The following is a 56,789-nucleotide window of genomic DNA, read 5'->3' as shown; positions in this document are numbered from 1 at the left end:
GCTGACGCCCAGGATCGGCAGGGCGATCATCGCCAGGACGAGGGCACTGCGGCCCTTCGAGCGCCAGGCGTCACGACGGGCGATGCGGATCGCGGCCCGCCAGGAGTGGAACCAAGTCTTCACGCCTCAGCCACCTGGCCCGAGAGAAGGGAGTCGGCCTCGCTGCGTACGGTCTGGTCGACGATGGCGCCGTCCCGCAGGAACACGACCCGGTCGGCCCAGGCCGCGAAGCGCGGCTCGTGGGTGACGAGGACACCGGCGGCGCCGGCGTCGCAGCGGCTGCGGAGCAGGGCGAGCACGGACTCGCCGGTCTCGGAGTCGAGGGCGCCGGTCGGCTCGTCGGCGAGGACGAGACGGCGGTCGCCGACGAGGGCGCGGGCGATGGCGACGCGCTGCTGCTGGCCGCCGGACATCTCGTCGGGGAAGCGGTCGGCGAGGTGGCCGAGCCCCATCTCCTCCAGGGCCTTGAGGGCCTCGACGCGGGCCTTGCGGGCGGATGTTCCGTCCAGCTCGCGGGGCAGGGCCACGTTCTCGGCGGCGGTGAGGGCCGGGATGAGGTTGTAGTCCTGGAAGACGTAGCCGATGCTGCGGCGGCGCAGGGCCGCGAGTTCCTTGACGGTCGCCTTCGTGATGTCGGTGTCCTCGACGATCACCCGTCCCGAGGTGGGGACGTCGAGGCCGCCCGCGATGGTGAGCAGCGTGGACTTGCCGGAGCCCGACGGGCCCATGACGGCGACGAGTTCACCGGGGTACACGGCGAGGTCGATGCCCCGCAGGGCGTGCACCTCGGTGGCGCCCGCGCCGTGGACGCGGGTCAGGTTCTGGAGTTGCAGCACGGGCTGCTGTGCGGACATGAGGGGTCCCCCCTTGGACGTACCCGGCGGGTCTGCCGGGCACGGGATCGAGCGGTGGAAGGTGGAGCGGAAGCCCTTCGGGGCGGTGGCGGAGGCGTACGGGCAGGGCGTGAGCCGTACGGCGGGACGCGGGCGTGCGGTCAGCGCGTCCCGGCCACCGGTGGGAAGGCCTCGGAGGCCTGCGGGGTGGTGGATGGCGTGGCCGCGGTGGCGGCCGGCCGGGCCGGGGCGCCGGGGCTCTCGGCGGCCGGCGGGGTGTCGGTGGCGTGCGCGGCCGTCCTCGACAGGCGGATGAGCCGGGCCTCGCAGTGGTCCAGCCAGCGCGCCTCGGCCTCGGTCTGGAAGATCAGCTGTTCGAGGACGAGCAGCCAGGCCACGTCGTCCCGTTCCCGGGCCCCGCCGCTCTCGACGGCGGTGAGCGCCTGGGCCTTGAGCCGGGTGTAGTCCTGCATCGCCTGCACGGTGTGCCGGCGCTGCGACTGGATGACATCGCGGATGTCGACGCTCGGGGCGCCCACGGCCATGGCGAGCTTGATGGCCAGCTCGTCACGGGCGGGGCTGGTGCGGTCCACGGGCTTCTCGAACCAGGTCCTGAGTTCGGTGCGGCCGCTGTCGGTGATCGCGTAGAGCGCGTGGCCGGCCGTGTCCTCGCCGTCCTGGGTGACCATGCCGTCGCGTTCGAGGCGGCTGAGGGTCGTGTAGACCTGGCCCACGTTGAGCGGCCAGGTGGAGCCGGTGCGGGACTCGAACTCCGTGCGGAGCTGGGAGCCGTACCGGGGGCCGCGTTCGAGGAGGGCGAGAAGCCCGTGGCGGATCGACATACTCAGTATGTATACCGAGTATGCCGCTGCGGACAACCGACCTGAGACGGAAGCGGCAGGTCCGCCTCAAGGGGGACCCCGGCCGTCCGAAGGGCTCAGCGGCGCCGCATCCGGATCCCGAGGAAGCCGATCCCGAGCCCCATCAGGGCCAGTCCGACGCCCAGGGTCAGGACGGGAATCCGCTGGTGGGCGAGGGGGGACGAGGCTTCGGCCGCCATGCGCGGCGCGGCGGCCGGGCGGCTGGCGGGCGCCAGCTCCGGCGGCACGAGCTCCTCCTCGGGTACCGCCTCCACCTCCTCCTCGGCGGTCAGGTCGCCGTCTTCGGCCTCCTGGTCTGTTGCCGTTTCGGTACGAGAGGCGTCGGGCGAGGGGGTCGCCGGGCTCGCCGAGCCGGACGCGGCGAGGGAGCGTCCGGGCCGTGGCCGCCCTTCACCGGCGGGCCGGCCCGCCAGGGAGGCGGAGCTGCCGGGGGCGGTCGGACCGGTGGGTCCGGCGCTCGGCGCCTCGGGGGCGGCCGCCCCCGAGCCGGGGGGCGCGGGCGCCGGGGGCGCGGGCGTACCGGCGCTCGCGCCGCCCCCCTGCGTGGCGGAGGCGGAGGCGGAGACGGAGACGGTGGGGGTGGCGGACCGGGAGGGCGGCGGGGTGGTCGCGGACGGCGGCCCGCCGGTGGCCGCCGGAGGGGTCGCCGAAGGCGGGGGCGTGACCGTCCCGGTGCCGGAGGGCACCGTCGTCGTGGTCCCCACGGACGCGCCGGGCGCCTCCGCCCCGTACGCGAGCCCCTCCCCGTACCCGAGGGGTGTGCCGTACAGGGCGCTCACGCAGGCGAACACGCAGGTGAGCGCGGGGCCGAGGGCTCGCGCCCGGGTCCTGCGGTGTGCTGGAGTCACCGGGTGACCCCCTCCCGTGCCGAGCCGCCGAGGTGGTGGACTCAGCGTCACATGACGGAACAATTCCGGCATCCGGGACGGTGGCACCAGGGGTAAGAGGGTGTCAGAAGGCCTCGGGGAGCGCCCCGGACTACTGCGGCGGGTTGCCCGTGGAGATCTTGAGCGTGAACTCGGCGTCCTTCGCGGCGATGTCCTCACCCGCCGGCGGGAACTGCTCCAGCACCGTGCCCTCGCCGTACGTGGACTCGTCCACCGGCGTCTGGGTCATGATCTTCCACCCCGCGGCCTGGACGCAGGCCTTCACCGACTGGATGTTCTTGTAGGTGAAGTTCGGGACCTCGAACTTCTCGGGGTCGTCGCTCGACTCCGTCGGCTGGCTGCACTTCTTCGGGTCGATGGTCTTGGTCAGGTCCGGACCCTTGTGACCGGGCGCCGCCGTCGGGTCCTTCTGGGCCTCCGTGCCACCGGTGCCCCCCGCCGTGGCGCCCGGGTCCTCGTCCTTGTCGAGGCTCAGCGCCACGAGCAGGCCGCCGATCGCGAGCAGCGCGACGACGATCGCGCCGACGAGCACCGGGGTGTTCCGCCGCGAACCGCCGCCGCCCGTCGAGGCGGGCGTCGGGGTGTGCACCTGGGCGTACGGCGCGGGGGAGGGCGCCTGGTAGGAGGCGGGGGCCGGGGTGTGGAAGGCCGGCGGGGGCGTCTGCGCCTGCTGCGGGTAGCCGTACGAGGGCGCGGGGGCGGGCGTCGGAGTCGCGGGGCCGTACGGTCCCGGCTGCGGCGTCGGCGCCTGGTAGGGCTGCTGCACCCCGTGCTGCGCGGCCGGCGGCGGGGTCTGTCCGACGGGCGGGAAGACCGCGGAGCCGACGCCCGCGCCGCTGCTGACCGGGCCGCCGGGGACGATCATCGGGGCACCGGTCTGACCGGCCGAGAGCACCCGGAGGCACTCGTCACGCATCGCCGCCGCGCTGGGGAACCGCTCGTTCGGGTTCTTTCGCAGCGCGCGGGCGACGAGCGCGTCCATCGCCGGCGTCACCGCACGGTTGACGGTCGACGGGGCGACCGGCTCCTCCTGCACGTGTGCGTACGCGATGGCGAGCGGGGAGTCCGCGTCGAAGGGCAGCCGGCCCGTGAGGAGCTGGAACAGCATGATGCCGACCGAGTACAGGTCGGAACGGGCGTCCACCGCGCGGCCGAGCGCCTGCTCGGGGGAGAGGTACTGCGGGGTGCCGACGACCATGCCGGTCTGCGTCATCGACGTCACACCGGACTGCATGGCCCGGGCGATGCCGAAGTCCATCACCTTGACCACGCCGCGCTTGGTCTGCATCACGTTGCCCGGCTTGATGTCGCGGTGGACCAGCCCCATCTCGTGGCTGACCTCCAGCGCGGCCAGCACGTCCGCCGTGACCTTCAGCGCCTTGTCCGCCGGCATCGCGCCGTACTGCTGGACGTCCGAGGCGAGGACCGAACCGAGCGGCTGCCCCTCCACGTACTCCATGACGATGTACGGCATGACGGCGCCGTCGAGGGTGTCCTCGCCGGTGTCGAAGACCGAGACGATGTTGGTGTGCGAAAGCTTCGCGACGGCCTGCGCCTCGCGCCGGAACCGCTCGCGGAACGACTGCTCACGGCCGAGCTCGGTGTGCAGTGTCTTGATCGCGACCTGCCGGTCGAGGGCGCTGTCGTAGGCCAGGTACACCGACGCCATGCCGCCCTCGCCGAGAAGGTCACGCAGCTGGTACCGGCCGCCCGCGACCGAACCGCCCGCATAGCGGCCCTGTGCGCCGTCCTGGCTCATCTGTGCTTCCCCCTACGCGCGCGTGGCGGCGTTGATCCGGAATTTCTCGGCCAAGTCTGCCCGAGGGCAGTGACACGTCAAGCCAGGTGCCCGTTCCGTGACCCTTCGCGTGACCCTCCGCACAAGGAGATTCTCCGCACGGTTTCCGAACCGGCGGAGGAAACCCGCCGAATTTGCACAGGTGTACGTGGAAGGGATTGGATGGCCGGTCCATCTCGGACCGTGATGTCGTACGGAGCCTGTAGCGTGACGACTGGACACGGCACGACAGACGACGGCGAGGACTGATGGCACCCGAATCCGGAGCAGGTGGCGGTGTGCCGGACGCGTCGGCGGAGTCCTGGGGCGTCGGCGGAGTCGTCGGCGACGGGCGCTACCGGCTGACGCACCGTCTGGGCCGAGGCGGCATGGCGGAGGTGTTCGCCGCGGAGGACGTGCGGCTCGGCCGCACCGTCGCCGTCAAGCTGCTCCGCGCCGACCTCGCCGAAGACCCGGTCTCCAAGGCCCGGTTCACCCGCGAGGCGCAGTCCGTCGCCGGCCTCAACCACCACGCGATCGTCGCCGTGTACGACTCCGGCGAGGACCTCGTGGGCGGCCGCCCCGTGCCGTACATCGTGATGGAGCTGGTCGAGGGCCGCACCATCCGCGACCTGCTGCTCAGCGCCGAGGCCCCCGGGCCCGAGCAGGCGCTCATCATCGTCTCCGGGGTCCTGGAGGCGCTGGCCTACTCGCACCAGCACGGCATCGTGCACCGCGACATCAAGCCGGCGAACGTGATCATCACCCACGGCGGCGCCGTGAAGGTCATGGACTTCGGCATCGCCCGCGCCCTGCACGGCGCGCAGTCGACGATGACCCAGACCGGCATGGTCATGGGCACCCCGCAGTACCTCTCCCCCGAGCAGGCGCTCGGCAAGGCCGTCGACCACCGCTCCGACCTGTACGCCACCGGCTGCCTCCTCTACGAACTCCTCGCGTTGCGGCCCCCGTTCACCGGCGAGACCCCGCTGTCCGTCGTGTACCAGCACGTCCAGGACGCGCCGGTCCCGCCGTCCGAGGTCACCCACGCCGTGCCGCCGGAGCTCGACGGCCTGGTCATGCGCTCCCTCGCGAAGGACCCGGACGACCGGTTCCAGAGCGCCGAGGAGATGCGCGGCCTCATCCAGTACGGCCTGCAGATGCTCCAGCAGCAGGGCGGCCACACAGGCACGTGGAACACCGGCCCGGTCGAGACGCACGAGGGCGGCCACACCCCGGTCGGCGGCATGGCCGCGACGACCGCGATGGGCCACCCCATGCACGGCGAGACCGCGCAGCGCCCGATCCTGCCCCCGCAGAACCCGGAGGACGGCGGATACGGCGGTTACGACGGCGGTACGGGCGGCACCGGCGGCTACGGCCACGACGGGTACGGCGCGCAGGGCGGTGGCAACGGCCGCCGCGGCAAGGTCTGGCTGTTCGCCGCCCTCGCGGTGATCGCGGTCGTCGCGGGTGTCGTCTTCGCCCTCGACAAGGCGGGCCAGAAGGAGGCGCCCACCGGCGGCACGACGCCGACGGTCAGCAACTCGCCGTCGACCGTCTCCCAGGAGCCCACGCCCTCGCAGGAGCCCTCCGTGGAGCCGTCGACGGACCCGGGCACCTCGGACGGCGGTTCCACCCGGGAGCCCTGGACGCCGCCGCCCACGACCGCGCCGCCGACCACGGAGCCGCCGACCACGGAGCCCACGGGCGAGCCGTCGACGGGGACGGGCACGCCCAGCGAGCCCACGGACAACCCGTCGGAGCCGACCGACCAGCCCAGCGAGCCCACCGGCACGCCGTCGACCGGCACGCCCAGCGAGCCGACCGGCGGCAACAACGGCAACCCGGGCACGCCGCCGACGGGCAACGGCGCCGAGACGAACTGACCGAGCCGGACCGGCCTGAGCGGGACGGGCCCGAGCGGGACCGGACCGGCCTGAGCCGGACCGGCCCGGGCCCGTCTCACCCCGCGAACGCGTCGCGTACCGCCTCGTACTCGCGCGTCCACCAGACCGCCAGGGCCGACACCGCGGGGAACTGCGGGTCGGCCCTCCGGTCGTGCAGCTGGTAGCGCCAGCGCAGGGTCCAGAAGTCGTTGAGCCGCTCCCACCACACCCGGTGCGCCGCCGCCGCCAGCTCGGCGCGGTCGGCGCCGGTCGCCCGCCGGTACGCGCGCGCGTACGCCCGCACCTTCTCCAGGGCCAGCTCGCCCCCCGGCCGTACGAAGAAGATGGCGGCGGCCCGCACCGCCTCCTCGGCCCTGGGGCGGACCCCGAGCCGGTCCCAGTCGACGATCGCGGCGGGCTCGGCGCCCCGGTAGAGCAGATTCAGCGGATGGAAGTCGCCGTGCACCCAGCCGGCGGCCGCGGCGGGCGGCGGGCGGTGGTGCGCGTGCTGGGCCAGCAGCCGGCGCCGCTCCCTGAGCCGGTGCTCGGCGAGGGCGTCGAAGCTGTCGCGCGGCCGGTGCGCGCGGGCCAGGCGGATCAGCTCGTCGATGGCCCGGAAGGTGTCGTGGACCTCGGCGCTGGCGCGGCCGCCGTCGTCACCGGTGCCGGGCGCCCCGTCCGGCCCCGGGGGCTCCATGACCCGGTCGAGGGCGGTGTGGACCTGGCCGAGGAGGGTGCCGAGCCGCCGGGAGCAGCCGGTGGAGAGCTCGGCGCCGTCGCGGTGGCGGCCGTCGATCCAGGGGTGCAGGGCGTAGCAGTGGCCGTCGACGACGACGACGGTGCGGCCGGCGGCGTCGGGCAGCGGCGGGGCGACGGGCAGGCCGAGGGCGTGCAGCCGCTGGGTGGCGCGGTGCTGGCGGGCGATGGTGGCGCGGTCGGCGGTGGGGGCGTCCAGGTGCTGCTTGAGGAAGTAGGTGCCGCGGGTGGTGGAGAGCCGGAAGCCGCGGTTGAGCAGCCCTTCGGCGACGGGCACGCAGGAGAGGGGCTCTCCGGCGTGCCGGTGGCGGCGCAGCAGCGCGCCCACGGGTGGGGCGCCGACGGGCCGGGACGGCGCTCGGGGGGCGCCGGCCCGGGGGGACGGCGGGGTGAGCGGTGCAGCCCGCGGGGTGAGCGTTTCAGATGAGCGCGGCACCCGCCAGATGTTAGATCACGCTACGTGGTGGAGATGTCGCCGCACGGAGTGGGCGTCGGGCCGGGCCCCCGGGGTCTCGCTCGCGTAGTCGAGCGCGTGCACCGTCACGAACTGCGGTTCGATCCGCATGTAGACGGGGGCGAAGGCCTCGCCGTCCACCAGCTCCGGATCGGGGCCGAAGGCCGCGAGCTCCTCCTCGGTCGGCTCGACGATCTCGGCGGTGCCGGTGAACTGCACGGACCAGAGGTGCGCGGACCCGGAGCTGAAGTTGTCCGCGCCGTACGCGACGACGCTGCCGTTGCAGGCGCGGTGGTAGCCGAGCCCCCGGTGCATCCGGAGCAGGACACGGCCGTCGGCCACGATGTGCCGGGCGGGGGCGACGAACGGCATCGCCCGCATGCTCGTCGCCACCCTGCCGTACGACACACGGCCGAGGAGCTCGATGGCGCGGATCTCGTCGGTGGACATGGCATCCACTCTCCGCCACCGGCCCCCGGTCCGAAAAGGGGCCCCTGCCCCGCTTTGGCGGGGACGTAGGTCCCGAAACGCCGCCGCCGGCCGGGGCCGCGCCGGTTTCAGTGGCGCTCGGCCTGGAGGCGGGCCACGTAGGCGGCCGCCTGCGAACGCCGCTCCATGCCCAGCTTCGACAGCAGGCTGGAGACGTAGTTCTTGATGGTCTTCTCCGCGAGGTGGAGCCGCTCGCCGATGACCCGGTTGGTCAGGCCCTCGCCGATCAGGTCCAGGATCTTGCGCTCCTGCTCCGTCAGGTTGGCGAGCTTGTCGTCACCCTTGGAGTTGTTTCCGTCGCGCAGCCGCTCCAGGACGCGGGCGGTCGCCACCGGATCGAGCAGCGACTTGCCGGCCGCCACGTCCCGCACCGCGTTCAGCAGTTCGTTGCCGCGGATGGCTTTGAGGACATAACCCGAGGCTCCGGCCATGATCGCGTCGAAGAGCGCCTCGTCGTCCGCGTACGAGGTCAGCATCAGACATTTGATGCCCTCGTCCTGCGAACGGATCTCGCGGCACACCTCCACCCCGCTGCCGTCGGGCAGCCGGACGTCGAGCACCGCGACGTCGGGACGGGTCGCGGGGATCCTGACCAGCGCGTCCGCCGCCGTCCCGGCCTCGCCGACCACCTCGATGTCGTCCTCCACGGAGAGCAGCTCGTGGACGCCGCGCCGGACGACTTCGTGGTCGTCCAGCAGAAATACCCGGATTTTTCCTTCTTCGCGCACGAAGTCAGTCTCACATATTGGCTCTTCCCGCGCCCGGGGTGCGCGGGATAACGTGCCGGTTGTTCCGACGACGGCGTCGGGCCGTTGTCCATGCGCTGACCAGCAGCGAGTCCCCCTTTTCTCGATTTACTTGGAAATCCAAGCAAAATCGCAGGTCAAGTGGGGTTTCGCGGGAATGCCGCACTATGGGTAACGTGCCTATGACGGCGCTCGCCGGGGCACCTGTCACGCCCGACTCCGGCCGCGTCGCACCCACCCCGTGCGAAGGGTACGGATAAGGCGGAGCCGCACTGGCTTACCGGCGAACCCGGGGGCCGGACCGACGGAGGAGCACGCACGTGACCGTGGAGAGCACTGCCGCGCGCAAGACGACGCGACGCAGCAGCGGCGCCAAGCGCACCACCAGCGCCGCAGGCGCGAAGAAGGCACCGGCGGCGCAGGGCGCGGAGCCCGAGCTCGTTCAGCTGCTGACGCCCGAGGGAGAGCGCGTCCAGCACCCCGATTACGACATCGACCTGAGCGCCGAGGAGCTGCGCGGTCTCTACCGCGACATGGTCCTCACCCGGCGCTTCGACGCCGAGGCCACCTCGCTGCAGCGTCAGGGCGAGCTGGGCCTGTGGGCCTCGCTGCTCGGCCAGGAGGCGGCCCAGATCGGTTCCGGCCGTGCCCTGCGGGACGACGACTACGTCTTCCCGACCTACCGCGAGCACGGTGTCGCGTGGGTCCGCGGGGTCGACCCGACGAATCTGCTGGGAATGTTCCGCGGTGTGAACCACGGCGGCTGGGATCCCAACAGCAACAATTTCCACCTGTACACGATCGTCATCGGTTCGCAGACCCTGCACGCCACGGGATATGCGATGGGCATCGCCAAGGACGGCGCGGATTCCGCCGTGATCGCCTACTTCGGTGACGGCGCGTCCAGCCAGGGCGACGTCAACGAGGCGTTCACCTTCTCCGCGGTCTACAACGCGCCCGTCGTGTTCTTCTGCCAGAACAACCAGTGGGCGATCTCCGAGCCCACCGAGAAGCAGACCCGCGTCCCGCTCTACCAGCGCGCCCGCGGCTTCGGCTTCCCCGGCGTCCGGGTCGACGGCAACGACGTTCTGGCCTGCCTCGCCGTCACCCGCTCCGCCCTGGAGCGCGCCCGCCGCGGCGAGGGCCCCACCCTCGTCGAGGCCTTCACCTACCGCATGGGCGCCCACACCACCTCCGACGACCCGACGAAGTACCGCCGGGACGAGGAGCGGGAGGCCTGGGAGGCCAAGGACCCGATCCTGCGCCTCAAGGCGTACCTGGAGCGGGAGGGCCACGCCGACGAGGCGTTCTTCGAGGCCCTGGAGGCCGAGAGCGAGGCGCTCGGCAAGCGCGTCCGCGAGGGTGTCCGCACGATGCCCGACCCGGACGACATGGCGATCTTCGAGAATGTCTACGCGGACGGGCACGCGCTCGTCGACGAGGAGCGCGCGCAGTTCGCCGCCTACCAGGCGTCCTTCGCGGATGGCGAGGTCAAGTAACCATGGCTGTACAGAAGCTTCCCCTCGCCAAGGCGCTCAACGAGTCGCTGCGCAAGGCGCTGGAGACCGACCCCAAGGTCCTCATCATGGGTGAGGACGTCGGCAAGCTCGGCGGCGTCTTCCGCGTCACCGACGGTCTGCAGAAGGACTTCGGCGAGGACCGGGTCATCGACTCGCCGCTCGCCGAGTCCGGCATCGTCGGCACCGCCATCGGCCTGGCCCTGCGCGGCTACCGGCCGGTCGTCGAGATCCAGTTCGACGGTTTCGTCTTCCCCGCGTACGACCAGATCGTCACGCAGCTCGCCAAGATGCACGCCCGTGCGCTCGGCAAGGTCAAGATGCCGGTCGTCATCCGCATCCCGTACGGCGGCGGCATCGGCGCGGTCGAGCACCACTCCGAGTCCCCCGAGGCGCTCTTCGCGCACGTCGCGGGCCTCAAGGTCGTCTCGCCGTCCAACTCGTCGGACGCCTACTGGATGCTCCAGCAGGCCATCCAGAGCGACGACCCGGTCATCTTCTTCGAGCCCAAGCGCCGCTACTGGGACAAGGGCGAGGTCGACACCGAGGCCATCCCCGGCGAGCTCCACAAGGCCCGGGTGGCGCGCGAGGGCAGCGACCTCACGCTCGCCGCGTACGGCCCGATGGTGAAGGTCTGTCTGGAGGCCGCCGCGGCCGCCGAGGAGGAGGGGAAGTCGATCGAGGTCCTGGACCTGCGCTCGATGTCCCCGATCGACTTCGACTCGATCCAGCGCTCGGTCGAGAAGACCCGTCACCTCGTGGTGGTCCACGAGGCCCCGGTCTTCTACGGCTCCGGCGCCGAGATCGCCGCCCGGATCACCGAGCGCTGCTTCTACCACCTGGAGGCCCCCGTCCTGCGGGTCGGCGGCTACCACGCGCCGTACCCGCCGGCGCGCCTGGAGGAGGAGTACCTGCCGGGTCTCGACCGCGTGCTCGACGCCGTCGACCGCTCGCTGGCGTACTGAGGAGAGCACCGTGACGATCCGCGAATTCAAGATGCCCGACGTGGGCGAGGGCCTGACCGAGGCCGAGATCCTCAAGTGGTACGTCCAGCCCGGTGACACCGTCACCGACGGGCAGGTCGTGTGCGAGGTCGAGACGGCCAAGGCCGCCGTCGAGCTGCCGATCCCCTTCGACGGCACGGTCCACGAGCTCCTCTTCCCCGAGGGCACCACGGTCGACGTCGGCCAGGTCATCATCTCGGTGAACGTCGGCGGGGGCACCGCGCCCGAGGCGCCGGTGGCCGAGGCCGCTCCGGCCCCGGTCGAGTCCGTCGTGGCCGTGGCCGTCGCCGAGGAGGAGGCCGAGCCGCAGGGCCGTACGCCTGTCCTCGTCGGTTACGGCGTGGCCGCAAGCTCCACCAAGCGACGCCCCCGCAAGGGTGCGCAGGGCGCGGTCCAGGCCGCCCCCGCCCAGGCCGCTCCCGCCCCGGCGGCGCCCGTCGTCTCCGTACCGGGGCAGCTCAACGGCCACGCGCCGGCTGCCGCACGGCCCCTGGCCAAGCCTCCGGTCCGGAAGCTCGCCAAGGACCTCGGCGTCGACCTCGCCACGGTCACCCCGACCGGCCCGGACGGCATCATCACCCGGGACGACGTCCACGCCGCGGCCGCTCCGGCGCCCGCACCGGTCGTCGAGGCCCCGGCTCCGGTGGCGGCGGCCCCTGCGACTGCCGCCTCCGCCCCGGCGGCGGCTGCCCCCGCCCCGCTGGTGTCGACCGATGCCCGGGAGACCCGTATCCCCGTCAAGGGCGTACGGAAGGCCACGGCGGCGGCGATGGTCGGTTCGGCCTTCACCGCCCCGCACGTCACCGAGTTCGTGACCTTCGACATCACGCGCACGATGAAGCTGGTCGAGGAGCTCAAGTCCGGTACGGACATGGCGGGTCTGCGGGTCAACCCGCTGCTCATCATCGCCAAGGCCGTCCTGGTCGCCGTCCGGCGCAACCCGGAGATCAACGCGGCCTGGGACGAGGCGGCGCAGGAGATCGTCCTCAAGCACTACGTGAACCTGGGCATCGCCGCGGCCACCCCGCGCGGCCTGCTCGTGCCGAACATCAAGGACGCGCACGCGCAGACCCTGCCCGAGCTGTCGGCCTCCCTGAGCGAGCTGGTCTCCACCGCCCGCGAGGGGAAGACCACCCCGGCGGCGATGCAGGGCGGCACCTTCACCATCACCAACGTCGGCGTCTTCGGCGTCGACACCGGTACGCCCATCCTGAACCCCGGCGAGTCCGCGATCCTCGCGGTCGGTGCGATCAAGCTCCAGCCGTGGGTCCACAAGGGCAAGGTGAAGCCGCGCCAGGTCACGACGCTGGCCCTCTCCTTCGACCACCGTCTGGTCGACGGCGAGCTCGGCTCCAAGTTCCTGGCCGACGTCGCCGCGATCCTGGAGCAGCCGAAGCGCCTGATCACCTGGGCCTGATAACCGAGTTGGAAAGTTTCACGTGAAACACCCGGTCGGGGGTGACACCACCCCCGACCGGGTGTTCTGCTGTCTCAGGACGCGACGCCGTGCCGTCGCAGAACGGGGGGAGACCGTGATGAATCGTCTGGGACCGCTGGGGCTGGTCGGGGACCGGTGGGTGATCGGTGACCCCGAGCGCGAGGGGGGAATGTGCCTCGTGCTGACGGCCGAGGGCATGGAGCACCGTGCGAACGGCACGGCGGAGCCGCTGGACGTCGTGCCCTGGTCACGGGTCATGGAGCTGGGCATCCGCACCACCACCCGGGCCTGGATGGCCACACGGGGCGGCACCGCGCTCACGTGGGCCACCCAGTCGAACCACCTCGACATGGGCCGCGACGCCTGTTCCGTCCACGCCCTCGTGCGCCATCCGTACGACGACTGGTACGCGCGCTACAGCCACCACGAGCAGCGCTACACGAGCGCGCACACCTATCTCCTGATCGAGCTCTTCCAGGCGCTCTCCCAGGCGAAGGCGACGCACCGGCTCGGGGATGCGGAGTGGCTCGGCGCGGTCGTCGAGGAGGTGGCGTCCCTGCCGTACCGGCGGTCGTCGGTGAAGAGGATCCGCGAGATCATCTCGGCCGTTCCCGTCTGATCCCGACGGCGCGCGCATCGGCCGACGAAGAGCCCCGTCCATGATGTGGACGGGGCTCTCTGTTGCACCCCTGTTGTATCTAAGCTGTACGCATGGCATCCGCACCCCCCGCCGCCGACCGCGTCTACATGCACGTCAAGCAAGCGGTGCTCGACCGCCGTTACGAGGGCGGCACCCTGCTCACCGAGGGCGAGCTCGCCCTCGCCGTGGGGGTGTCACGGACGCCGGTGCGCGAGGCGCTGCTCAAGCTGGAGATGGAAGGGCTGCTCAAGCTCTACCCCAAGAAGGGCGCCCTCGTCCTCGCCGTCTCCGCCCAGGAGATCGCCGACGTCGTCGAGACCCGGCTGCTCGTCGAGGAGTTCGCCGTCCGCCGCGCCGTGCCCGCGCCCGCCTCGCTCGTCGAGCGGCTCGAAGAGCTCCTGGAGGAGCAGAAGCTGCGGGCCGCCGCAGGGGACCTCGCGGAGGTGGCGGTCACCGACCGGTGCTTCCACGCCGAGATCGTGCAGCACGCCGGAAACCAGATCCTCTCCCGGCTCTACGACCAGCTCCGCGACCGCCAACTGCGGATGGGCGTCGCCGTGATGCAGTCCCAGCCCGACCGGATCGCCAAGAACATCACCGAGCACGCCGAGATCCTGGAGCGGATCAAGGCGGGCGACGTGGAAGGGGCCGCGCACTGCGTGCGCCAGCACCTCAGCTGGGTCAAGGTCCTGGTCCGAGGGGAGGACCGGTGAGCAACCGCAACGGCTACGGCTCCGCCGTCACCCTGCCCGGCGACCCGCCCGGCGGCCGCCGCGCCGCCCTCGTCTGGGGCGTCGGCGTCGCCGTCTACTTCGTCGCCGTCATCTTCCGTACCTCCCTCGGCGTCGCCGGACTCGACGCCGCCGACCGCTTCGACGTCAACGCCTCCGCGCTCTCCACCTTCTCCATCCTCCAGCTGCTCGTCTACGCCGGCATGCAGATACCCGTCGGCCTCATGGTCGACCGGCTCGGCACCAAGAAGGTCCTCGCCCTCGGCGTCGTCCTCTTCACCCTCGGCCAGCTGGGCTTCGCGCTCTCCCCCTCGTACGGCACGGCGCTCGCCTCCCGGGCCCTCCTCGGCTGCGGCGACGCGATGACCTTCATCAGCGTCCTGCGGCTCGGCAGCCGCTGGTTCCCGGCCCGCCGCGGCCCGCTCATCGGCCAGGTCGCCGCCCTCTTCGGCATGGCCGGCAACCTCGTCTCCACCGTCTTCATCGCCCGCGCCCTGCACGGCCTCGGCTGGACGACCACCTTCGTCGGCAGCTCCCTCGCGGGCGTCCTCGTCCTCGTCCTGCTGCTGCTCTTCCTCAAGGACCACCCCGAGGGGTACGAGCCCCAGCCCGCCACGCACGCGGGCGCCGCGTTCGTACGCCGTCAGATCGCCGAGTCCTGGCGGGAGCCCGGCACCCGGCTCGGCATGTGGGTGCACTTCACCACCCAGTTCCCCGCGATGGTCTTCCTGCTGCTCTGGGGCCTTCCGTACCTCGTCGAGGCGCAGGGCCTGTCCCGGTCGACCGCCGGGAGCCTGCTCACCCTGGTCGTCCTCTCCAACATGGTCGTCGGTCTCGCGTACGGGCAGATCATCGCCCGCCACCACACGGCCCGCGCGCCGCTCGCCCTCGGTACGGTCGCGGCCACCGCCCTGCTGTGGGCGAGCACCCTCGCGTACCCCGGGGACCACGCCCCGATGTGGCTGCTCGTCACCCTGTGCCTGGTCCTCGGCGCCTGCGGACCCGCCTCGATGATCGGCTTCGACTTCGCCCGTCCGGCGAACCCGCCGGAGCGTCAGGGCACAGCCTCCGGCATCGTCAACATGGGTGGTTTCGTCGCCTCGATGACGACGCTGCTCGCCGTCGGCGTGCTGCTCGACGCGACCGGCGACAACTACCGGATCGCGTTCTCGTCCGTCTTCGTCCTGGAGGCCCTCGGCATCGTCCAGATCCTGCGCCTCAAGGCCCGCACCCAGCGCAGGGAACGGGAACGGCTGGTCGCCAGCAGGGTGGAAGCCGTCCACGTCCCCGTGTAGACCGGGGGCGGCGGGCGGCCGGGGGCGGGCGGACCGCTAGCGGGGCGTCACCGCGAAGTTGTCGAGGATGGCCTGCGCCAGCGCCTCGTCGCCCTCCGTCTTGACCCGGTCGGCCACCTCGGCCGGCCGGACCCGGCCGCAGGCGAGCCGCACGAACGTCTCCCAGTCCGTCGCGAGCGTCACCGCCGGACCCAGCGAAGGCGCCCCGTCGATCGAACCCCGGCCCTCCGCGTCGACCCGCACCGTCCGCAGGAACTCCAGCGGCCCGCTCACGTCCACCACCACCGCCGAAGACGCGGGCGCGCCCGCGTCCTTGGCGACCACCTTCGGCAGGGCCTCCAGGAGCACGTCCCGGGTGACGTGCGCGCCCGCCGAGTCGAGGTTGCCCGGCACACCGAGCGCGAACCGCAGGTCCTGCTCGTGCACCCACACGTCGAAGGCCCGCATCCGGTAGGCGAGTTCCAGGGACTGCTCGGCGCCCAGCGGGGCTCGGATCAGATGCTCGGGGGAGCGGTTCTCGTTGCGGAGCTGCCGCGCGCGGCGGATCAGGATGTACTCCAGCTCCGAGGTCATCTCCGGCGCCGTGTGGTGGCGGCGCACATCGACCTGGACCTCCATGTAGCGCGCGAAGTCACTGCGTACGTGGTAGAGATCTCGCGGCAGGGAGTGGATCGGCCGCGGGTCACCGAGCATCTCCGTCTCCATGCCGATCACATGGGACACGATGTCCCGGACCGACCAGCCCGGGCACGGAGTCGGCCGGTTCCACTCGCCCTCCACGAGCGGCTGCACCAGCTCGGCTATCGCCTCGATGGAGTGGGTCCAGGCGTCGGCGTAGTTCTGGAGGCTGGGATGGACGGTCACGGGACCCCTCGGCGGTTCTTCGGTGCGCGGGCTGAAAACACGACTGGGTAGGAGGCTCGGACGCTAAGTTACGCTGCCCGAAGGCACCCCGGCAGTGCTTTCGTGTGACGATCGTAGGCCGGTGTTGACGGCTCGAATGCCAGGACGGTGGTAGTGTGCGCGCCTCGCTGATCCAGATCGCGGTAGACCCGGACGAACCGGTCGACGCCCGGCGGGCCCGCGTGGCCCGCCTCGTACGGGAGGAATCCGGCCACGCCGACCTCGTCGTCCTGCCGGAACTGTGGACCGTCGGCGCCTTCGCGTCCGACCTCTTCGCCGCCGAGTCCGAGCCCCTGAACGGGCCCACGCACACGGCGATGGCGGCCGCCGCCCGCGACGCCGGGGTCTGGCTGCACGCCGGCTCCTTCGTCGAGGCGGAGGGCGGCGCGCTCTACAACACCTCGCTCGTCCTCTCCCCCGACGGCGAACTCGCCGCCTCCTACCGGAAGATCCACCGCTTCGGCTTCGACAAGGGCGAGGCGGTGATGATGGCCGCCGGGGAGGACCTCGTCACCGTCGACCTGCCGCACCTCACCATCGGCGTCGGCACCTGCTACGACCTGCGCTTCCCCGAGCTCTTCCGGGGCCTCGTGGACGCCGGCGCCCAGGCCTTCGTCGTCCCGGCCGGCTGGCCCGCCCTGCGCCGTGCCCACTGGAGCCTGCTCGCCCGGGCCCGGGCCGTCGAGAACCAGGCGTACGTCCTCGCCTGCGGTACGGCGGGCACGCACGCGGGCGTGGAGCAGGCCGGGCACTCGATCGTGGTCGACCCCTGGGGCGAGACCGTCGCCGAGGCGGGCCCCGGCGAGGAGATCCTCCGGGTCGTGCTCGATCCGGCGAAGGTCACGACCACCCGCGAGCAGTTCCCGGCCTTGAAGGACCGTGTCCTGGGCCTCGCGACGCCGAAGCGCGGCTGAGGCGACGGGCGGGGCGGGGCTATGGCGACGGGTGGCGCGCGGCTGAGGTGACGGGCGGTGCGGGGCTCAGGTGAAGAGCGGGGCGGCTTCCCCTTAGTGGGGCCGCCCCCGCGTCAGTACTGCGACTCCGTCCAGAAGTGGGTCACGCGCGACAGACCCGCCTTCACCGCCCCGATCCGCGTCAGCGCCGAGCGGTCGACGCCCGCGAAGATCAGGGCGAGGGCCAGGTCCCCGCCCTCCGCGCGCCCGGCGGTCCGCACCGTCAGCCTGCGGTTCCTCCCCCGGCCGGTCTCGCGGACGGTGACCGTGACCCCGGGGTCCTCGTCGTCGGCCGCGCGGCTCAGGACGTACCCCCGCTTGTCGAGGGCGGCGAGCCGATAGTGGTCGCCCGCGTACCGCAGGGCCAGGGCCCGCTGGTCCAGGGTGGCGCCGAAACGGTTCCGCGACACGTACACCATCCGCTCCCCGACCCGCAGCGTCGAACGGTTCAGCGCCGGCAGGACGAGCCCCTCGGCATGCGCGCCGCGCGTCTCGAACGACGCCGTCGGGAGCAGCCCGCCGCGCAGCTCCGAGACGATCGACTCGGCGCTGGTACGGGGGAGCGGACAGGTCAGCGTGATCTCGCCGAACTCCGGGGAGACGCCCTTCCAGCCCGCACTGTAGTTGTGCCGGTTTCCCTCCTTCCAGGCGTGCAGCTCGAACGGGCTCGGCTGGGTGTGCATGAACGATCCCTTCAGAGGGTGATGCCCCGGAGCGAGGCCCGCCCGGGTTCCTGCACCGGGGCGTACTCCGCCCAGGCCGCCGCCAGTCTCCGTACCGCCTCCGTCAGCACCTCCGGCGCCAGCAGGAAGTGCAGCCGCAGGTGCCGCACGCTGCCGCCGAGGGCGTCCGTCGTCGCGCCCGGCAGGACGGCCACGCCGTGCCGCAGGGCGAGTTGCGCGAAGGACACGCCGTCGCCGTGGGGGAGCCGCACCCAGAGCGTCTGCCCGCCGGTCACCGGAGCGCAGGACCACGAGGGCAGCAGCCGGGCGAGCTCGGCACGCAGGTGGGCGTGGCCCGCGCGCAGGGCCCGCAGCCGGGCCGCCCGTACCGGCGCGAAGTCGTCGAGCAGCCGGGCCGCGACCAGTTGGGACGGCACGTCGCAGCCCAGGTCGTGCAGGGCCTTCAGCCGGGCGAGGCGGGCGACGAGCGGCGCCGGGCCGCGCACCCAGCCGATCCGCAGCCCGCCCCACACGATCTTGCTGAGCGAACCGATCGCGATCACCTCGCCGCAGGAGGAGAGCGATGCGCCGCCGGGCCCGCCCGCCGGATCGTCGAAGGCCAGGTCGTCGAACCCCAGCTCGTCGAGCACCTCGTCGTCGACGAGCGGCACCCCCAGCGCGTTCGCCGCCTCGACCAGCCGGCGCCCCGCCAACGGCGGAAGGACCGCCCCCGTGGGGTTCTGGAAGCGGGGTATCACATAGGCCAGCGCCGGACGGTGACGTTCCATCACCCGCACCGCCTCCGCCACGTCGATCCCCTCGGGCCCGACCGCCACCGGCAGCGGCACGGCGGCCGCCTCCCGGAACAGGTCGAGCGCCCCCGGATACGTCGGCGCCTCCACCAGCACCCCGTCCCCCGGCGCGAGCAGCAGCCGGGCCAGCAGCGAAAGCCCCTGCTGCGCCCCGGTGGTGACCAGGATCTGCTCCGGCGCCGTCGGCACGCCCCGCGCCGCGTAGCGCCGGGCCACGGCGGCCCGCAGCACCCCGAGGCCGGCCGGGTGGTAACCGAGGTCCGCCTCGGGCAGGACGAGCGCGCGGTACGCCTCCGCCAGCTCGGGCGGCGGCTGCGCGGGCGCCGCGCAGCTCAGCAGGATCACGCCGTCGGGCGCTTCGAGCAGGTGCAGGAACAGCGGGTTCGACGTCTCCGTGACCCGGGGCGGCGGCGCCTCGCCCGCCCGGGGCGCCTCCGCCGCCAGCGCGGCCCGCGCGACCCGGGTCCCGCTGCCCTGCCGCCGGACGAGCCGCCCCTCCTGCCGCAGGGTGTCGTACGCGGCGACCACCGTCGTCCGCCCCACGGCCAGGGCCTTCGCGAGACGACGGTCCGGCGGCAGGAGCGCCCCCGGGGGCAGCGCGCCCTCGTCGACGAGCCGCCGCAGCCGGGCCGCGAGCAGCAGGTACAGCGGCCCGCGCCCGGCGGACCAGCGCCCGAGCCGGAAGACGAGGTCGTCGGGGTCGGGCGGCTGCCCCGCGGGGTTCGCGGCGCTGACGAGGTCCCTCTGGATTGGCTTCATCGCCGAACCAATCTGCCGGGATTGGACCTGGGAAGGCAAACTGCCTGTCCACAGACTGAGTTCATGAGCACCGCCGACTCCGCCGCCGCATCCGCCCTCACGCTCCCCACCACCGCGCACGCCCCTGCGCTCCCCACCTCCGCGCTCCCCGCCTCCGCGCACGCCCCTGCCGCCCCTCTGCCCGCCCCCGCGCTCCCCGCCCCCGCGTCCACCCGGCCCGAGACCCTCGCCGTCCACCCGCCGCACGTCGAGATCACCGGCAGCAGGCCCCTCGGCGTCCCCCTCCACCAGGGCCACGTCTTCGCCTTCGACTCGGCCGACGCCCTCGCCACCGCCTTCACCTCCACCGACGCGTTCCTCTACAGCCGCCTCGGCAACCCCACCGTCCGCACCCTGGAGGACGCCGTCGCCCGCCTCGAAGGCGGCATCGCGGGCCTCTCCTTCGCCTCCGGCATGGGCGCCGTGAACGGCGTCCTCCTCGGCCTGCTCGCCGGCGGCGACCACGTCATCGCCCAGACCTGCCTGTACGGCGGTACGTACGCGGTCCTCGACGACCTCGCCACCCGCTGGGGCATCGACGTCACCTACGTCTCCGGCACCGACCCCGAGGAGGTGCGGGCGGCGCTGCGCCCCGAGACCCGGCTGCTCTACCTGGAGACCATCGCCAACCCGACCACCCGCGTCTCCGACCTGCCCGCACTCGCCGCCGTCGCCGCCGGCGCCCGGGTCCCGGTGGTCGTCGACAACACCTTCGCCTCGCCGCTGCTCTGCCGGCCGCTCGACCACGGCGCCGACATCGTCGTCCACTCCGCCACCAAGTACCTCGCCGGACACGCGGACGTCCTCGGCGGCGTCGCCGTCTTCAAGGACGACGGGCTGTACCGCAGGGTCCGCCGCCACGCCGTCGAACAGGGCGCGTCCACCGACCCGTTCGCCGCCTGGCTCACCCTGCGCGGCATGCAGACCCTCTCCCTGCGCATGGAGCGCCAGTGCGCGAGCGCCGCCGACCTGGCGGCCCGGTTCGCCGCGCACCCCGCGGTCGCGGCCGTCCGCCACCCCGCCCTCGACAGCCACCCCGACCGGGAGATCGCCGCGCGGCTGCTGCCCCGCGGGGGCGGCGGCGTGGTCTTGGTCGACCTCGCGGGCGGCCGGGAGGCGGGCCGCACCTTCGTCGAGGCGGTGCGCCTCGCCTCCCTCAGCGTCTCCCTCGGCGACGTGAAGACCCTGGTCATGCACCCGGCCTCCACCTCCCACCACCAGCTCGACGCGGCGGCCCTCGACGCGGCCGGCATCGGCCCGGGCACGGTCCGGATCTCGGTCGGCATCGAGCACGTCGAGGACCTGTGGACGGACCTGGAGCAGGCGCTGACGAAGGCGGCGTGAGGCGGCGCCGAACCCTGATGAGGGGCGGGGTGAGGCTGCGCCGGACGCTGATGAGGGCGGCGTGAGACCGCGCCGCGGCGCGAACCGGCGCTCGCAACCGCGCGCCGGTCACTCCTCCCGTTCGCGCTCGGCCATCCGGATCACGCACACCGCCACGGCCACGAGCAGCGCGGCGTCCGCGTCCTCCCGGACCACGTTCACCGCGTACGTCTCGCGGACGTGGAACCACTGCCGGGAGATGTGGGCCAGGAGCTCCCCCTCGTACTCGACGACGAACTCCCGGTCCAGGATCCGCCCGCTGACGTCCAGTTCGGTGCCCTCGACGAGCGTCACCCGGTAGTGGTTGCGCAGCAGCGAGAGCCGCTTGCGGCGGATCGTCGCGAGCGGCCGGTCGTCCCGCTCGACGGTCATCGCGTCCCGCAGGCTGAACATCTTCTGCCGCAGGGTGACCAGCACCCGCCCGTCGGGGTCCTTGAGCTCCAGGGTGTCGCGCAGCCGCAGCGCCTTGCCGTCGACGAGGAAGGCGTGGCGGCCCTGCTCGTCCTCGATCCAGTAGTCGTCGCCGATCGCGAAGATCTTGTCCCGTACGAGATATTTCACGCCGTCATGCCTGCCCGTACGGCCGCCGCTTCTCACCCGAAGTAGCGGGTGAACGGGTCCGGGGTCGCCCCGAGCATCTCGCCGAACGGCGCGTCGAGCTGATGGATCAGCAGCACGGTGAACGCGATGAACCCCGAAAGACCCATCACCATCACCACGTGCGTCGTGCTCCTCCTGATCCCGAAGAGGAACATGAACGCCAGCGTCAGCGCGCCCCCGATGAGCAGACCCGTCCACAGCACGGGGGAGAGCCGCTCCTGCGCGGCGGCCTCCCGGCCGCGCCGGGCGTCGTCGACGTAACCCAGCTGGGCGAGCACCTCCTGGGCGGCGATCTGCTGCGGCACCTTCGCCGCGTCGCTCACCTCGCCCGCCTGCCGCAGCCGTTCGAGGAGCCGCCAGCCGACCGGGTCGATGGGCTCGCGCGCCGCCATCACCGGCCACTCGACGTCCACGACGTGACTGGCGTACGTCCGGGCCGCGTCCCGCAGCGGCTGGCGCCGGTCCGCGGGGAGCGCGTCCGCGAGCAGATACGTCTGGTGCAGGGCGCTCGCCTCCGCCTGGACGTTCTCGGCGGCCTCGGACCGGGTGTCCCAGACGGAGACCAGGCAGAGGCCGAGGACGACGGCGTAGAGGACCGACACCATCATGGCGATGTACTCGGCGACGTCCTCCCGGGGCTCCTCGTCCGCGCCGAGCGGAAAGAGCTTCGTCTTGGCGACGACGGCGAGGGCGGCGACGAGCGCGACGCCGAAGACGACGACGAGCGTTTCGAACAGGGCCACGGTCAGCCTTTCCGGTTGCCGAGGAGGGCGGCGGCGAGGGCCGCCGGGATCAGGAGCAGCAGCAGCATCGTCACCACCCCGAGCTCACTCGCCTCCCGTCCGCGCCGACGCAGCCGCCCGACGAAGCCCTCGTCGTCGAGGGCGGCGGCACGGCGGGCGGAGGGCGGGGGGACGGGGGTGCCGGCGGAGACGCCGGAGACGTCGCCCCCACGCCCCCCGGCGGAACCAAGCCCCCCGACCCCGGCTCCGGCTGCCGCAGCCCCGGTCCCGGTCCCGGCCGCGGCTCCGGTCCCGGCCGCGGCCCCGCCCCCGCCGCCTGCCGCAGCCCCGCCCCCGGCAGCGGCAGCGGCCGCGCCCGCACCTCCGTCGCCACCCCCGGCCCCTGCATCGCCCACGTCCCCCAAGCCCCCGACATCAGCCATACCTCCCACGTCCCCCACGTCCCCCACGGGGCCCAGGCCCCCCGCTGCCCCCGCGTCCTGCGCCCCGGCGCCCGGGAACAGCAGCTCCAGCAGTACGGCGGCCCCCGGGGCCGGAACCCCGGCGCTGCCGGGGGCGGCGGGACGCCCGGACGGCGTGGCGCCGCCGCCCCGAGCGCCGGGCGCGCCCCCACTCCCCCGTACGGGCTCCGCGGGCCTGCCCGGGCCCGACGGCGGCCTCGACGCGCCCGGCTCGGCCGCTGCCGGCAGGGTGAACACGGCGGATGAGCGGGCGACGAGGGTCGGTGCCGGGACGCGGGCGCCGTCGGGCCCGTAGGTGGTCACCCGGTCGGTCCCGGAGGCGAGACCCGTACTCCGATGGGTGCCGGGGGGTCTCCGTACGGTGGCGGTGCAGCGGGCGGAGGCACCGGGCGCGAGGACGGCCACGGTGCCGGGCCGCCCGCCGCAGTCGACGGCGGTCCCGGTCCCGGCCCTGGTTCCGGAGCCGGCGCGCAGGCCGAGCGCGGGGTCGTCGACGCGGACGGCGTGCAGGGGCCGGTTGCCGAGGTTGGTGACGGTGTACGTGACGGTGGCGGTACCCGTGGGGCGGAGGGCGCGCAGCCGGCCGGGCGCGGCGGTGCGGCGGGCGGGCGGCGCGACGGTGACCCGTTCGGTCAGGCGGAGGGCGCCGGCGACGCCGGAGTACCCGGCGCGGGCGGTCGCGGTGACCAGGCGCCGGAGCGAGGGGATCGAGCCCTCGGCGCGGACGGTCCCCCGGTGCGCCCCGGGCGCCGCGCGGAACCTGGCGACGCACTCCAGCTCCCCGAGCGCGGGCAGCGGCCGCCGGGGGCACCGTACGGCCCCGCCGGGCACCGAGGGGTCGAGGATCCGGAGGCCGTACAGATGGGCCTCGCCCCGGTTGACCAGCCGGTAGCGCGTGACGACCGGCCCGCCGGCCCGGAGGGCGGGCGGGTGGGTGCCGCTGTTCCGTCGCCCGTTCACGGTCACGGTGACCCGCAGGGCGCCGTCCCCGGCCCCGCCGGCCGGGGCGGCGGTGGCGGCCGGGGTGAGGCAGGGCAGTAAGCACAGCAGCACGAGGAGTCCGCCCTTCACCCATCGGCAGGAATGTTCAGATGATCCGATCAAGCGTGCGACCATGCCCGCCATGCTGACCACCCCCCACCCCCACCCCCCACCCGGACACGCACCGGGCCCCCACCCGCCCCACGATTTCCACCCGTACGGCACCCTTGAACCATGAACGACTCCGCGCCCGCGACCACCCCCCGCCGTGCCCGTGTCCGCGCCCCCGAGCTGATCGGCAAGGGTGGCTGGCTGAACACGGGAGGAGACGATCTGAGCCTCGCCGACCTGCGAGGAAAGATCGTTCTGCTCGATTTCTGGACCTTCTGCTGTGTGAACTGCCTGCACGTCCTCGACGAGCTGCGGGAGCTGGAGGAGAAGCACCGGGACACGCTCGTCATCGTCGGGGTGCACTCGCCGAAGTTCGTGCACGAGGCCGAGCACCAGGCCGTCGTCGATGCCGTCGAGCGGTACGAGGTGCACCACCCCGTGCTCGACGACCCCGAGCTCGCGACCTGGAAGCAGTACGCCGTGCGGGCGTGGCCGACGCTCGTCGTCATCGACCCCGAGGGGTACGTCGTCGCCCAGCACGCCGGTGAGGGGCACGCCAACGCCATCCGGACGCTCGTCGAGGAGCTGGAGGCCGAGCACGGCGCCAAGGGGACGCTGCGGCGTGGTGACGGGCCCTACGTGGCGCCCGAGCCGGTCGCCACCGAGCTGCGGTTCCCCGGCAAGGCGGTTCTGCTGCCGTCCGGGAACTTCCTGGTCTCCGACACCACCCGGCACCGGCTCGTCGAGCTGGCCGCCGACGGCGAGACCGTCGTACGGCGGATCGGTGAAGGCGTCTTCCGGGAGCCGCAGGGTCTCGCGCAGCTGCCCGACGGCACGGTCGTCGTCGCCGACACCGTGAACCACGCGCTGCGCACGTACGACCCGGAGACCGGTGTCATCGAGCGCGTCGCCGGTACCGGGAAGCAGTGGTGGCAGGGGTCCCCCACCTCCGGGCCCGCGCTGGACGTCGACCTGTCCTCGCCGTGGGACGTCGCCTGGTGGCAGGGCAAGGTGTGGATCGCCATGGCGGGCGTCCACCAGCTGTGGACGTACGACCCCGGGAGCGGGACCGTCGAGGTCGCCGCCGGGACGACGAACGAGGGGCTCGTCGACGGACCCGCCGCCGAGGCGTGGTTCGCGCAGCCGTCCGGGCTCGCCGCCACCGAGGACCGGCTCTGGGTCGCCGACTCCGAGACCAGCGCCCTGCGCTGGGTCGACCCGGAGGGCGGCGTGCACACCGCCGTCGGCACCGGCCTCTTCGACTTCGGCCACCGCGACGGCGCCGCCGAGCAGGCCCTGCTCCAGCACCCGCTGGGCGTGACGGCCCTTCCCGACGGCTCGGTCGCGGTCTCGGACACGTACAACCACGCCCTGCGCCGCTTCGACCCCGCCTCCGGTGAGGTGACGACCCTCGCCACCGATCTGCGCGAGCCCAGCGGCGCGGTGCTCGTCGACGGCGACATCGTCGTCGTCGAGTCCGCCCGGCACCGGCTGACCCGGCTGCGGCTGCCCGAGGAGGCGGTGCGGGTCGACGCCGTCGCCCACCGCACCCGGCGCGAGGCCACCGAGGTGGCCCCGGGCCGGCTCCGGCTCGACGTGGTGTTCCAGGCCCCGACCGGGCAGAAGCTCGACGAGCGCTACGGTCCCTCCACGCGGCTCCTGGTGTCCTCGACCCCGCCGGAGCTGCTCCTCGGCGGGGCGGGGACCGGGACCGACCTGTTCCGGGAGCTCGACCTGAACCCGGACGTGACCGAGGGCGTGCTGCACGTCTCGGCGATGGCCGCGTCCTGCGACGACGATCCGGCCAACGAGTACCCGGCCTGCCACGTCCACCAGCAGGACTGGGGCGTCCCGGTGAAGCTCACGGAGGCGGGCGTGTCCCGGCTGCCGCTGATCCTCGCCGGCATGGACGCGTAGTCAGCGGACGATCCCCTGGTTCCTGGACGGGCGCCCCGCGGCCCCGTCCAGGCAGCCGTCCACCCAGGCGGCCGGGTCGTGGACGGCCCGGGCGCCGCCCATCCCCTGCCGTTCCATGTCGGTGCACTCCCCGTCGCGCAGGGCGCGCCACTTGGTGATCCGTACGGCCTGGAGGTAGCCGCCCTCGTAGGCGATGTCCGTGGCCCACGGGGGCCGGTCGTCGTAGGTGGCGATCAGGACGCCGGTCGCCGCCGTGCCGAGGAGCACGGCGGCGGTGATGACGGTGACGAACTTCCGCAGCGGCGGACCCTCATGACGGTGCATGGGGACGACGCTGTCAGGCGGGACCTTTCGCGGATGTTTCGCGCGTGCGGTGCGGGACTCAGCCCTCCAGGAAGGCGACCAGGGCGTTCGCGAGGAGGTACGGGTCCTCGGCGCCGCACAGTTCGCGGGCGCTGTGCATGGAGAGGATCGCGACGCCGATGTCGACGGTCCTGATGCCGTGCCGGGCCGCGGTGATGGGGCCGATGGTCGTGCCGCAGGGCATGTCGTTGTTGGAGACGAAGGACTGCCAGGGCACGCCCGCCTTCTCGCAGGCGGCGGCGAAGACCGCGCGGCCGCTGCCGTCGGTGGCGTACCGCTGGTTGACGTTCACCTTGAGGATCGGGCCGCCGTTGACGCGCGGGTGGTGCGTGGGGTCGTGGCGCTCCGCGTAGTTCGGGTGGACGGCGTGGCCGGTGTCGGAGGACAGGCAGACGGTGCCCGCGAAGGCCCGCGCCCGGTCCTCGTACGAGCCGCCGCGCGCGTACACCGAGCGCTCCAGGACGTTGCCGAGGAGCGGGCCCTGGGCGCCGGTGTCGGCCTCGGAGCCGTTCTCCTCGTGGTCGAAGGCGGCGAGGACCGGGATGTACGGGAGGTCGTCGCGGCCCGCGAGGGAGGCGAGCGCGGCGACGGCGGCGTGCACGGACAGCAGGTTGTCCATGCGGGGTCCGGCGAGCAGCTCGCGGTCGCGGCCCAGGTAGGCGGGTGCCTCGACGGCGTGCACCATGAGGTCCCAGCCGCTGACGTCCTCGGCGTCGACCCCGGCTTCCGCGGCGACGAACTCGATCAGGTCGCCCTCGTGGACCTCGCCGGTGCCCCAGACGGGCTGCATGTGGCGCTGGCGCTCCAGCTTCAGGCCGTCGTTGGCGGAGCGGTCGAGGTGGATGGCGAGCTGCGGGACGCGCAGCAGCGGCCGGTCCACGTTGACGAGGTGGTGGCTGCCGTCGCGGAGGGTGAGCCGTCCGGCGAGGCCGAGGTCGCGGTCGAGCCAGGTGTTGAGGAGGGTGCCGCCGTAGATCTCCACGGCGACCTGGCGCCAGCCGTGCGCGCCCATGTCGGGCTGCGGCTTGACGCGCAGGTTGGGGGAGTCGGTGTGGGCGCCGACGATGCGGTACGGGGTGTGGGCGGCGGCGCCCTCCGGCACGTACCAGGCGATGATCGCGCCGCCGCGGATCACGTACTTCCCGCCGGTGGTCGCGTCCCAGGCGGCCGTCTCCTCGACCCGGCGGAACCCGGCCTTCTCCAGCCGCTGGGCGGCGCTCGCGACCGCGTGGTACGGCGAGGGCGAGGCCGTCAGGAAGGCCATCAGGTCGTCGGTGTGTCCGCGGTCGAAGGGGCCGGCGGTCGGACGGGAGGCTGCGCTGGTCATGGGTTCCACCTTACGCAGGGCCCGGTATACGAATACGCGGCCCCGCACATCGATCGCCCGGCGTCTGGGGGGGCGAGCGGCGCGGCGGCCGCCGCGCGTAGCGGTCAAGGGAAACGGCCCGCCCCCCTCCCCGGGGACGGGCCGTGTCTGGGTGAACGGGGGCGCGTCCTAGAACGCGGCCTCGTCCAGGTCCATGAGCGAGCCGTCGACGGCCTCGGCGAGGGCGCGCTCGGCGCTGACGCCCGGCAGGACGTTGGCGGCGAAGAACTTCGCGGCCGCGATCTTGCCCTGGTAGAAGGCGACGTCCTTGCCGGAGGCGCCCGCGGCCAGCTTCTCCGCGGCGACGGCCGCGCCCTTCAGCAGCAGGTAGCCGACGACGACGTCGCCGGAGGCCAGCAGCAGGCGGGTGGTGTTGAGGCCGACCTTGTAGATGTTCTTGACGTCCTCGCCGGTGGCGGTGAGGTCGGTGATCATCGTGCCGACGATGCTCTCCAGGTCCACGGCGGCCTTGGCGAGCGCGTCGCGGGCGCCGGCCAGCTCCTCGCCGCCGGTGCCGACCGCGAGGAACTTCTTGATCTCCTCGGACAGCGCGTTCAGGGAGGCGCCCTGGTCGCGGACGATCTTGCGGAAGAAGAAGTCCTGGCCCTGGATGGCCGTGGTGCCCTCGTAGAGGGTGTCGATCTTGGCGTCCCGGATGTACTGCTCGATCGGGTACTCCTGGAGGAAGCCGGAGCCGCCGAAGGTCTGGAGCGACTGGGCGAGCTGCTCGTAGCCCTTCTCGGAGCCGTATCCCTTGACGATCGGGAGCAGCAGGTCGTTCAGGCCGTGCAGGGCCTTCGCGTCCTCGCCGGCCGCTTCCTTGATCGCGATCTCGTCCTGCACGGAGGCGGTGTAGAGGACGAGGGAGCGCATGCCCTCGGCGTACGCCTTCTGCGTCATCAGCGAGCGGCGGACGTCGGGGTGGTGCGTGATGGTGACCTTGGGCGCGGCCTTGTCCATGAAGTTGGCCAGGTCGGTGCCCTGGACGCGCTCCTTGGCGTACTCCAGGGCGTTGAGGTAGCCCGTGGAGAGGGTGGAGATCGCCTTCGTGCCGACCATCATGCGGGCGAACTCGATGATGAGGAACATCTGGCGGATGCCGTCGTGCTTGTCGCCGATCAGCCAGCCCTTGGCGGGGTGCTTGTCGCCGAAGGTCATCTCGCACGTGTTGGAGGCCTTGAGGCCCATCTTGTGCTCGACGTTGGTGGCGTAGACGCCGTTGCGCGCGCCCAGCTCGCCGGTCTCCCAGTCGAACTCGTACTTGGGGACGAGGAAGAGGGAGAGGCCCTTGGTGCCGGGGCCGGCGCCCTCGGGGCGGGCGAGGACGTAGTGGAGGATGTTCTCCTCCATGTCGTGCTCACCGGAGGTGATGAAGCGCTTCACGCCCTCGATGTGCCAGGAGCCGTCCTCCTGCTGGGTGGCCTTGGTGCGGCCGGCGCCGACGTCCGAGCCCGCGTCGGGCTCGGTGAGGACCATGGTGGAGCCCCAGCGCTTCTCGACGGCGATCTGCGCGACCTTCTTCTGCGCCTCGTTGCCCTCGTTGTAGAGGATGCCGGCGAAGGCCGGGCCGGAGGAGTACATCCAGATGGCCGGGTTCGAGCCGAGCAGCAGCTCCGCGTACGCCCAGATCAGGGAGCGGGGGGAGACGGTGCCGCCGATCTCCTCGGGGATGCCGAGGCGCCAGTACTCGGACTCCATGAAGGCGTTGTACGACTTCTTGAAGGTGGCGGGCACGGGGGCGGTGTTGGTCTCGGGGTCGAAGACCGGCGGGTTGCGGTCGGCGTCGGCGAAGGACTCCGCGAGCTCGTTCTCGGCGAGACGGCGGATCTCGTCGAGGATGCTCTTGGCGGTCTCGACGTCCATCTCCTCGAACGGCCCGGTGCCGTACACCTTGTCGCGGCCGAGGACCTCGAAGAGGTTGAACTCGATGTCGCGGAGATTCGACTTGTAGTGCCCCATGGCGACGGCTCCGTAAGGCTCGGGGAGGAGGTTCCTCGTACACGTACCAGCAAGTAGCAAAACGCTCTCTCCGATGATGCTACCCACCGGTAATAAGAGCAACCCCTCTCGGGTCATCTGTGACGCAGTAGGCTCAGGGCCCATGTACGGCTACGAGCAGAATCCGGGTGCCCAGCAGCAGTACGCGCCGCCTCCGCAGCAGCAGTACGCCCCGCCGGCCGACATGCAGGGCGGGATGCAGGGGGGTGTGCCCGGGGGGTACGGGCAGCAGGCGCCGCCGCTCTACCCGGAGCCCTCGCCGCCCTCCCTCGCCGACGCCGTCCGCGCCTTCACGACCGGCACGCTCGCGCCCGAGGACTTCCAGCAGATCTTCGCGACCTCGAAGGTCTACTGCCCGCGCGGCGACAACCCCGGCTTCCTCGCCCTGCACAACACCCAGCAGCCGGTCATCCCGATGTTCACCTCGCTCAAGGAGCTGCGGCGGTACGCGGGCAAGGAGTCGAAGTACTTCGTGATCACCGGCGCCGAGGTGATCGACCTGCTGCCGACCGGCTACGGCTTCGTCCTCGACATGGAGGGCGACCACCGGATGGTCTTCGACGCGAAGGCGGTCGAGCAGATGGTCGACTTCGCGATGCGGCGGATGTACGGCTGACGCAGGCTGGACCCCGTACAGGGAGAGCGCCCGGGAGGAATTCCTCCCGGGCGCTCCGTGTTGTGGGTGGCAGAAAGTTCACTGTTCAACTAAAGTGGAAGCACAAGGTCGGAGAAGGCCGCACAAGGAGGTCCGTCATGCCCGCAGTGACTGTCGAGAACCCGCTCACCCTGCCGCGCGTGGCGGCCCAGGCCGACGCCACCCCCCGCCCGGTGCTCGCCGTGACCACGGCCCCCACCGGCTTCGAGGGCGAGGGCTTCCCGGTCCGCCGCGCGTTCGCCGGCATCAACTACCAGTACCTCGACCCGTTCATCATGATGGACCAGATGGGTGAGGTGGAGTACGCGCCCGGAGAGCCCAAGGGCACGCCCTGGCACCCCCACCGCGGCTTCGAGACCGTCACCTACATCATCGACGGGATCTTCGACCACCAGGACTCCCAGGGCGGCGGCGGCACCATCACCAACGGCGACACCCAGTGGATGACGGCCGGCTCCGGCCTCCTCCACATCGAGGCGCCGCCGGAGTCCCTCGTCGTCAGCGGCGGCCTCTTCCACGGCCTCCAGCTCTGGGTGAACCTCCCCGCCGCCGACAAGATGATGGCCCCCCGCTACCAGGACATCCGCGGCGGCCAGGTCCAGCTGCTCACCTCCCCCGACGGCGGCGCGCTGCTCCGCGTCATCGCGGGCGAGCTCGACGGCCACGACGGGCCGGGCATCACCCACACCCCGATCACGATGATCCACGCGACCCTGCGACCCGGCGCCGAGATCACCCTGCCGTGGCGCGAGGACTTCAACGGCCTCGCGTACGTCATGGCCGGCCGCGGCACCGTCGGCGCGGAGCGCCGTCCCGTCCACATGGGGCAGACGGCCGTCTTCGGCAAGGGCGGCTCGCTGACCGTCCGCGCCGACGAGAAGCAGGACGGCAACACCCCCGACCTGGAGGTCGTACTCCTCGGCGGACAGCCGATCCGCGAGCCGATGGCCCACTACGGCCCGTTCGTCATGAACACCCAGGCCGAACTCCGCCAGGCCTTCGAGGACTTCCAGGCGGGCCGCCTCGGAACGATCCCGGCGGTCCACGGAATGGGCGAGTAGGAACGCGGGGCGGGCCCCGGCCGGGAGCAGCGGCTCGGGGCGGGCTTCGCGGGCCCAGCGGGGAGCAGCGGGCCGGCGCGGGCTTCGCGGGCCCCGGCGGGGGCTTCGCGGGCCCGGCGCGGGCTTCGCGGCCCCGGCGGGAGCAGCGGCTCGGGGCGGGCTTCGCGGGCCCCGGCTCGCGTGGCGGTCCAGGGCCGTACGGCTGACGACCCGTCACCCGTACGGTCCGTTCGCGCGCGACGACGCGCCGGGGCGCGTGGTCCGGTGGTCGGGTGCAGACGTCGCCCGCGCTCCTCCCCGAACCCGCCCGCAGGATCGCCGCCTGGTGCGTCGTCCTGCTCCTCGCCGCCGGCGTCGCCGCCGTCGGGATCTGGCTGTGCGCCGTCTTCAGGACCGCCGTCACCCCCGTACTCCTCGCGATCCTCGGCACCGCCCTCCTCGGCCCCCTCCACCGCCGCCTGGTCCGGCTGGGGGTCCGCACGTCGCTCGCCGCCGCGCTCACCGTCGTCGCCGTCCTCGCCGTCGTCGGCGGCGCCACCTACATCGTCGTCGCCGCGCTCATCGAGACCGGCGACCAGATCGTCGCCTCGCTGCGGCAGGCCGCCACCGACATCGCCGAACACCTCGGCGCGGCCGGGACCTCCCTCGACGACCTCGCCAAGAACGCCAAGAGCCTCCTGGAGAAGTTCGGCGGCACCGCCGCCTCCGGGGTCATCAGCGGCATCAGCGTCGTCGGCGAGATGCTCGCCACCGCCGTCCTCGCCCTGCTGCTCATGTTCTTCTTCCTCCGCGACTCCGACCGGGCCGCCGGCGCCCTGCGCTCCCTCGTCCCCCGCACCACCGGAGACCTCGTCGAGGCCATGGCCCGCCGCGCCTTCGAGGCCGTCGAGGGCTTCATGCGCGGGACGACCCTCGTCGCCCTCGTCGACGCCGTCCTCATCGGCGTCGGACTCGTCGTCCTGGACGTACCGGGGGCGGTCGGGCTCGCGGCCCTGGTGTTCGTGACGGCCTACATCCCGTACCTCGGCGCCTTCCTCTCCGGGGCGATCGCCGTCCTCGTCGCCCTCGCCGACCGCGGCTTCGTCATCGCGCTCTGGGTGCTCGGGATCGTCCTCGCCGTCCAGGTCATCGAGGGGAACGTCCTCCAGCCCATGGTCCAGAGCCGGACCGTGCAGATGCACCCGGCCGCGGTGATGCTGGCGATCACGGCCGGGGCGTCCGTCGCGGGCGTCCTGGGCATGCTGCTCGCCGTACCGCTGACGGCCGCGGCGACGGGCGTCCTCGGCGAACTCCGCACGCGGTACGGGGCACGGCCCGAGGACGGGCCCTAGCGGACGCCCGGTCCCGTCAGGCCGGCACCGGGCCGCCCGGCTGGAACGAGGCCAGGAGCTGTTCGAGGGCCGCCTGGTCCGGGCCCACGAACGGATCGGAGTCCGGCACCATCGCGATCGTCTCGATCATCCGGTCCAGCATCCGCACGGCCGGCGGCAGATGCGTGCCCAGCACGACCTCGGGTCCCATCTGCCGCAGCGGCTCCATCGTCGCCCGGTACTTCTCCGGGTCCACCAGGTGCACCCAGGGGCTGTCGATCGTCGCCCACAGCAGCTGCGCCCCGCGCAGCTCCTCCGGCTTGAGATCGTTGGCGTGCCCGCTCTCCGCGACCTCCGCGCTCGGCATCGGCCCGCCGAAGCAGTCGGAGCTGAAGCACATCCGGGTGCGGTCGTCGTAGCAGCCGACGGTGGCCGGGTTGTCGAACAGCGGCGGCCGGAAGGCGTGCAGCTCGCGGTCGCCGACGTCCAGGGACTGCCCGGGGTTGAGGAAGTACACCCGGTCCATGGGCAGGGGCCGTTCGGTGGTCATCTCACCGGCCCCCAGGAACGTCGTGACCACGCGCGCGTGCGGCGCGGCGTCCAGCAGGTCGAAGATCCCGCCCGTGTGGTCCCGGTCGGGATGCGTGAGCCAGATCCAGCGCACGTCGGCCGGGTCCACCACCTCGCCGAGCGCGGCGACGAAGTCGCGGTCGGGGAGGCCGACGCCGGTGTCGACGACGACGGGTTCGGCGGCGGTGACGACATAGGCGTTGACGGGCAGGTGCCCGATGCCGGGCACTTCGAGGCTGTCGGCCAGCACGGTGGTGTCACTGCCGACCTTGTGGGTGTCCATGGCGAGCTCCGTGGTCCCCCTGCGGCCGTACGACACCAGTCTGCGCCGCCCGGGGGAGGGACGCGCGCGATGACCCCGGCCCCGCTACGGCCTGTCGTCCCCCGGGTCCGGTTCGTTCAGTTCGAACCAGATCGCCTTGCCCTCGCCGCGCGGGTCGACGCCCCACGCGTCCGCCAGGACCTCCATCAGGACCAGGCCGCGCCCGCTCGACGCCATCTCGCCCGGCTGGCGCCGGTGCGGCAGTTCGTCGCTCGTGTCGGAGACCTCGACCCGCAGCCGCCGGGACTTCTCGCCGCACGCGACCTCGGCGACCAGCAGCGCGTCGCCGTCCGTGTGGACGAGGACGTTGGTGACCATCTCCGAGACCATCAGGACCGCCGCGTCCAGCTGCTCCTCGTCCGCCCAGTCGTGCAGCAGCTGCCGCACCTGCTCACGCGCCTGGGCGATCCGCTCCGGCTCGGCCTGGGCGATGGACATCAGGGTGCGGCGCGGGGCCTCCGGCAGCGCCCCGGCGGGCCGCCGGGAGAGCAGCAGGACGGCGATGTCGTCCTCCCTGCGGTCGGCGAGCGGCCCGGTGGTGTGGTGCGAGCCGGGCCCGTGGACGGCCTCCACGAGCGCGTCGGCGAGCACTTCGAGGTCCTCGCCGTCGTGGGACTCCAGGAGCGTCCGTACCCGCTCCCAGCCGGTGTCCAGGTCGTGCCCGCCGGTCTCCAGGAGGCCGTCGGTGCAGATCATCAGGGTCTCGCCGGGTTCGAGGGTGAGCCGGGTGGTGGGGTAGTCGGTGTCGGGGTCGATGCCGAGCGGCAGACCACCGGCGGTGGGCCTGAGGAGAACCGTTCCGTCGTTCATCCGCACCGCCGGGTCCGGATGCCCCGCCCGCGCGATGTCGACCGCCCCGGACTCCAGATCGACCTCCAGATAGAGGCAGGTGGCGAAGCGCGGACCGGCCTCGCCCTCCCCGTCGTCCCCGTCGGTGATCCCGTACAGGAAACGCGAGGCGCGGGAGAGGACGGCGTCCGGCCGGTGGCCCTCGGAGGCGTACGCGCGCAGGGCGATCCGCAGCTGCCCCATCAGGCCGGCCGCCCGCACGTCGTGGCCCTGGACGTCACCGATGACGAGGGCGATCCGCCCGGCGCCGCGCCCGCCGGTGCGGGGGGTGCCGCCGGGCAGCCGGATCATGTCGTACCAGTCGCCGCCGACCTGGAGCCCGCCGCCGGTCGGCACGTACCGCGCGGCGACCTGGATGCCCGGGATGCCCGGCCCCAGGACCGGCATCATCGTCCGCTGCAGACCGAGGGACAGCTCGCGCTCGGACTCGGCCACCCCCGCCCGGGCGAGGGCCTGCGCGAGCATCCGGGCCACCGTGGTGAGCACCGACCGCTCGTCCGGCGTGAACGCCACCGGGTGCTTGAAGGCCGCCATCCAGGCCCCCATCGTGCGGCCGGCGACGACCAGCGGCACGAACGCCCAGGACCGGCGGCCGAACCGCTGGGCGAGCGGCCAGGTCATCGGGAAACGGCGCAGGTACTCGTCGGGGGTCGGCAGATAGATCGCCCGGCCCGTCCGTACGACCTCCGCCGCCGGGTAGTCCGTGTCCAGGGACATCGACGAGAACGGCCCCTCGTCGCCCTCGCTGTGCCCGTGGTGGCCGATGACCGTCAGCCGGTCGCCCGCCACGCCGAAGACCGCGAGCCCGTCCGGCGAGAAGCCGGGCATGGACAGCGAGGCCGCCACCCGCAGCACCTCGGCCGTGGACCGCGCCTCCGCGAGCGCCCGGCCGGCGTCGAGCAGGAACGCCTCGCGGGAGCGCCGCCAGTCGCCCGTGATGGGGGTGTGCGCGGCGGTGCCCGCGGGCTGCTCGGCGACCTCCTGGAGGGTGCCGACCAGCTGGTAGTCGTTCCCCTCGATGAGCGGCTTCGACCTGCTCCGTACGGTACGGATCACCCGGCCGTACTCGTCCATGATCCGCAGCCTGGCCTCGGCGAGGGTGCCCTCGGCGACGGCGAGGTTGACGACCCCGTCGATCTCGTTCCAGTCGACCGGATGAAACCGGGACCGGACGGCCGCCTCGGTGAGCCGAACGGGTTCCGCGGGCAGCCCGAGCAGCCGGGCGGCCTCGGCGTCGAGCGAGACGATCCCGGACGCGTTGTCCCAGCGCCACAGGCCGGTCGCGATCGCGGCCAGGACGTCCTCGGTGCGCATTGCCCCACTTTATGAATATCGGACAGCAGGTCGCCACCGAGAGTATTCGAAAAGCGATCATGGGTAGCCCGGTACCCTGGGTGGGTCTGTCCGCAGGAGTCCCCCGCGATCTCCCTGCGGCGACCCACCCCAAGATCCCGAAGACTGGATGAACGACGATGCATCGGTACAGGTCCCACACCTGCGGCGAGCTCCGCGCCTCTGACGTCGGCACCGACGTCCGGCTGAGCGGCTGGCTGCACAATCGGCGCGACCTGGGCGGCATCCTCTTCATCGATCTGCGCGACCACTACGGCATCACGCAGCTCGTCGCCCGCCCCGGCACGCCCGCGTACGAGGCCCTCGACAAGCAGACGAAGGAGTCCGTCGTCCGCATCGACGGCACCGTCGTCTCCCGCGGCGCGGAGAACGTGAACGCCGACCTGCCCACCGGCGAGATCGAGGTCGAGGTCGGCGCGGTCGAGGTCCTCGGCGCCGCCCAGCAGATCCCCTTCACCATCAACGCCGACGACGGCGTCAACGAGGAGCGGCGCCTGGAGTACCGCTTCCTCGACCTGCGCCGCGAGCGCATGCACCGCAACATCATGCTGCGCTCGGCCGTCATCGCGTCGATCCGCTCCAAGATGGTGGCCCTCGGCTTCAACGAGATGGCGACCCCGATCCTCACCGCGACCTCCCCCGAGGGCGCCCGTGACTTCGTCGTCCCGTCCCGCCTCAACCCGGGCAAGTTCTACGCGCTGCCGCAGGCGCCCCAGCAGTTCAAGCAGCTGCTGATGATCTCCGGCTTCGACCGGTACTTCCAGATCGCGCCCTGCTTCCGCGACGAGGACGCCCGCGCGGACCGCTCGCCGGGCGAGTTCTACCAGCTCGACGTCGAGATGAGCTTCGTCGAGCAGGAGGACGTCTTCCAGCCGATCGAGAAGCTCATGACGGAGCTCTTCGAGGAGTTCGGCGGCGGCCGCCACGTCACCTCGCCGTTCCCGCGCATCCCGTTCCGCGAGTCGATGCTCAAGTACGGCAACGACAAGCCCGACCTGCGCACCTCCCTCGAACTCGTCGACATCACCGACGTCTTCGAGGCCTCGGAGTTCAAGGCCTTCGCCGGCAAGCACGTCCGCGCGCTCGCCGTCCCGAACACCGGCGACCAGCCGCGCAAGTTCTTCGACGGCCTCGGCGACTTCGCCGTCTCCCTCGGCGCGAAGGGCCTGGCCTGGGTCCGCGTCGGCGAGGGCAACGCCCTCACCGGCCCCATCGCCAAGTTCCTCACCGAGGAGAACGTCAAGGTCCTCACCGAGCGCCTCGGCCTGGAGCCCGGCCACGCGGTGTTCTTCGGCGCGGGCGACTTCGACGAGGTCTCCAAGATCATGGGCCCGGTCCGGGTCGAGGCCGCGAAGCGCGCCGGCCAGTTCGAGGAGAACGTCTTCCGCTTCGCGTGGATCGTGGACTTCCCGATGTACGAGAAGGACGAGGAGACCGGCAAGATCGACTTCTCGCACAACCCCTTCTCGATGCCGCAGGGCGGCCTCGAGGCCCTGGAGACCCAGGACCCGCTGGACATCCTCGGCTGGCAGTACGACATCGTCTGCAACGGCATCGAGCTCTCCTCCGGCGCCATCCGGAACCACGAGCCCGCCATCATGTTCAAGGCCTTCGAGATCGCCGGCTACAGCCGCGAGACCGTCGAGACCGAGTTCGCCGGCATGCTCCGCGCCTTCCAGTTCGGCGCCCCGCCGCACGGCGGCATCGCCCCGGGCGTCGACCGCATCGTCATGCTCCTCGCGGACGAGCCGAACATCCGCGAGACCATCGCGTTCCCCCTCAACGGCAACGCGCAGGACCTCATGATGGGCGCCCCCACGGAACTCGACGAGGCCCGCCTCCGCGAACTGAACATCCAGCTCCGCAAGCCGGTCGAAAAGAAGACCGTCGACATCACGGACGCGGTCCACCCGGACGCGTCCCGATAAAACCCAGCAGCACCCGAAGGGCCCGAAACCGCACACCGGTTCCGGGCCCTTCGATTTCCCTTAGAAGGCGGGCGGGCCCTGAAATTCCTGGAATGCTCCCGCAAGATCGTCCACGGAATCCTCGTCGCACGAAAGAACGATGGAAAGTCTGCTGAGCGTCACACCCTCGGGGCGTTTCACATAGGACCACCCCCGGCCGGAATTCCATAGGGACGCGAGAAGCTGCCGGTGAGCCGCGTGGTCCTCGGACAGCGCCTGCTCGGCGGACTCGATGATCAGTACGTGATGATCGGACGCCAGCCACTGGAGGTCGCGAAGACAGTCGTGGAAGGCGTCCCAGTTCCAGCCGAAATAAGCAGGGAACTTCAGCGCCTCCTCGAACTGTTGGAATGTCGTCACCTCATCTGACATTTCTCGGCCGTCCAGGCGGGCCACGTACACCCTGCCCGACGCGGGCAACAGCTCACCGAGGGGTACGCCCCCGCTCGGCGTGACGATGTGCAGCCAGGGGGCGATGTGAATCGAACGCGAATCTTCCTTCATTGTTCCGCCCATCTGGGAGCATCTCCGACGATGTATGTCTGATAGTGGGTCGGAGTGTAGTACGAAGATCCATCACTCCCGAACACCCAGCGTTCGCCACCTGGTTCGGGGTTGTCGGGTGACGGGTAGGTGCCGTATTCCTGATAACTGATCGGTTTCCCTGACGGCTCATGTGTGGGGAGTTGGTATGCGTTATTCCTTCCGTCATTACCAAATGGCTCTGACCACCATTTCGGGCCATAAAAACCTGGCCCACCCCACCAGCCGATATTGTACTTGCGCACATCTTGGAGGACTTCCATCGCCTCTTTAGGGATGGAGTCGGGAACCCATCCGTGAATCTTGCTGACGTCTCCCAGAACGGCCCCCGGAGTAAAGTCATCGCAGGGCGTGAGCCCCAGCGGATCGCCCCACGTATGCGGATTGTGAACATACGACGCCGGATTCGGGTCCGGGCCCAGGCCCAAGGGGTCACGGCTGAGGTAACGGGCGGATTCTGGGTCGTAGTAGCGGAAGTGGTTGTAGTGGAGACCCGACTCGGGGTCGAAGTACTGGCCCGGGAAGCGGAGCGGGGTGTAGGCCGTGGCGTCGCGGTTCCACGTGGTCGTGCCCCAGAGGGACGTCCGAATACGCCAAGCCAGGTCACCTGATTCGTCGACGAGTTCCGTGGGCGTGCCGATGAGATCGGTGACGATGGCGAAGAAGCGTTCGTCGTCTGTGTCCGTGCGGCGTTCCGTCTGGGACAACGGGCGCGGGCCCGCGTAGTCCCAGGTCAGGACGACGTTCGCGGTCGTCTGCTCGCAGAGTGCCGTGCCGTCCCACGTGAAGTGGACCGACTCGAAAGGGGACTGCTTGGATATACGGCGGCCAAGCGGGTCGTACGCGTACTGCCATGTCGTGCCGTCGGGAGTGGTCACCGCGGTGAGGCGGTCCTCCGCGTCCCACTCGAAGCGCCACGTGTCCGCTTTACGAGAGAGACGGGTTTTTTGTCTCAGGACGACCCGACCCTGGGCATCGTGTACGTAGCGGACGCGCCCCGCGCGGGTGATGCTGGTGCCCTGGTAGGCGCGTGTGCCCGTTGCGGAGTGGGACGGGTGAGTGTCCGGCCAGGAGGCTTCCGTCTGGTTGCCGGCGTCATCGTAGGCGTAGCGTTCCGTCCAGCCGTTCGCCTGCACCGACGTGACACGGCCTGCTGCGTCCAGCTCGAAGCGGACAGCACCTCGGAGCTCGTCCGAGATGCCGATGAGGCCCCCGTCCGCGCGATAGGTGTATGCGCGATGCTGGAGACGGTGCCCCGAACTGCCGGTGACCTCCTGCCCGATGAGGCGGCCCAGGATGTCGAACGACGAGGCCAGGGCGGCGAAGTCTCCGATTCCGCGAGCGGTTTCGCGGCCTAGAGGGTCATGAGTGAAAGTCAGAACGTGACCTGAAGTGGCTAGTTCCGTCCGGCGCCCTGCCGCGTCATAGACCCATGCGCTCGTCGACCCACCCGGAGTCGTGCGGCCGGTTCGCCGCCCCACCGCGTCGTGGGTGAAGGAGAGCGTGCGGCCGTTCACGGTCTCGGAGACGAGACGGCCGAAGCGGTCCCGGAACCGTTCGAGTGTCGCGTCCGGTCCGATCGCCGTCGCCAGTTGGTCGAAGACGTCGAACTCGTATGTGCTCACGGCTCCTTCGGCATCCTTGCCGACGATCCGACCGAGGCTGTCGTGGACGAACCGGATGCGCTGGCCCATGCCGTTGGTCCGGGAGACGAGACGGCCCGCCGAGTCGTGGTCGTAGCGCAGCATCCGGCCGTCGAAGTCTGTCTCCGCGAGCAGCCTGCCCGCCGGGTCGTAGCTGTAGTCCCACGTCAGACCTTGTGGATTGGTCACCCGGGAAAGCCGAAGGTTCGTGTCGTGGGAGAACTCGTACCTGACCCCGTCCGGGCCCGTGCGGGACGTCAGCAGGTCGAAGTCGGTGTACGTGAAGCGGGTCGTCGCGCCCATCGCGTCGGTGTGGCTGAGGCAGTTGCCCTCGCCGTCGTACGTCCAGGACTCCGCCGTGCCGTCGGGGGCCGTCCGGCGTGCGGGCCGGCCCTCGACGGTCCACTCCGTCCGGGTCTCGCCGCCGAGAGCGTCGGTGACGCGGACAGGGCGGCCGAAGGCGTCGTACTCGTAGCGGGTCGTGGCGCCCAGGGGGTCGGTGGTCTCGACGGGGAGACCTCTGCGGTCCACGACCAACCGGGTCGTGGCGCCGAGCGGGTCCGTCACCGACGTGAGTCGGCCCGAGTCGTCGTACGCGAACCTCGTCGTCGCGCCCGACGGGTCCGTCACCGATGTGCGGTTGCCGCGCTCGTCGAAGGTCTGCCGTGTGACGTTGCCGTCGGTGCCGGTGATGCGTATCGGGAATCCGGCGGCGTCGTATTCGGCCCGTGCCTGCCGGCCGTCCGGGCGCTCCAGGAGGGTCAGCCGGCCCTGCTCGTCGTAGGTGTAGGAGCTGACGTGGCCCAGGGGGTCCGTCCGGGACAGGAGCCGGTTGCGGCGGTCGTACGTGAAGCGGGTGACCGCGCCCAGTGGGTCGATCTCGGCGACGACCTGAGCGAGGTCGTTGATCAGGTGCCGCTTGGTGTTCCCCAGTCCGTCGGTGAGGGTGGTGACGCGGAGACCCGTCGACGGATCGACGTCGTCCCAGGTGAAGCTGGTTTCGAGGTGTCCGTTCGTACCCGACTGGTAGGTGCAGCGGTCCTGTTCGTCGTAGACGTAGTCGAAGCGGCTTCCGTTGGTGTCGGTCCATGAGGTGAGGCGGCCCACGGAGTCGTACCCGAAACGGACCGGTACACCACAGGAGTTGGTGACCTCGGTCAGGTGGCCGTTCGTGTAGCCGTAGCGCAGGATCTCCTGGTCGGAACAGTCCGGGGCCGCCCCCGCGAGGTGGAGCGCCGTCACCCGGCCATCGCTCGTAGTCAGCTTCAGGTGGTAGCCGCCGTGGTGGACGATCGCCGTCGGGGCGCCCGTCTCGTCGTACTCGATGGCGATCCAGCGATCGTTGCGGTCGTCGATCTGGGCCAGGAGAGCGAGTTCGTGACCGTGGTCGGCGAAGTGGCGGACCGTGCCGCTGTCCGGGTCCGTGACGGTGTAGCCGTCCTCGACCCGGTCCAGCGGCCACTGCCTGCCGTGCGTGGGCATGACCGGGACCCCGGGTGCCGGGTGCGGATACGCCAGCAGGCTGCCTTCGTCACAGCTGAAGACCACACCCTCCGAGTCGATCTCCAGACGTTGGTCCACCGTCGACGACCACGTCGGGCCGAACCAGCGTCCCGAGCGGCGCGAGGAGTCGAAGGTCCGCCGGAAGACGAGGGGAAGCGAACCGGGCAGGGCGATGTCGTTCTGCGGCAGCAGTACCCGGCCCGAGGCGATGTCCACGGGGTCGCGGTCGCACTTCGTCTCCTTGCCCTGCTTGCAGGTGGTCGGCGGGTCCTTCTCGTGGTCCCTCCTGCTGCTCCCCGGCCCGTCCCCGATCACTTTTCTCGTGTCCGGGCGGTGCCTGGTCGCGTCCTTCAGGCCGGCGCGCAACGCTCCCCGGAACGCTCCCGCGCCCTTCGTGCCGAGCATCTCCGGCAGCATCCGGCCGACGAACTCGGTCGGGTCGCCCTTCGCCGCCTCCCAGGCGTTCTTCAGCGCCCGGTCGGGGTTGGCCCCCGTCGAGACCAGGCCGGCGAGCGTCATGTTGACGCCCTTGTAGTACTCGGCCGGGTGAGTCAGGTTGTACGGGTCCACCGGGTTCACCGAGCGGACGAAGTTGAGGAGTCCCGCCGTGCCCTTGGCGACTCCGCCGCCGAAGTGGGCCAGCTCGATGCCCTGGCTCAGGCCGAGGTCCATCAACTCCAGCTTGGCCCGTTCGCGGCCCGTCAGCTCCTTCGGCGCGTGCGCGAGGGCCGCGCCGACCGCGGCCTTCGCGGTGTCCCCGGCTTCGTTGCGGGCTTTCCGCGCGTCGTCGAGGATCTCCTTGGCCCGCTGCCGCTTGGCCTCGCCGGGGTCGGAGAAGGGCCCGGGGTCCGGCAGCGGACTGTCGCCGGTGCGGGCGGCGTTGTAGGCGTCGACCTTCTTGTTGTACGAGTCGACCGCCGCCTTGGAGTCCCCGTCGCCCTCCTTGTACAGCGCGATCGCCTCCCGCGCCTTCCCCTGCGCGCTCACGACCGCCTGGGCGTACGTCTCCAGCGCCTTGGCCGCGTTCTCCATGGCGTCCGCCGCGCGCAGCCAGTCGGTCGGAAGGGTCTGGAACCTCTCCCGGAACGCGTCGGCCGCCTCGCCCTTCCAGTGACCGGAGTCCAGTTTCCTCATGCCACTGCCGACCAGGTCGAACGCCTTCTGGAAGTCCCGGAGGTTCTTCACCGTCCCGGCGATCTTCTCCGGCTTTCCGTGGATCAGCTCGTTCGCTTCCTCGGTCTGCCCGAGCTGCTGCTCCCCGACCTGCGCGCCGAGTGAGGACGCGGTCCTGTCGCCCCAGTCCTCGACCTTGTCCGCGATCTCATGGGCGCCGACCTTCTCCAGGCCGTGGCCGATCTTGTCGGTGGCGTGATCGATGCCCTCGCCGAGCAGCTCCTTGCCCCTGTCGACGCCGTCACCGATCTTGTCGATGCCCTTGTCGACCAGGCCTCCCCAGTCCACCATCAGCGGCTCTCCCCCCAGCGCGGCTGTTCGGCCTGCTCGACGGTCGCCTGGTCGGGGTCGAGCAGGTCCTTGAGCCGCTGGTCGGCTCCGTCCCGCGTCTCCGGGGCGATCGCGCCCGAGCGCTCCAGGCCGTCGAGCATCGAGTCCTCGACGTCGTACGCGGTGTTCTTCCAGGTCTGCTCGACCTCGTCATGAGCCGTACTGAACGACTCGCCGCTCCAGTCCGCGCCGTCCCACGCCTGCTGGTCACGGATGGTGTCCCAGCGCTGCTGCTTGACCTCGTCCTCGGTGAGGTGCGGGTTGCCGTTGAGGGAGTTCACGCCGATCTTGATCGAGTCCTTGATGTACCGCTCCTGCTCCGCGAACGATCCGGCCGACAGGCCGACCGCCTGCGCGAAACCGTTTCCTCGCTGGGCGAGCGCGCGTACGCCCCACTCCCACCGGCTGCAGAACGTCTCGAACTGCGAGGTCAGGCCGTCGTGACCCAACTCCAGTCCGGTCAGGACGAGATCGGAGAAGCCGCGGCCCGCCGACGCCTCGCCGATCATGCCGAGCTCCTTCAGCTCGGCGTGCGCCAGGTCGATGCCCTTCGCTATCTCCGCGAGCGCCGCCGCCGGCGCCGCGAGATCGGGCTCGTTCCCGCTCATCGTGTCCCCGTCCCCCCGAGATCCACTGTCCCCCCGAGATCCCCCGCTATTCCCCCGAGATCCGTTCTGGCCCCTGGATCCACCGCCACCTCGTCCGGGACGATCCCCGCCACCGGCGGGAAGAGCGTTCCGTCCGCGCTGCCCGCGTCCAGCGCGACCCCGCCCGGGCCCGGCAGCAACGGCACCATCACGTCGAGCAGCCGCGCGCCCAGGATCGTCTGGTACGTCCACTCCCGCGCCGCGTCCCCCCTCGCGCGCGCGAACCGCGCCAGCGCCTTCTCGTCGGAGAAGGCGCAGATCCAGCGGACGCCGTTGAAGTCCGCCGTCCAGAGGCTTCCGAGGTCGTCGTACGGCACCAGCACGGCCGTACGCCGGAATTCGCCGAGCAACCGTGCGAACCGCCGGCGCGCCAGCGCCTCCTCGTCGGCGGGGCCGGGCGCGGAGGGGAGGTCCCGGTTCGGCTCCGGTGGGCTTGTCAGCTGTGCGAGCCGTGAGAGGTGAGGGGGCTCAAGCGTGTCGTCGCTCGCCCCGCCCCCGGTGTCAGTCATCCGGAGATGCTGGCACGGGGTTCTTCGCACGAGCAACGAACGTGGGCTCGGTTTGTCACGTCATGGGGGTGCACGTGCCGCACGTGCCCGGTTGTGGGGCGCGGTAGGCGCGGTCGCAGGTGTCGCAGTTCTGGAGGGGGTGTCTCGCCGGGGGTTTCTCCGGGCGGAAGGGCGGCAGGGGTGGGAGCTGGGCCGTCAGGCGGTGGGCCAGGAGGGCGGCCGGGCGGTGGAGGGGCTCCGGCGGCAGGGCGGTGGTCAGGGCGCGGTGGACGGCCTCGGGGGTGAGGTCGCGTTCGAGCCAGGCGGCGACGCCGGGGACGAGGTGCTCGGCGTCCGTGGCGGAGATCAGGAGCCTCGGGTCGGTGCGGCGGAGGCCGGAGAGGACGCCGAGGGCGGTCTGGAGGAGGTCCGGCGCCGGGTACACGGGCTGCGGTACGGCGGGCAGGGCGCGGCGGCGCGGTGGTTTTTCGGCCTCGGTGGGCAGGGCGCGGCGGGGTGGTGGTTTCTCGGCGGCCCGCCGGGGGCGGGGCGGGTGGCTCGGTCCGTCCTCGCCGGCCGTCCGGCCCGGGTGGTTGCAGGAGACGGTGCGGGTGATCATGCGGCCCTGTTCGGTCCGTAAGCGGGTGCGCCGCAGGTAGCCGTGGGCCTCCAGTTCGCGCAGGGCGCCGGCGATCCGGGTCTTTCCCTCGGGGAAGCGCCGGGCGAGGCTGTTGATGTCGACCTGGGCGCCGGTGGGGAGCGACTGGATGTGGACGGCCAGGCCGATCGCCGTCAGCGACAGCTCGTCGTGCTGGGCGAGATGGTTGCCGACCACCGTGAAGCGGGTGGTGTGGCGGATGTTGTCGTGGGTGACGCCGCCGCACTGAGAAGGGTGGCTTTTCCCGTCGTTACGGGACTGGGCGTGCGGGCGCACGCTAGTGTTCTTGATACCCATCGGGAAGCTGTTCTCTTCCTTGGTGGTCAGGCCCTCGCATCGGGATTGCCGTCCCGGCGGGGGCCGACGTATGTCGGCAGTGATGTGGTGTGTCGCGCTGAGCGTAGATCAAGCAACCCTCCCTATGGCCAGCCGATTTGGGCATATTCACTCAAGCGAGTGAGCGTGGCCTCGGCGGGGCGGAGGGGTGGGGTTCGGTTCGGTTTCTTTCTCCCCGTGGTCGTCCTTGAGGAGACCGCCCGCCCCACCGGCGACCGAGCACTTGGACGCCGGTCGACCGGTGACGTCGGACTCGGCCCACGCCGTCTGCCTCAGGCGCCGTCGGCGTCCTCGTCGAACCGATGCACGACGATCCACTTGTCGTACTCCTCGTCGGACACCGCGCACATGACCCGGCCGTCCACGGAGACGGCCATGAACTCCCCCAGACCTGCGTCGCTCAGGAGGCGGGAGGGGAGACCGGTGACGATGAGGTCCTTCACGCGGATCCAGCCGGTCCCGTGACCGCCCGGACCCGGTGCGAGCATGCAGAACTCGTCCTCCTCCGTGCGGAGGCCGGCCGACTCCGCCAAGGAGGTCCAGAGGCGGTCCAGTTCCGCCGCCGCGTCGGGCCGCGCATGGCTGACCGTGGCGCTCGGCTTCACCTCGTACCCCGCCCAGGCCAGGTGGGCCCGGCGGACGTCGGGCAGGTCAGGTGATGTGTCCCGCCCCTCGACCCGGAGCCCGCACGCTTCGAGTCTCCTCTGCCAGTCGGGCGTGGCATCGGACATCAGGGCGTCCCCTCCTGGGTCGGCGGGTCTCGGGCGGAAGAAATCCTACGGAGGCCGTCACACTTCCCGTCCCCGTTCCGTCAGTGCTGTGTCCGGCTCGAACGAGGCGGATTTCGGAGCGGCTGAAGGAGCCCACGCCATGTCCACCACCGCCATCGTCGTCACCGCCGTCGCCGCGTTCATGGCCGGGTTCTCGGGGCTCTCGGTGTTCCTCAAGGCCGCGTACGTCGTCGGGCCGCTCGCCGAGTACGGGGTGCCCCGGGCGTGGTGGAACCTGCTCGGGGCCGCGAAGGTCGCCGGGGCCGTCGGGCTCGTCGCCGGGATCTGGGTCCCGGTGATCGGGACCCTCGCCGCGATCGGGCTGATCCTGTACTTCGCCGGGGCCGTGATCACCGTGCTCCGCGCCCGGTCCTACGGTCACGTGCCGTTCCCGCTGGTCTACATGGCCCCCGCCGTCGCCGCTCTCGCCCTTGCCTGACAGGCGGAAGGCCGCCACCCCCGCGGTGCCGGGGTGGCGGCCTTCGTCGTACGACAGGCGGACGTCAGGCGGACATCAGGCGCCGTCAGTCCTTCTTCGGCTCCTCAAGGCGCGGGAACAGCACCGCGCCCTTCGTCACCGTCGCACCCGCGGGGAGCTGGCCCCACGTGGCGGCGGACTGGACCGGCTGGGCGGCCAGGGTGCCCAGGGAGGCCTCCGCGCCGAGGGACTCCCACAGCGCCTGCGAGGTCTCCGGCATGATCGGGTTGAGGAGGACGGCGACGGCGCGGAGGGACTCGGCGGCCGTGTAGAGGATCGTCGCCAGGCGGGCCCGGCCCTCCTCCGACTCGTCCTTCGCGACCTTCCACGGCTCCTGCTCCGTGATGTAGCCGTTGACCTGCTTCACGAAGTCGAAGATCGCCAGGATGCCGCCCTGGAAGTCCAGCTCCTCGCCGATCTTCACGTCCGCGACCGAGACCGCCTTCGCCAGGCCCTCGTGGATCGCCTTCTCCGCGTCGCCGTCGGCCGTCGAGGCCGGCAGCGCGCCGCCGAAGTACTTGCCGACCATCGCCGCCACGCGCGAGGCGAGGTTGCCGTAGTCGTTCGCCAGCTCGGACGTGTACCGGGCGGTGAAGTCCTCCCACGAGAACGAACCGTCCTGGCCGAACGCGATCGCCCGCAGGAAGTACCAGCGGTACGCGTCCACGCCGAAGTGCGAGGTCAGGTCCTGCGGCTTGATGCCGGTCAGGTTCGACTTCGACATCTTCTCGCCGCCGACCATCAGCCAGCCGTTCGCCGCGACCCGGCCGGGCACGGGCAGGCCCTGCGCCATCAGCATCGCCGGCCAGATCACCGCGTGGAAGCGGAGGATGTCCTTGCCGATGAGGTGGACGTTCGCCGGGAAGGTCTCGTCGAACTTCGCCGGGTTCTCGTTGTAGCCGACGGCCGTCGCGTAGTTGAGCAGCGCGTCGATCCACACGTAGATGACGTGCTTCTCGTCCCACGGCACCGGGACGCCCCAGTCGAACGTCGAGCGCGAGATGGAGAGGTCCTCCAGGCCCTGCTTGACGAAGTTCACGACCTCGTTGCGCGCCGACTCCGGCTGGATGAAGCCCGGGTTCGCCTCGTAGAACTCGAGGAGCTTCGGGCCGTACGCGCTCAGCTTGAAGAAGTAGTTCTCCTCCTTGAGGATCTCCACCGGCTTCTTGTGGACGGCGCACAGCTTCGTGCCGTCCTCCGCCTCGATGAGGTCGCCGGGGAGCTTGTACTCCTCACAGCCCACGCAGTACGGGCCCTCGTAGCCGCCCTTGTAGATCTCGTCCTTGTCGTACAGGTCCTGCACGAACTCCTGGACGCGGTCCGTGTGACGCTTCTGCGTGGTGCGGATGAAGTCGTCGTTCGCGATGTTCAGGTGCTCCCAGAGGGGCTTCCACGCCTCCTCGACGAGCTTGTCGCACCAGGCCTGGGGCGTGACGTCGTTCGCCTCGGCCGTGCGCATGATCTTCTGACCGTGCTCGTCCGTGCCGGTGAGGTACCACACCTTCTCGCCGCGCTGACGGTGCCAGCGCGTGAGCACGTCGCCTGCGACGGTCGTGTAGGCGTGGCCCAGGTGAGGAGCGTCGTTGACGTAGTAAATGGGGGTCGTGACGTAGAACGCCTTCGCCCCCTGCTTCTCGGATCCAGTGGCCGCCATGGTCGAAATCCTAACGGGCCGACGAAGATCCACTCACATCCATATACGGCGGGGAGAGGATGGGGGCATGCGTGTACTGGTAGCCGAGGACGAACGACCCCTCGCCGAGCTCGTCGCCACCGGACTGCGACGGGCCGGCTTCGCCGTCGACACCGTCCACAGCGGCGACACCGCCCTCGACCACCTCGGCCTCCACCCGTACGACGTCCTCGTCCTCGACCGCGACCTGCCGCGCGTCCACGGCGACGACATCGCCCGCCGCCTCGTCGCCGAAGGCTCCCCCACCCGCATCCTCATGCTGACCGCCGCCACCACCACCGAAGACCGCGTCACCGGGCTCGACCTCGGCGCCGACGACTACCTCGGCAAGCCCTTCGAGTTCCCCGAGCTGGTCTCCCGGGTCCGCGCCCTGCGCCGCCGCGCCGCCCGCCCCCCGCTGCCGCCGCTCATCGAACGGTACGGGCTCCGCGTCGACACCGTCCGGCGGACCGCCAGCCGCGACGGACGGGACCTCGACCTCTCCCCGAAGGAGTTCACCGTCCTCCAGATCCTCCTGGAGGCCGACGGGGCCGCCGTCTCCGCCGAGGACCTCCTCGACCGCGCCTGGGACGCCCACGCCGACCCCTTCACCGCGGCCGTACGGGTCTGCATGAGCAAACTGCGGGCCAAGATCGGCGAACCCGCGCTGATCAGAACCGTGCAAGGCGTCGGGTACCAGCTGTGACAGGAACCTACCTGGGCTCCGGATCGACCATCCGGACCCGGATCGCGCTCGTGTACGGAGGAGCCTTCCTCGTCCTCGGGACCGTACTGCTCCTCGTGGTCAACCTGCTCGTCCTCGCCGGAACCGACGACAAGACCGACGCGATCGTCGCGCGCGCCGACGGAGTCGCGGTCGTCGAAGCCTACGAACTCGGTGACGACATCAGCCGGGCCGCCCGCGAACAGATGCTCATGTGGTCCAGCCTCGCCCTGCTCGCCACGGCCTGCTGCGCCGTCGTCGTCGGCTGGTGGACCGCCGGACGCGTCCTGCGGCCCGTCCACGACATGACCGCCCGCGCCCGGCGGCTCTCCGAACGCAACCTGCACGACCGGATCGCCGTCAGCGGACCCGACGACGAACTGAAAGAACTCGGCGACACCATCGACGCGCTGCTCGGACGCCTCGAAACGGCCTTCGACAGCCAGCGCCGGTTCATCGCCAACGCCTCCCACGAACTGCGCACCCCCCTCGCCACCCAGCGCGCCGCGATCCAGGTGGGCCTCGACGACAGCTGCGACGTGCGGCAGATCCTGCTCGACAGCAACCGGCGCAGCGAACGCCTCATCGACGGGCTGCTGCTCCTCGCCCGCAGCGAACGGGGGCTCGCCGAGCGGGACGACGTGGCGCTCGGAGACGTCGCCGAGGACGAATACCCCGACGCGTACGTGGTCGCCGACGGAGGCGTCGTACGGGGCAGCCGGGTGCTGCTCGCCCAGCTCGTACGGAACCTCGTCGCGAACGCCGTCACCTACAACGTGCCCGGCGGCACGGTGACCGTACGGGCCGAAAGCGGCGTCCTCACCGTGACCAACACCGGGCCCGTCGTCCCGGCGGCAGAGGTCACCGGACTCTTCGAACCCTTCCGGCGCGGTGAAGGACGCGACCGGATGGGGCCGGGCGCCGGCCTCGGACTCTCCATCGTCCGGTCGATCGCCGAGGCGCACGGGGGGAACGTCACCGCCGAGGCCCGCGACGCGGACGCCGGCGGCGGACTCGTGGTGACGGTGACCCTGCCGGTCACCGCCACCACGAGCCCGGCCTAGAACTCCAGGCCGGCGAGCAGCCCCCGGTAGAACGCCGGGTGCGCCGTCTCCACCGGGGTCGCGCCCGCGAAGTACGTGCCCGTACGGGGCGTGCCGTCCAGCTTGCGGAGGTAGTCGAAGGCCTTGCTGTCCTCCTCGCCCCACGCCACGAACCGCCAGTGCAGCGGGCGGCCGGCGGCCTCCGCCAGCGCCTGCGTCGCGGCCGTCTTCGACTCCGGCGCGCCGTCCGTCTGGAAGACGACCAGGGCGGGGCGGGACGCGTCCGCCTTCTCGTGGTGCGCCAGGACCTCCTCCACCGCGCGGTGGTAGTTGGTACGGCCCAGCCGGCCCAGGGTGGCGTTGACCTCGTCGACACGGGTCGGGGTGAGGTCGGCGGGGGTCAGGTCGACCGTCCCGTCGATGTCGGTCGAGAAGAACACCGTCGTGACCGTGGCGTCCTCGTCGAGGTGCGCCGCCAGCGCGGTGACCTGCTCGGCGAGTCGCTGCACGGAGCCGTCCTTGAAGTACCCGCGCATCGAACCGGACCGGTCCACGACGAGATACACGGCAGCCCGCGCCCCCGCCAGCCCCTGCTTCTTGAGCTGCGCCCCGGCGGCCTTGTACGCCTCCACGAGGTGCGGGGCGTCAGCCTTGACCTTGGCGAGCGGGAGGGCGGGGACCTGCGCCCCCGTAGCCGCCGCCTGCTCCTGCGGAGCGGCTTCGGCGTCCGCCGTGGTCCCCTCCGCGTCCGCCGTGGCGGCGGTCGCCTGCGGCGCGGCCTCGGCCTCCGTCTGCTCCTGCGGAGCAGCGTCGACCGCGTCGGCGTCGGCGGCCGCCTCCGGCTCCCCGGCCTGCTCCTGCGGAGCGGCTTCGGCGTCCGCCGCCGCGGCGGCCGGCTCCTCGGCCTCCGCCTCGGGGACGGCCTCGGGCTCAGCGTCGGCAGTCGCCTGCGGCGCGGCCTCGGCCTCCGCCTGCTCCTCCGGAGCAGCGTCGACCGCGTCGGCGGCGGCGGCCTCCGGCTCGGCAGCCTGCTCCTGCGGGGCGGCTTCGGCGTCGGCGGTGGTCGCGTCCGCGTCCGCCGTCGCGGCGGCCGGCTCCTCGGCCTTCGCCTCGGGCTCCGTGGCGGCGGTCGCCTGCGGCGCGGCCTCGGCCTCCGTCTGCTCCTGCGGAGCAGCGTCGGCGGCAGCGGCCTCCGGGTCCACGGCCTGCTCCTGCGGGGCGGTTTCGGCGTCCGCCGTGGTCGCGTCCGCGTCCGCCGTCGCGGCGGTCGGCTCCTCGGCCTTCGCCTCGGCGGTCGCCTGCGGCGCGGCTTCGGCCTCCGCCTGCTCCTCCGGAGCAGCGTCGACCGCGTCGGTGTCCGCCACGACTTCGGCCGCACCTGCGGTGTCGGCGTTCGCGTCCACCGGCGCGGGCTCCGCCGTCGCGGTGGCGTCCGCCTCCGCCTGCGGCGCGTCAGCCGCGGCCTCCGTCTTGGCCGCCGGGGCCGGCTCCTCCGTCGCCTCGGCGGTCGGCTCCGGCGCGTCGGCGGTGACGGCCGTCGTCTCCGGAGTCGCGTCGCCCCGGGGCTCAACGGCCGCCTCGGCCGCCGGGGCCGCCTTCTCCGCTGCCGCGTCGGCCGTCGGGGCCAGGCCCTTCGTCGCCTCGGCCGCCGGGGCCGCACTCCCCTCCGCCTCGGCCGCCGGGGCCGGTCCCCCCGTCGTCTCGGCCGCCGAGGCCGCCCCCTCCGTCACCGTCGCCGCCTCCGGCCCAGCCGCACGCGTCTTCGCGCGGGCGCGGGGGATTTGGGGGTTGTCGAAGGACGCCGCCACCAGGTCGTCCGCTGCTCGGCGGGCCGCGGCTTCCGGGGTGTCCGGGGTGGTGGACTTCGGCGTCTCACGCGTCTGGGGCGGGACGGCGGAGGTTGCCGGGGTGTCCTCGCGGTCCCGGCCGAACACCTTGCGCAGCATGCTCCGAATACCCATGGGCGAACCCTTTCGCATGAGTGGGGTGCGTGTGAATGTCCGTACTGGGCGTTTCGGGACGTTCATCCCTGGCCAGGGCGGACACGTAAGGTTAGCGGCCGCCCTCCGGCTCCTCCGCGACCCGGTCGCCCCCGGTTGCCGTGCATTCATTCGGCGTTCACTCCGTCGCCGTCCCTGTGCAGATGTGCGCACATAGCGTCGCGGCCGAAGGAATCCCGACACCATGTCGGCGCAGTGTGCGCCGGAGGAGGACGAAGTGCGCAAACTGCTGCCGCTGCTGAGCACCAACCCCCACGGAGGCGGCCGTTCCGCTCTCACTTGCCGTTACCGGTGTGGTGACGCCTGCTTCCACGAGGTGCCGAACACCAGCGACAACGAGTACGTCGGCGATGTCATAGCCGGTGCGCTGTCCCGCCGTTCGGCGCTGCGTGCCGCCGCCGTCGTGACCGTCGCCTCCGCCGCCGGCGGCGCCCTCGCGCTGAGCGCCGCGCCCGAGGCCGTCGCCGCCCGTCCCGAGAAGCACGGTCACGGCAAGGCGGACGGGGCCCGTGGTCTCCGCTTCACCCCGGTCGCGCCGAACACCGCCGACCAGGTGACCGTCCCCTCCGGTTACTCGCAGAACGTGGTCATCCGCTGGGGCGAGCCCATCCTCCGTGGCGCCCCCGCCTTCGATTCCGAGAAGCAGACGGCGAAGGCCCAGGCCGGCCAGTTCGGCTACAACAACGACTTCCTCTCCCTGCTGCCGCTGCGTGGGGAGCACGGCCGTCAGGTGCTCGTCGCGAACCACGAGTACACCGACGAGGTCCTGATGTTCCGCGGCTACGACGCCGCGAACCCGACCCGTGAGCAGGTCGAGATCGCCTGGGCGGCGCACGGCCTGTCGGTCGTCGTCGTCCAGGAGGAGCACCGTACGGGCAAGCTCACCCCGGTCGGCCGTCACTACCTGAACCGCCGTCTGCACACGACGAGCGAGTTCCGGGTCACCGGCCCCGCCGCGGGCAGCGCCCTGCTGAGGACGTCCGCCGACCCGACGGGCCGCAAGGTCCTCGGCACGCTGAACAACTGCGCCGGCGGCACCACCCCGTGGGGCACCACCCTCCACGGCGAGGAGAACTTCAACCAGTACTTCGCGAACGGCTCCAGCGCCACCGACAAGCGCTACGGCGTCGGCACCGGTGCCACCGAGCGCAAGTGGGAGCGGTTCGACAAGCGTTTCGACCTCAAGCAGGAGCCGAACGAGGTCCACCGCTTCGGCTGGGTCGTCGAGCTCGACCCGTACGACCCGGAGTCGACGCCCCGCAAGCGCACCGCGCTGGGCCGTTTCAAGCACGAGGCGGCGCAGCCGCGGCTGACCGCCGACGGCCGGCCGGTCGTCTACATGGGCGACGACGAGCGGTTCGACTACTTCTACAAGTTCGTCTCCAGCAAGCGGATGAAGAAGGGCACCTCGCGGGCCGCCCGCGAGCACAACCTGACGCTGCTGGACGAGGGCACGCTGTACGTCGCCAAGCTGACCGGCGACTCCCCGGCGGCGGAGATCGACGGCACGGGCAAGCACCCCAACGACGGCGAGTTCGACGGATCGGGCGTGTGGATCCCGCTGGCCACCGGCGATGTCTCGCACGTCCCCGGCATGACCGCCGAGGAGGTGTACGTCTTCACCCGCCTCGCCGGTGACAAGGTCGGCGCCACCAAGATGGACCGCCCCGAGGACGTCGAGCCGTCCCCGCGCACCGGTCGCGTCTACGTCGCGCTCACCAACAACACCGACCGCGGCAAGGCCGGCAAGGCTCCCGCGGACGAGGCGAACCCGCGCAACCTCAACAAGCACGGGCAGGTCCTCGAACTGGCGGAGAACTGGGACGACCCGTCCTCGGACGGTTTCGCCTGGCGCCTCTTCCTGGTCGCCGGCGACCCGAACGACCCGGCCACCTACTTCGCGGGCTACCCCAAGGAGAAGGTCTCCCCGATCTCCTGCCCCGACAACGTGGCCTTCGACCCGCACGGCAACCTGTGGATCTCCACGGACGGCGCCCAGCTGGGCTCGCACGACGGCCTGTTCGGCGTCGCCACGCAGGGCGAGCGCCGGGGCGAGCTCAAGCAGTTCCTGACCGTGCCGAAGGGCGCCGAGACCTGCGGGCCGATCATCCAGGACCGCCGTGTCCTGGTGGCCGTGCAGCACCCGGGCGAGGTCGACGGCGCCTCCGTCGAGAAGCCGGCCTCGGTCTGGCCGGACGGACCCGGCAGGATCGTCCGTCCGTCGGTCGTCGCCGTCTGGCGCACGGACGGCCGCGACATCGGTCTGTAGCGGCGGGGCGCCCGGGGGTGGAGTGGGTTCACTCCACCCCCAGGCCCTCCCGGAACCGTACGAACTGCTCCCCCGGGTCCCCCGTGTACGCCCACGGCACCCAGGCCGCCCGGCTGCCGAGCATGCCGAGCAGCTCCCGGGCGATCTCCACCTGGCCCGCGTAGCAGGCCGCGTGGACGAGGAAGTTGAGGTCGCCGACCTCTTCCGGGGCCACGGGTGTCCCCGGTTCCCGGCCGCCGATCCACCGGGCGTGCGTCCGCCGCAGCTCGGTGACCGCCAGCTCGTGCTTCCAGTGCTGGTCGAAGCCGCGCACCGGGCCGCGGCCCAGCGCCCCGTCGGCGATGTAGCGGTACTCCTCCACCCGCGCGACCTGCACGAGCACCGGCAGCGGCGATCCGGGCGGCGCCACTCCCGCCGCGTCCCGCGCGAAGTCGTACATGCTGCCGTGGGTCCCGTGCCAGCGCGCCGACCAGTAGCGCAGCACCTGGATGTGCCCTTCGGTGTTGTACGGGTCGCGGCGCCGCAACTCGTCGAACCAGTGCCGCAGTTCGCGCCGGGGCACGCCGCCCTCGTACAGCCGGGCCACCGACAGCAGTGACACCCAGGGCATCGGGTCGGCGGGTGCCGCCTCGGCCGCGCCCCGGCAGGCGTCGACGGCGGCGTCGATGCGGCCCCGGTCGACCGCCGCGCCCCGGCCGGCGGCGATGGCCGCGTCGAAGACCCGTACCACCTCGGTCGCCGCCCGCAGCACCGCCGCGTCCGGGTTGCCCGGTTCGGCGGCCCGCCAGGTCTCCACCGTGGAGCTGCCCGCGGCGGCGTGCGAGAGGAGCCGCAGCCGGTGGGTGCGGCGGGCCCAGTGGTCTCCGGTGGCCGCGAGCAGGTCCCGTACGCCCTGCCAGCGGCCGATGACGATGTCGTGGCGCGCCTCGGTCAGGGCGCGGTCCCCGAAGTCCGGGTCGAAGTCGGGCGCGAAGCGTTCCGGACGCGCCGAGCGCGTGGAGCGGCGGCGTACGGCCATCGGGGGCCTCCTTCGGGTTCGGCTGCCGTCAGAAGTGGTAACTCGCGTACGTTCCCGTGCTCTTGGTGAGGGTCTGGGTCAGAAATCCGTTGCGTAGCTCTGGTCGCGGGTTCCGGTCCGGGCGCGGGTGGCCGGTCCTGAGCCTTCGGCGGCCGCCATGGCGCGCAGGGCGTCGAGGCGGGCGGGGCGGTAGTAGTCGCTGCCCTTGCGCCAGTACACGAGCAGCGGGAGCAGGCCGAGGAGGAGGCCGCCGAGGCCGATCGTGAGGGCGGTGGTGGAGAGTTCGCCGAGGGACTCGACGAAGGCCCAGAGCATGAAGGCCGAGCCGAGCAGTGGCCAGAGGCCGCCGAGGACCAGGTTCTTCACGGAGCGGAACAGGACGGCCTTGTACGCGACGATCGCGGCGATGCCGGCCAGGCCGTAGTAGAACGCGATCTGGAGTCCGATCGCGGAGACGGCGTCGCGGAGGATCTGCTGGACGGAGCCCGCGGCCGCGGCGGCCGCGAACATCACCAGCGCCGCGCCGCCGACGGCGGTGATCGCGACCCACGGGGTGTTCCAGCGGCGGTGCACGATGCCGAGGGGGGCGGGCAGGGTCCGGTCGCGGCCCATGGCGAAGAGCGAGCGGGTGACCTGGAGGAGGGTGGTCTCCAGGGTGGCGACGGTGGACAGGAGGACGGCCACGACGAGGAGTTTGCCGCCGACGCCGGGCCAGATCTGCTGGCCGATGACGGCGAGGACGTTGGGTCCTGCGGTACGGATCTCCTCCGCGGTCAGCAGGACGTTGACGACGACGGTGACGGCGACGAAGAGGAGGAAGACGAAGGCGACGCCGACGAGCGCGGCGAGGCCGGCGGTGCGGCGGCTGTTGCGGGTCTCCTCGCTGAGGTTGCTGGTGACGTCCCAGCCCCAGTAGTAGAAGGCGGCGATCAGCGCGCCCGCGGCGAAGCCCTGCGGTCCTTCGAACTGGCCGAGGCCGAACCAGGACCAGTCGAAGGCGGTGGCCCGGCCCCGGTGGGCGACGGCGGCCAGGATGAAGCCGATCAGGATCAGCATCTCGACGCCCGACATGATCAGCTGGGCCCGGACGGTGAGCCGGGCGCCGCCGAGCACCACGAGCAGCATGATCAGGAACCAGCCCGCGCCGACGGCCGCGGCGAGCGGGGTGCTGTCGGCGAGGTCGGCGTCGATCAGCGAGAGGGTGAGGGATCCGGCGGGCAGGGAGCCGGCCACCATGAAGACGGTGGCGGCGAAGACCAGTGCCCAGCCGGAGAGGAAGCCGAGGAAGGGGTGGAGCGTGCGGCCCACCCAGGAGTAGCCGGCACCGGCGTTGACGTCGATCCGCCCGAGGCGGGCGTACGCGAGGACGATGCCGAACATCGGTATCGCGCAGTACAGCAGGGCGGCCGGGCCCGCGTGGCCGACGGCGCCGAAGAGGACGGCGGTGGTCGCGGCCATCGAGTAGGCGGGGGCGCTGCCGGCGACGGCCATCACGATCGTGTCGAAGGTGCCGAGGACATTGGGCTGGAGCCCTCTGTTCGTGGTGGTGCGCATGGCGGGGTCCTCGGGGCGCGGGGGGTGAGGCAGGGCGAAGTGGCCCGTCCGCCGGGCCGGTTGCCGACGGCGGCGGGCGCGGATCACGGTGAGATCGAGCGCATCGTAGTCGCCCGGGTGGCTTCCGGTAACGGCGGTGGGGAGGGTTCCGTTCAGTGACCGCCGGTAAGTCCTCCCGTACGCCCCCGGGAGGAGGTTTACCGCAGGTCGGGACCGGCGATGGCGCGGGCGCCGCGGACCTCCTGGCGGAGCGGGGCGAGGACTCCGTTCTCGTCGCCGGGCAGGTCGCTGCGGACCTCGACGAGGGTCTCCGACTCCCGGATGCCTTCGGCGAGTTCGCGCAGTTCCCGTTCGACGGCGGCGACCTCGGCCGGGTCGGGCGGGGCGGCGCCGTGGTCGACCCGGATGCGGGCGGCGGTCGTCGCGTCCACGATCCGCTCGACGGCGACGACCAGCGGCCACCAG

General features: G+C 72.0%; 48 protein-coding genes (2 of these 48 cut by a window edge). 18 read left to right on the top strand and 30 right to left on the bottom strand.

Going from position 1 to position 56,789, the window contains the following annotated elements; translation table 11 throughout:
• The 5 genes from DEJ43_RS17895 to DEJ43_RS17875 form a co-directional block, all read right to left on the bottom strand.
• Nucleotides 1-123, bottom strand: partial view of an ABC transporter permease gene (locus tag DEJ43_RS17895; protein ID WP_015034798.1) — the start only. It extends 2,742 nt beyond the left edge of the window; 123 of the gene's 2,865 nt are visible here — the first part of the coding sequence; it begins with the start codon at nt 121-123; its stop codon lies off the left edge, out of view.
• On the bottom strand, nt 120-854 hold the full coding sequence (locus tag DEJ43_RS17890; protein ID WP_015034797.1) for an ABC transporter ATP-binding protein: 735 nt from the start codon (nt 852-854) through the stop codon (nt 120-122). Before DEJ43_RS17890 ends, DEJ43_RS17895 begins: the two co-directional genes overlap by 4 nt.
• A gap of 140 nt (nt 855-994) precedes the next feature.
• On the bottom strand, nt 995-1,675 hold the full coding sequence (locus DEJ43_RS17885; RefSeq protein ID WP_015034796.1) for a PadR family transcriptional regulator: 681 nt from the start codon (nt 1,673-1,675) through the stop codon (nt 995-997).
• Nucleotides 1,676-1,770: 95 nt separating this feature from the next.
• Nucleotides 1,771-2,562 carry a hypothetical protein gene (locus DEJ43_RS38555; RefSeq protein WP_257787997.1) on the bottom strand — a complete coding sequence of 264 codons (792 nt, stop codon included), beginning with the start codon at nt 2,560-2,562 and terminating at the stop codon, nt 1,771-1,773.
• A gap of 130 nt (nt 2,563-2,692) precedes the next feature.
• Nucleotides 2,693-4,360 (bottom strand): protein kinase domain-containing protein, encoded by a 1,668-nt coding sequence (locus DEJ43_RS17875; protein WP_015034793.1) that lies wholly within the window; start codon nt 4,358-4,360, stop codon nt 2,693-2,695.
• 287 nt (nt 4,361-4,647) lie between these two features.
• Between DEJ43_RS17875 and DEJ43_RS17870 the strand changes: the two genes are divergently transcribed.
• Complete coding sequence (locus tag DEJ43_RS17870; protein WP_041662629.1) at nt 4,648-6,267, top strand: protein kinase domain-containing protein; 1,620 nt, start codon at nt 4,648-4,650, stop codon at nt 6,265-6,267.
• A gap of 76 nt (nt 6,268-6,343) precedes the next feature.
• Here the strand turns inward: DEJ43_RS17870 and DEJ43_RS17865 are convergent, their stop codons facing one another.
• The 3 genes from DEJ43_RS17865 to DEJ43_RS17855 form a co-directional block, all read right to left on the bottom strand.
• The gene (locus DEJ43_RS17865) at nt 6,344-7,351 is read right to left on the bottom strand and encodes a phosphotransferase (protein ID WP_041662627.1); all 1,008 of its coding nucleotides are present in this window, start codon (nt 7,349-7,351) and stop codon (nt 6,344-6,346) included.
• A gap of 123 nt (nt 7,352-7,474) precedes the next feature.
• On the bottom strand, nt 7,475-7,927 hold the full coding sequence (locus DEJ43_RS17860; protein ID WP_015034790.1) for a pyridoxamine 5'-phosphate oxidase family protein: 453 nt from the start codon (nt 7,925-7,927) through the stop codon (nt 7,475-7,477).
• 107 nt (nt 7,928-8,034) lie between these two features.
• Nucleotides 8,035-8,694 carry a response regulator gene (locus DEJ43_RS17855; RefSeq protein WP_015034789.1) on the bottom strand — a complete coding sequence of 220 codons (660 nt, stop codon included), beginning with the start codon at nt 8,692-8,694 and terminating at the stop codon, nt 8,035-8,037.
• Nucleotides 8,695-9,032: 338 nt separating this feature from the next.
• Between DEJ43_RS17855 and pdhA the strand changes: the two genes are divergently transcribed.
• The 6 genes from pdhA (at nt 9,033) to DEJ43_RS17825 (ending at nt 15,337) form a co-directional block, all read left to right on the top strand.
• Nucleotides 9,033-10,211, top strand: a complete 1,179-nt coding sequence (gene pdhA / locus DEJ43_RS17850; protein ID WP_015034788.1) for a pyruvate dehydrogenase (acetyl-transferring) E1 component subunit alpha — start codon at nt 9,033-9,035, stop codon at nt 10,209-10,211.
• A gap of 2 nt (nt 10,212-10,213) precedes the next feature.
• The gene (locus tag DEJ43_RS17845; RefSeq protein ID WP_015034787.1) at nt 10,214-11,194 is read left to right on the top strand and encodes an alpha-ketoacid dehydrogenase subunit beta; all 981 of its coding nucleotides are present in this window, start codon (nt 10,214-10,216) and stop codon (nt 11,192-11,194) included.
• Nucleotides 11,195-11,225: 31 nt separating this feature from the next.
• On the top strand, nt 11,226-12,650 hold the full coding sequence (locus tag DEJ43_RS17840) for a dihydrolipoamide acetyltransferase family protein (RefSeq protein WP_051026113.1): 1,425 nt from the start codon (nt 11,226-11,228) through the stop codon (nt 12,648-12,650).
• 118 nt (nt 12,651-12,768) lie between these two features.
• Nucleotides 12,769-13,290 (top strand): hypothetical protein, encoded by a 522-nt coding sequence (locus tag DEJ43_RS17835; RefSeq protein WP_015034785.1) that lies wholly within the window; start codon nt 12,769-12,771, stop codon nt 13,288-13,290.
• Between the two features lie 92 nt (nt 13,291-13,382).
• Nucleotides 13,383-14,024 (top strand): GntR family transcriptional regulator, encoded by a 642-nt coding sequence (locus tag DEJ43_RS17830; RefSeq protein WP_015034784.1) that lies wholly within the window; start codon nt 13,383-13,385, stop codon nt 14,022-14,024.
• A complete protein-coding gene (locus DEJ43_RS17825) occupies nt 14,021-15,337 on the top strand; it encodes an MFS transporter (RefSeq protein WP_015034783.1) in 1,317 nt (438 codons plus the stop codon). The genes DEJ43_RS17830 and DEJ43_RS17825 overlap by 4 nt, the downstream gene beginning before the upstream one ends.
• A 36-nt stretch (nt 15,338-15,373) precedes the next feature.
• Here DEJ43_RS17825 and DEJ43_RS17820 read toward each other — a convergent pair whose 3' ends face one another.
• Nucleotides 15,374-16,201, bottom strand: a complete 828-nt coding sequence (locus DEJ43_RS17820; protein WP_015034782.1) for a maleylpyruvate isomerase family mycothiol-dependent enzyme — start codon at nt 16,199-16,201, stop codon at nt 15,374-15,376.
• A 155-nt stretch (nt 16,202-16,356) separates the two neighbouring features.
• Here DEJ43_RS17820 and DEJ43_RS17815 point away from each other — a divergent pair, with 155 nt between their 5' ends.
• Entirely contained in the window at nt 16,357-17,154 is a 798-nt protein-coding gene (locus DEJ43_RS17815; RefSeq protein WP_015034781.1) for a carbon-nitrogen family hydrolase, read from the top strand.
• Between the two features lie 113 nt (nt 17,155-17,267).
• On the opposite strand, the gene DEJ43_RS17810 is transcribed toward DEJ43_RS17815, so the two are convergent.
• A complete protein-coding gene (locus DEJ43_RS17810) occupies nt 17,268-17,876 on the bottom strand; it encodes a hypothetical protein (RefSeq protein WP_015034780.1) in 609 nt (202 codons plus the stop codon).
• A gap of 11 nt (nt 17,877-17,887) precedes the next feature.
• Entirely contained in the window at nt 17,888-19,426 is a 1,539-nt protein-coding gene (locus tag DEJ43_RS17805) for an aminotransferase-like domain-containing protein (protein ID WP_015034779.1), read from the bottom strand.
• A gap of 63 nt (nt 19,427-19,489) precedes the next feature.
• Between DEJ43_RS17805 and DEJ43_RS17800 the strand changes: the two genes are divergently transcribed.
• The gene (locus tag DEJ43_RS17800) at nt 19,490-20,809 is read left to right on the top strand and encodes a trans-sulfuration enzyme family protein (RefSeq protein ID WP_015034778.1); all 1,320 of its coding nucleotides are present in this window, start codon (nt 19,490-19,492) and stop codon (nt 20,807-20,809) included.
• A gap of 108 nt (nt 20,810-20,917) precedes the next feature.
• On the opposite strand, the gene DEJ43_RS17795 is transcribed toward DEJ43_RS17800, so the two are convergent.
• Genes DEJ43_RS17795 through DEJ43_RS17785 form a run of 3 tightly spaced genes read right to left on the bottom strand, consistent with a single transcriptional unit; the run spans nt 20,918 to nt 23,723 of the window.
• Complete coding sequence (locus tag DEJ43_RS17795) at nt 20,918-21,409, bottom strand: LURP-one-related/scramblase family protein (protein WP_041662625.1); 492 nt, start codon at nt 21,407-21,409, stop codon at nt 20,918-20,920.
• 32 nt (nt 21,410-21,441) lie between these two features.
• Nucleotides 21,442-22,191: a bestrophin-like domain gene (locus DEJ43_RS17790; protein WP_015034776.1), complete on the bottom strand. Its 750-nt coding sequence runs from the start codon at nt 22,189-22,191 to the stop codon at nt 21,442-21,444.
• A gap of 2 nt (nt 22,192-22,193) precedes the next feature.
• Nucleotides 22,194-23,723, bottom strand: coding sequence for a DUF11 domain-containing protein (locus DEJ43_RS17785; RefSeq protein ID WP_167537139.1), 1,530 nt, complete (start codon nt 23,721-23,723; stop codon nt 22,194-22,196).
• 144 nt (nt 23,724-23,867) lie between these two features.
• Here DEJ43_RS17785 and DEJ43_RS17780 point away from each other — a divergent pair, with 144 nt between their 5' ends.
• Nucleotides 23,868-25,661 carry an NHL domain-containing thioredoxin family protein gene (locus DEJ43_RS17780; RefSeq protein WP_015034773.1) on the top strand — a complete coding sequence of 598 codons (1,794 nt, stop codon included), beginning with the start codon at nt 23,868-23,870 and terminating at the stop codon, nt 25,659-25,661.
• Here DEJ43_RS17780 and DEJ43_RS17775 read toward each other — a convergent pair whose 3' ends face one another.
• From DEJ43_RS17775 to DEJ43_RS17765, 3 genes are all read right to left on the bottom strand, one after another.
• Complete coding sequence (locus DEJ43_RS17775; RefSeq protein WP_015034772.1) at nt 25,662-25,985, bottom strand: hypothetical protein; 324 nt, start codon at nt 25,983-25,985, stop codon at nt 25,662-25,664. It abuts the gene before it with no gap.
• A 58-nt stretch (nt 25,986-26,043) separates the two neighbouring features.
• The gene (locus tag DEJ43_RS17770; RefSeq protein WP_015034771.1) at nt 26,044-27,351 is read right to left on the bottom strand and encodes a M18 family aminopeptidase; all 1,308 of its coding nucleotides are present in this window, start codon (nt 27,349-27,351) and stop codon (nt 26,044-26,046) included.
• Between the two features lie 168 nt (nt 27,352-27,519).
• Nucleotides 27,520-29,349, bottom strand: a complete 1,830-nt coding sequence (locus DEJ43_RS17765; RefSeq protein ID WP_015034770.1) for an acyl-CoA dehydrogenase — start codon at nt 29,347-29,349, stop codon at nt 27,520-27,522.
• Nucleotides 29,350-29,491: 142 nt separating this feature from the next.
• On the opposite strand from DEJ43_RS17765, the gene DEJ43_RS17760 reads away from it, so the two are divergent.
• From DEJ43_RS17760 to DEJ43_RS17750, 3 genes are all read left to right on the top strand, one after another.
• Nucleotides 29,492-30,004: an SseB family protein gene (locus DEJ43_RS17760; protein ID WP_015034769.1), complete on the top strand. Its 513-nt coding sequence runs from the start codon at nt 29,492-29,494 to the stop codon at nt 30,002-30,004.
• A gap of 137 nt (nt 30,005-30,141) precedes the next feature.
• Entirely contained in the window at nt 30,142-31,104 is a 963-nt protein-coding gene (locus DEJ43_RS17755; protein WP_015034767.1) for a pirin family protein, read from the top strand.
• Between the two features lie 272 nt (nt 31,105-31,376).
• Complete coding sequence (locus tag DEJ43_RS17750; RefSeq protein WP_015034766.1) at nt 31,377-32,435, top strand: AI-2E family transporter; 1,059 nt, start codon at nt 31,377-31,379, stop codon at nt 32,433-32,435.
• Nucleotides 32,436-32,451: 16 nt separating this feature from the next.
• On the opposite strand, the gene DEJ43_RS17745 is transcribed toward DEJ43_RS17750, so the two are convergent.
• Both DEJ43_RS17745 and DEJ43_RS17740 read right to left on the bottom strand, forming a co-directional pair.
• Nucleotides 32,452-33,267 (bottom strand): MBL fold metallo-hydrolase, encoded by an 816-nt coding sequence (locus DEJ43_RS17745; protein WP_041662620.1) that lies wholly within the window; start codon nt 33,265-33,267, stop codon nt 32,452-32,454.
• Between the two features lie 84 nt (nt 33,268-33,351).
• Nucleotides 33,352-35,469, bottom strand: coding sequence for a SpoIIE family protein phosphatase (locus DEJ43_RS17740; RefSeq protein ID WP_015034764.1), 2,118 nt, complete (start codon nt 35,467-35,469; stop codon nt 33,352-33,354).
• A 158-nt stretch (nt 35,470-35,627) separates the two neighbouring features.
• Between DEJ43_RS17740 and aspS the strand changes: the two genes are divergently transcribed.
• Nucleotides 35,628-37,436, top strand: a complete 1,809-nt coding sequence (gene aspS, locus DEJ43_RS17735) for an aspartate--tRNA ligase (RefSeq protein ID WP_015034762.1) — start codon at nt 35,628-35,630, stop codon at nt 37,434-37,436.
• Between the two features lie 60 nt (nt 37,437-37,496).
• Here aspS and DEJ43_RS17730 read toward each other — a convergent pair whose 3' ends face one another.
• The 6 genes from DEJ43_RS17730 to DEJ43_RS17705 form a co-directional block, all read right to left on the bottom strand.
• Nucleotides 37,497-37,991, bottom strand: a complete 495-nt coding sequence (locus DEJ43_RS17730; protein ID WP_078508682.1) for a barstar family protein — start codon at nt 37,989-37,991, stop codon at nt 37,497-37,499.
• Nucleotides 37,976-42,628: a putative T7SS-secreted protein gene (locus tag DEJ43_RS17725; RefSeq protein WP_015034760.1), complete on the bottom strand. Its 4,653-nt coding sequence runs from the start codon at nt 42,626-42,628 to the stop codon at nt 37,976-37,978. The genes DEJ43_RS17730 and DEJ43_RS17725 overlap by 16 nt, the downstream gene beginning before the upstream one ends.
• Nucleotides 42,628-43,275 carry a hypothetical protein gene (locus DEJ43_RS17720; protein WP_015034759.1) on the bottom strand — a complete coding sequence of 216 codons (648 nt, stop codon included), beginning with the start codon at nt 43,273-43,275 and terminating at the stop codon, nt 42,628-42,630. Before DEJ43_RS17720 ends, DEJ43_RS17725 begins: the two co-directional genes overlap by 1 nt.
• On the bottom strand, nt 43,272-43,823 hold the full coding sequence (locus DEJ43_RS17715) for a hypothetical protein (protein WP_015034758.1): 552 nt from the start codon (nt 43,821-43,823) through the stop codon (nt 43,272-43,274). The genes DEJ43_RS17720 and DEJ43_RS17715 overlap by 4 nt, the downstream gene beginning before the upstream one ends.
• Before the next feature lie 55 nt (nt 43,824-43,878).
• Nucleotides 43,879-44,757: a DNA-binding protein gene (locus DEJ43_RS17710; RefSeq protein ID WP_015034757.1), complete on the bottom strand. Its 879-nt coding sequence runs from the start codon at nt 44,755-44,757 to the stop codon at nt 43,879-43,881.
• A 311-nt stretch (nt 44,758-45,068) separates the two neighbouring features.
• Nucleotides 45,069-45,527 (bottom strand): hypothetical protein, encoded by a 459-nt coding sequence (locus DEJ43_RS17705; protein ID WP_015034756.1) that lies wholly within the window; start codon nt 45,525-45,527, stop codon nt 45,069-45,071.
• Between the two features lie 139 nt (nt 45,528-45,666).
• Here DEJ43_RS17705 and DEJ43_RS17700 point away from each other — a divergent pair, with 139 nt between their 5' ends.
• Nucleotides 45,667-46,005 carry a DoxX family protein gene (locus tag DEJ43_RS17700; protein WP_015034755.1) on the top strand — a complete coding sequence of 113 codons (339 nt, stop codon included), beginning with the start codon at nt 45,667-45,669 and terminating at the stop codon, nt 46,003-46,005.
• An 85-nt stretch (nt 46,006-46,090) separates the two neighbouring features.
• On the opposite strand, the gene metG is transcribed toward DEJ43_RS17700, so the two are convergent.
• Entirely contained in the window at nt 46,091-47,698 is a 1,608-nt protein-coding gene (gene metG, locus DEJ43_RS17695; protein ID WP_015034754.1) for a methionine--tRNA ligase, read from the bottom strand.
• Nucleotides 47,699-47,765: 67 nt separating this feature from the next.
• Here metG and DEJ43_RS17690 point away from each other — a divergent pair, with 67 nt between their 5' ends.
• Together DEJ43_RS17690 and DEJ43_RS17685 are read left to right on the top strand one after the other, a co-directional pair.
• Nucleotides 47,766-48,422: a response regulator transcription factor gene (locus tag DEJ43_RS17690; protein WP_015034753.1), complete on the top strand. Its 657-nt coding sequence runs from the start codon at nt 47,766-47,768 to the stop codon at nt 48,420-48,422.
• Entirely contained in the window at nt 48,419-49,504 is a 1,086-nt protein-coding gene (locus tag DEJ43_RS17685) for a sensor histidine kinase (RefSeq protein WP_015034752.1), read from the top strand. The genes DEJ43_RS17690 and DEJ43_RS17685 overlap by 4 nt, the downstream gene beginning before the upstream one ends.
• On the opposite strand, the gene DEJ43_RS17680 is transcribed toward DEJ43_RS17685, so the two are convergent.
• Nucleotides 49,501-51,444, bottom strand: coding sequence for a VWA domain-containing protein (locus tag DEJ43_RS17680; RefSeq protein WP_041662618.1), 1,944 nt, complete (start codon nt 51,442-51,444; stop codon nt 49,501-49,503). The two genes, DEJ43_RS17685 and DEJ43_RS17680, sit on opposite strands and share 4 nt — an antisense overlap.
• 256 nt (nt 51,445-51,700) lie before the next feature.
• On the opposite strand from DEJ43_RS17680, the gene DEJ43_RS17675 reads away from it, so the two are divergent.
• A complete protein-coding gene (locus DEJ43_RS17675) occupies nt 51,701-53,752 on the top strand; it encodes a PhoX family protein (protein ID WP_041664021.1) in 2,052 nt (683 codons plus the stop codon).
• Between the two features lie 28 nt (nt 53,753-53,780).
• Here DEJ43_RS17675 and DEJ43_RS17670 read toward each other — a convergent pair whose 3' ends face one another.
• The 3 genes from DEJ43_RS17670 to DEJ43_RS17660 form a co-directional block, all read right to left on the bottom strand.
• Nucleotides 53,781-54,770: a hypothetical protein gene (locus tag DEJ43_RS17670; protein ID WP_071891379.1), complete on the bottom strand. Its 990-nt coding sequence runs from the start codon at nt 54,768-54,770 to the stop codon at nt 53,781-53,783.
• A gap of 78 nt (nt 54,771-54,848) precedes the next feature.
• Nucleotides 54,849-56,324, bottom strand: a complete 1,476-nt coding sequence (locus DEJ43_RS17665) for an APC family permease (protein WP_041662617.1) — start codon at nt 56,322-56,324, stop codon at nt 54,849-54,851.
• Nucleotides 56,325-56,521: 197 nt separating this feature from the next.
• On the bottom strand, nt 56,522-56,789 hold the final stretch of the coding sequence (locus DEJ43_RS17660) for an FUSC family protein (RefSeq protein ID WP_015034746.1). It continues 1,712 nt past the right edge of the window; only the last 268 of its 1,980 coding nucleotides appear in the window; the start codon falls outside the window, past its right edge; the stop codon is at nt 56,522-56,524.

This window comes from Streptomyces venezuelae ATCC 10712 (assembly GCF_008639165.1).
Lineage (GTDB): Bacteria > Actinomycetota > Actinomycetes > Streptomycetales > Streptomycetaceae > Streptomyces > Streptomyces venezuelae.
The sequence above is the reverse complement of the archived record's forward strand: the minus strand, read 5'-3'. Positions and strand labels throughout refer to the sequence as shown.

Bases quoted from the DNA above. Each gene is read 5' to 3' on its own strand.
- DEJ43_RS17720 (WP_015034759.1), bottom strand. From the start codon at position 43,275: ATGAGCGGGAACGAGCCCGATCTCGCGGCGCCGGCGGCGGCGCTCGCG.
- DEJ43_RS17780 (WP_015034773.1), top strand. From the start codon at position 23,868: ATGAACGACTCCGCGCCCGCGACCACCCCCCGCCGTGCCCGTGTCCGC.
- DEJ43_RS17725 (WP_015034760.1), bottom strand. From the start codon at position 42,628: ATGGTGGACTGGGGAGGCCTGGTCGACAAGGGCATCGACAAGATCGGT.
- DEJ43_RS17680 (WP_041662618.1), bottom strand. From the start codon at position 51,444: ATGGGTATTCGGAGCATGCTGCGCAAGGTGTTCGGCCGGGACCGCGAG.
- metG (WP_015034754.1), bottom strand. From the start codon at position 47,698: ATGGCGGCCACTGGATCCGAGAAGCAGGGGGCGAAGGCGTTCTACGTC.
- DEJ43_RS17760 (WP_015034769.1), top strand. From the start codon at position 29,492: ATGTACGGCTACGAGCAGAATCCGGGTGCCCAGCAGCAGTACGCGCCG.
- DEJ43_RS17765 (WP_015034770.1), bottom strand. From the start codon at position 29,349: ATGGGGCACTACAAGTCGAATCTCCGCGACATCGAGTTCAACCTCTTC.
- DEJ43_RS17755 (WP_015034767.1), top strand. From the start codon at position 30,142: ATGCCCGCAGTGACTGTCGAGAACCCGCTCACCCTGCCGCGCGTGGCG.
- DEJ43_RS17800 (WP_015034778.1), top strand. From the start codon at position 19,490: ATGAGCACCGCCGACTCCGCCGCCGCATCCGCCCTCACGCTCCCCACC.
- DEJ43_RS17705 (WP_015034756.1), bottom strand. From the start codon at position 45,527: ATGTCCGATGCCACGCCCGACTGGCAGAGGAGACTCGAAGCGTGCGGG.
- DEJ43_RS17710 (WP_015034757.1), bottom strand. From the start codon at position 44,757: ATGGGTATCAAGAACACTAGCGTGCGCCCGCACGCCCAGTCCCGTAAC.
- DEJ43_RS17890 (WP_015034797.1), bottom strand. From the start codon at position 854: ATGTCCGCACAGCAGCCCGTGCTGCAACTCCAGAACCTGACCCGCGTC.
- DEJ43_RS17690 (WP_015034753.1), top strand. From the start codon at position 47,766: ATGCGTGTACTGGTAGCCGAGGACGAACGACCCCTCGCCGAGCTCGTC.
- DEJ43_RS17670 (WP_071891379.1), bottom strand. From the start codon at position 54,770: ATGGCCGTACGCCGCCGCTCCACGCGCTCGGCGCGTCCGGAACGCTTC.
- DEJ43_RS17830 (WP_015034784.1), top strand. From the start codon at position 13,383: ATGGCATCCGCACCCCCCGCCGCCGACCGCGTCTACATGCACGTCAAG.
- DEJ43_RS17840 (WP_051026113.1), top strand. From the start codon at position 11,226: ATGCCCGACGTGGGCGAGGGCCTGACCGAGGCCGAGATCCTCAAGTGG.
- DEJ43_RS17875 (WP_015034793.1), bottom strand. From the start codon at position 4,360: ATGAGCCAGGACGGCGCACAGGGCCGCTATGCGGGCGGTTCGGTCGCG.
- DEJ43_RS17845 (WP_015034787.1), top strand. From the start codon at position 10,214: ATGGCTGTACAGAAGCTTCCCCTCGCCAAGGCGCTCAACGAGTCGCTG.
- DEJ43_RS17730 (WP_078508682.1), bottom strand. From the start codon at position 37,991: ATGGGCGGAACAATGAAGGAAGATTCGCGTTCGATTCACATCGCCCCC.
- DEJ43_RS17810 (WP_015034780.1), bottom strand. From the start codon at position 17,876: ATGCACACCCAGCCGAGCCCGTTCGAGCTGCACGCCTGGAAGGAGGGA.
- DEJ43_RS17775 (WP_015034772.1), bottom strand. From the start codon at position 25,985: ATGCACCGTCATGAGGGTCCGCCGCTGCGGAAGTTCGTCACCGTCATC.
- DEJ43_RS17870 (WP_041662629.1), top strand. From the start codon at position 4,648: ATGGCACCCGAATCCGGAGCAGGTGGCGGTGTGCCGGACGCGTCGGCG.
- DEJ43_RS17700 (WP_015034755.1), top strand. From the start codon at position 45,667: ATGTCCACCACCGCCATCGTCGTCACCGCCGTCGCCGCGTTCATGGCC.
- DEJ43_RS17835 (WP_015034785.1), top strand. From the start codon at position 12,769: ATGAATCGTCTGGGACCGCTGGGGCTGGTCGGGGACCGGTGGGTGATC.
- DEJ43_RS17665 (WP_041662617.1), bottom strand. From the start codon at position 56,324: ATGCGCACCACCACGAACAGAGGGCTCCAGCCCAATGTCCTCGGCACC.
- DEJ43_RS17885 (WP_015034796.1), bottom strand. From the start codon at position 1,675: ATGTCGATCCGCCACGGGCTTCTCGCCCTCCTCGAACGCGGCCCCCGG.
- DEJ43_RS17745 (WP_041662620.1), bottom strand. From the start codon at position 33,267: ATGGACACCCACAAGGTCGGCAGTGACACCACCGTGCTGGCCGACAGC.
- aspS (WP_015034762.1), top strand. From the start codon at position 35,628: ATGCATCGGTACAGGTCCCACACCTGCGGCGAGCTCCGCGCCTCTGAC.
- DEJ43_RS17860 (WP_015034790.1), bottom strand. From the start codon at position 7,927: ATGTCCACCGACGAGATCCGCGCCATCGAGCTCCTCGGCCGTGTGTCG.
- DEJ43_RS17740 (WP_015034764.1), bottom strand. From the start codon at position 35,469: ATGCGCACCGAGGACGTCCTGGCCGCGATCGCGACCGGCCTGTGGCGC.
- DEJ43_RS17805 (WP_015034779.1), bottom strand. From the start codon at position 19,426: ATGAAGCCAATCCAGAGGGACCTCGTCAGCGCCGCGAACCCCGCGGGG.
- DEJ43_RS17770 (WP_015034771.1), bottom strand. From the start codon at position 27,351: ATGACCAGCGCAGCCTCCCGTCCGACCGCCGGCCCCTTCGACCGCGGA.
- DEJ43_RS17715 (WP_015034758.1), bottom strand. From the start codon at position 43,823: ATGACTGACACCGGGGGCGGGGCGAGCGACGACACGCTTGAGCCCCCT.